This window comes from Rikenella sp. (assembly GCF_056799795.1).
Window position 1 is genome coordinate 1 of the sequence record NZ_JBQIQO010000010.1, and the last position, 57671, is coordinate 57671.

The following is a 57671-nucleotide window of genomic DNA, read 5'->3' on the forward strand; positions in this document are numbered from 1 at the left end:
ACGTCCCGTGGACGGGCGAAACTTGCGTTTCGCTACGGCAGCCTCGGCCCAATTCCTCGCACCGCTCTTTGTTCGCGCGCCTTGGGAAATCTTGTCAAAACACGCAAGCGAGTTTTGACGATTTCCCTCTTTAGGCGGGGCGAATATATCTCTAAACGGCACGAGCCGAGGTACACAAAACCGGGATTCCAACCGCCAAAAGGCTGAAATCCCGGTTCGATCCTTCTACAAACTGGGGAAGAGAGGCCGTACTTGCATGGCAAAGCACAGCAGCACGCCCTTCTCTCCTCCCCCGCTTACTCTTCAATAATCACGCGGAAACCGACGTTCCGAACCGGTTGCCACGGCAGGAAGTGACGCCGCGTCGAAAGGCTGGCGTTCTTCGTCCGGTCGATCCACGAACCGCCGCGAACCACTTTCTCGGCATTCGACACGTTGGTCGCATCGGCCTTCGCTTTGTACGGATATGGCCGATAGTCCGACCGTGTCCACTCGGCGACGTTCCCCTGCATGTCGTACAGCCCCCACGCATTCGGTTTGTACGAGCCGCTCTTGCCGAGCAGCATATTGCCGTCGTCTACCGAAGCGTCCTTGGGCAGGAAGTCCCAGTATTTGAATACCGGACTGTTCGGATTCATCGGCTGCGGATCGACGCCGCTCACGGCCATCTTCTGCAACTGTTTATCGGCCAGGTTTTCATAGGCGGAGAAGTCGGTATCCGCTCCCCACCAGTTGTCGCCCTCGGCTCCGGCACGGGCAGCCCATTCCCACTGCGCCTCCGTAGGCAAGGTGATCTTCAGCCCGGTCGCTTCGCTGAGCTTGCGGCAATACTCCATGGCCTGTTCCCAGCTGATGCGGATCGCCGGACGCCAGTCTTCGTTCACCAGGTAGTTCGGCCCGGTGTGGTCTTTCCAGTGCTGACCGATCAGGCGGTTGTCGTGTTCCGGGAAGATGGCGCGGAATTGTTCGTTGCTGACTTCGATTTCGCCCATCCAGAACGGTTTGTCGATCTTCACTTTCGATTTCGGCGCAGCAATGCCGTCGTCTGCCCCCATCACGAAAGTCCCGGCCGGAATCCGAACGAAATTCATCGTAATCCCCGGCGCCACTTCGACGCTCTTCTTATTGTCGTCGCCGACCATCGCCCGAGCTTCGTCTGCCATAAACGGCCAACCTTTCACCTTGATATCTTTCACTTTAGCTTCAGCCTCCTGTGCCGGCATAACCGGTTCGGCTTTCGGCTGAGCTTCGAGCTGGGCGGCGTAGTCGCGAATCTCCTGCTGCCAATCCACGGCCGACCCATTTGCATACTTGTCGGCAAGCTCTTTCCGCCGCTGGATCTGGTCGTAACCGTGCTGGCCGACTTTCAAATCCCGCACGTCGAAGAATCCGCTGTGATACGGGGTGTTGAAGTCGATCCAGTTGTAGAGGGTCTTCCACTCCTTGTCGGTGAGTTTCACGCCGTGGTGGCCGTTTTCGAGCATCTGCACCATCTCGCTGTTGGAGGCGTTGAACTCGTACGGCACGAGGACGTACATATCCGCTTCCGGCCCCTGACGATAGAAGTAGGGATGGAAATCGAGATAGCTGTCGCTGAACTTATAGAGGTTGTTGAAGCGTCCGCCGGTAAAGTTCTTCCCTCCGGCCGCGTTTTCGTTATTGTGGCATGCCACGCAAGCGCGATCCAGAATGGGCTGGATTTCGAGTTCGAAGGTGAACGGCCGCACGCCGCCCTCCGGCACTTCGATCTTAGCGGGTTTCTTGGCCGAAGCGATGGTTCGTTTCGGAATGGGCATCAGGTTCTGATCTTCGTGACATCCGACGCACGATACCGTTTCGCCCGGCATCCCGACGAACCAGCTGCGCATCCACTGGATAGCGCGTCCGAGCGAGTCGAGGGGTTGCAGCGAAATCGGGGTATTGGCCGGAATGGTAAAGATGGCCGAGCCGTCCTCTTCGACAGGCACTTCGCCGAGCAGTCGTTTGATGTCCCACCCGGACTGAATCCCCTGTGCAGAGTGGTTCGAGGGGGAGTCCCGATAGGCGTATTCATAGGCCAGGATTCTCAGCTTCTTGACTGTCCCGCGCGGCACGCCGGGCAGCCCTTCGCCTTCATAAATGTCCTGAATGAAGACGGTAGCTTCCTTGCTGTCGAGGTTGACTTTATCGGGAATCACCGGCGGGGTCACTTTCTTCACCACCGGAATGGCGTTCACATACCCTTCCCCTTCACCCTCGACAAGCAGGGTGACGTTGTCGTAGATGTCAACGAGGTAGATCCCCCACAGCGATGTCGGCGAGAGTTTAGCGGTCACGAGGAAGTATTTGTCGCTCAGCGGCTGCGGTTTCATGAACTGCGGCCAGACGTCGTTCACCATCTCGTCCTTGATGATCGGTTCGATAGGCCGGCTGCTGAACGGAATCTCCTGCACCATCCCTTTCTCTTCTTTCCGCGACTTGGCGGGGTCGAAGATGATCAACCGCCCGGAGCGCGCAATCCCGTGGTGTCCGGAGATAATGCCGATAAAGGCGCTGGAGCTCCCCGGCAGCGGCTGCATGTCGAACGTGGAGTTCGGGAAGTACGAGCCGCTTCCGTACAGGTTCTTGTTCTCGGTTCCGTCCGGGTTCATGTGCATGACGAAGCGCGAGAAGTAGTGGATCAGGTCGGTGTATTCCCACCGGGTGTACATCACCCGGCCGTTGTTCATCACCGTCGGGTTCCAGTTGTTGTCCTGGTCGAAGGTCAGGCGCCGCAGTTTGCCGCTCTTCGGATCGTAGAGGGCGAAGTTCCCCACGGCATCGGCCCCGTCCACACACGGCACCCCATGGTATCCCAGCGTGGTGTTGATAATCATCCGCCCGTCCGGCAAGTATGCCCCGTCGGCAAATTCGACGTCGGGTTCGGGAATGGCCGCGGTGACGTTCTTCAGGCCCGTCCCGTCGGTGTTCACTTCGAAGACGTGCCACCGCCGGGCCGAGTCCACCGAGGTGAAGAGCATCCGGTCGGCGTCCCAGTGCATATGCACGTCCGTAACCGGCGCGTCGCTCTTGGGTTTGTAAATGACCCGCTCTTTGAGTTTCCCGCCGCGCAAATTCGAGAGTTCGACGATGGAGGCGTCGAAACCGCCCCGAGCGCCGGAGTACTGGTTCGACCAGTTGTTGGGCTGTGTCCCGAGCGAGGGTGCCATCACGTAGCGCGCATCAGCCCCCAACTCGTACTTGGTCACGATGATTTTGTCGATATCGAGGAGCGGATTGGCCAGCAGGATCGCACGTTTCAATTCCAAAGCTTCCGCCGCGCGCGCCATGGTGGCCTCATCGACCCGGTAAATACCGTCGAATCCTCCGGCAGCAATGGTCTGGAGACGGGCATAATCATCCGCATATTTCTTCGCGTCGAATCCCGGCATGGTCTTCATATCGGCCAAGGCTTTGCCAATGGCCGGAATGTCGAGCCATGCGAGTTGGTTCTGCAAGTTCAGCACAACCTCTGCCTGCTTGGCGAGATCCATATAGCCGAGGATGCGTTTCGCCATATCCGGCTCGGCTTCCAACGCGGCAATGCGGTCGTTGAAGTAAGCCGGTTTGTCCAGCAAGCTCACGGTCTTCATCACGGCAGCCTGTTCCAGCGCCGTCCCGGGCGAGGTGAGCCAGTCTTCGATCGGGGCACCGATAAAGGCGCCGAGTTTGGTCTCCACCTCCGGACACGCAGCGACCAGCGCCTTGGCCTCTTTCCGTCCGTTATCGACCATCACTTTGAAAATGGCGCTCCCGCCGGCCGATCCGTCGTCGATCCCGAATTCAGCGTCGAACCGGGTGTATTCGCCGTTCAACGGGAAGGTCATCAAGCTGTTGGCATGGGCGATCATCCCATGGTCGTAGACCTTTCCGGCAATCTTCAACTTGCTGCCGTTGAAGTTTTTATCGACGGTCGTCCAGTTACCTGCGATCCGTTTCACGGAGGGTTTCATGTCGGTCAGCCGCACCACGGTGCCGTCTTTCCGGGTAAACCGACCGTCGGCCCAAACGGCATGGTCGTAGTCGTTCCCGTCCGGGGTCGCCCAGGTGACCAGCGAGATCTCTTTCAATCCCGTCAGGTCTACGGAGACTTTCCCCGGAGCCGTCCCGCGCCGGTATTCGGTCGATACGAACGGCAATCCTGCCGGCGATTCGGCAGCAATCTTAGCTTTAGCGGCCAAAGCCTGGTGCAGCCAGTTGTCGGTCTGTCCCTGCTTTTTGCCGATCGTTTTTTTGGCCGACGCGGGCAGTGCAGGCCGCGAAGCCAAAACGGTCGCCGCGCCCACTGTCACAGGAACTGCGACAGCCAAAGCGAACCACAAACCGGCCGTAAAAATTCTTCGTTTAATCATCTTTATGGTTTGGTGTTAGTATTCCTTTTTTATGGCAGTAAAGGCCGGAGCCGCCACGCGGCCCGACCGTTCTCTGCATGAACCGATCATTCTCTTCGCTCCCCCTGTCCCACTACTCTTTGAATGGGAAAAAGGCCGAAACCAGCCGTACTCCGTCTTTCCGTCCGTCATAGCTCCACACGAGCGGCGTCCCTTTCCCCAGATCGACTTCGATCAACTGCGGCGTATCGCGTTTATCTGCCGGTGCATGTCCTTGCCAATTGGCAACCATGACTTTACCTCCCGGCATCAGTTGTGCCTGTCCGACAAAGTTGAAGATCACTCCCGCCGGGGCATCGATCCTCCGGACGAGTCCGCCGATCGAGCGATCGACTTCGAGCGCGCAATGGGCATCGCCCAATCCCACCAGGAGATTCCCGTTGGGCAACTCCTGTACGGAGAAAGGATTTCCACCCAGGTTAAGTTCCGCCACTAAAGTCGTGTCGTCCTTGATTTCCAAGAGTTTCCCGTTGGTGATAATCGGCACGAGGTAGTTCCCGTTCCGCGCCTTGACCATGCGCCGGAACTGGGAGTGTGCGTCGCCGATCCCCAAATCATACCGCACTTCGCGCCGCACGTTGAGCCCCGTAGAGTCCAGTTCGACAAACCGGGCCGGGGTGCCGCAGATTCCGAGCAGGTATCCCCCGTCCGGCAGTCTGGTCGCGGTCTGCAACTCTTCGCCCGGCGCCACATCGGTATAGTCCCAGACGATCGTCCCCCCTCCATTAACGGAATCCCGCTTCACGACGCGCGCGCCGTTCTTATAAGAGAGCAGCACGTCGCCCGTCCCGGGAACAATCTCGACGCTATTGCACTCCGCCCCTTTCGGCAAGCCGTATTTCCACTCGATGGTATTCCCGGCGCTGCGATTGACGACGGCGATGGTGTCCCAGTACGACCCCGCGATCAAGATCTTGTCCTGCACCGGTTTCGGCCCGCAGGCGCTCAACCCGGCCACCGCACAAAGCGCCGCCCCCAAAGCCATCCCCTTCGAATGAACGGATATTTTATGAATAAAACGTTTCATACGAAAAGTCTATTACTTAGAGAGGTCGTTATACATTTCGAAACCTTGTTCCGGGGTCAAGCCGTCATGCACCACAGCGCTCACGGCCTGAATCATGGCTGCCGGATTGGCCGACTGGAAGACGTTCCGACCCATATCGACCCCCATAGCTCCGTCGTTGATCGCTTTGTAGCAGAGTTCCAACGCCTCTTTTTCTTCGAGTTTCTTGCCGCCGGCAATCACGATCGGCACCTGGCAAGCATTGACCACCTTGGCAAACCCGTCGCAGTAGTAGGTCTTCACGATATTGGCTCCGTTCTCCGCACACACGCGCGATGCCAAACCGAAGTATTTGGAATCCCGTACCATATCTTTCCCGACAGCGGTCACCCCCATGGTCGGAATGCCGTACTTGTACCCTGCATCCGCCGTCCGGACGAGGTTTTCGATGGTCTTGGCCTCAAACTTGTCGTTCCCCATAGCGACCATCACCGCCATCGCCGAAGCGTTGACCCGCACGGCGTCTACCGGATCCAAAACGCACTCGTTGTTCAAGTCGGTCAGGATCGACGACCCGGCCGAGTAACGCAAACAAATCCCTTTGTTGAATGTCGGCGGCACCACTGCTCTGAGCGACCCGCGGGTACACATCAGCGAGTCGGCATACTGAATCAGCGGCACGATATTGAGGTCGAGCCGTTCCAGCCCCGAGGTCGGCCCCATGATATATCCGTGGTCGAACGCGAGCATCACGGTCCGTCCCGTACTCGGCCGGAATATTCTGGAGAGGCGGTCTTTCATCCCCCAGTCGAGGTTGTCGGCCCCTTTCACGAAGTAGTTCTGTTCCTGTACCGGAATCCCAATGCCGTAGTCTTTATCCTTGTTCTCAAGGATACCATCCATATCTGCCATTATCTTCTCTGTTTTTTCTGTTTTCGGTTTATAAAATGATTTTCGAGGAGCGGAGGAATCCTATGCCCCCACCGCCGCGGCAAAGGCACCGAACATGCAGGCCCACGAGGAAGCCCCGCTATCCGCATGCCCCACCGACTTCTCGCCGTAGTTCCTCGCCCGCCCGAAGTTGGCTTTCATCTGCACAGTGGCCTCGGCGCCTTTCTGAGCGGCTTCGGCACCGGCGTTCAAAATCACCGCCACGTCATCGCTCGGACAAGCCTCGATGGCCTGCACCGCCGGATACAAGGCGTCCATCATGGTCTTGTCCCCCGGCATGGCTTTGGTGTTCTTCTGCACACCTTCCAACCCGCCCCGGAACATGGCCTTGACCTGCGCAGCATCCAACGCCGACAAACCTGCCGGCACCCCGTCGCTCATCCCGAGCAGCAAGCCGCCCAACAAAGTAGAAGTAGACCCGCTGGTTTCGAGCATCACGCCGAAGCCCATATCCGCCAAGAGCACTTTGAAATCCTTCCCCGCCGCATCATCGGCGCCGGCCACCCGGGCGATCGCGTTCAAAGCCGTGACAATCGCTTCGCCATGATCCCCGTCGCCGATCACGGCATCGAGTTCGCTGAATTCGCCCGCCCGTGCCGTCACATCGGTCAACGCGCGCCGGATCATCTTCTGAAAATCGGGTATCGTTAGTTTCTGACTCATAGTCTCTGATTTACAATATGTATGGATTACTTCCCGAACCGTTTCCAGTACGGCGCATCCGCCTTATAGTTCTTGAGCAGGTCGAGGTGATCGGCATCCAGTTTGCCGAGAATCATCTGGAACCCGGCCTGTTCCTGCACGGTGAGCAACTCGCCGGCAAATCCGTCGGCCACGGTAATCCCCGCCGCTGCCAGTTTCTTTGCCGCAGCCCGGTAGACGATGAATTGCTCCATCAACGTCGTGGAACCCACGCCGTTGATATACAACAACACGTTATCTCCCTCCTTCAAATCGAGCTTTTTCATCAGCTGGCCGACCATAAATTCCGCCGTAGCATCCGCCGACACCAGAGGTTCATTCCCCCCCTGTCCAGCCTCGCCGTGCTGTCCCATCCCGATCTGCATCATCCCTTCCGGAAGCTCGGTAATGGTCGCCCCGTTCTGCGGATGGGTGCAGGCGCGCATCGCCACCGCCAGCGTGGCGATCTGCTTGTTGAACCGTTCGCCGATCTCAATCAATTCGTCCAAGGATTTCCCCTGTTCTGCCGCAGCGCCGAGGATCTTATACATAGGTATCGCCCCCGCCAAGCCGCGCCGATCTTCATCGGCCGCATCCAAACCGGCCGAGATATCGTCGTGGGTCATGATGGATTTGACTTTGATGCCCATCCGTTCGGCGAGCTGTTTGGCCATATTGCCGCTCATCACGTCCCCGGAGTGGTTGAGGATCAGGAGCAGAATCCCGGCATCGCGCTTGAACATCTGCAAAGCCTGGAACAACCGCTGTGCCCCCGGTGCGGCGAAGATATCGCCCACCACTGAAGCATCGAGCATCCCTTCGCCCACGAATCCGCTCACGGCCGGTTCGTGTCCCGACCCGCCGAAAGCGACGATGGCCACTTTATCTTCCGCTTTCGGATGGGTGCGCACCACGATATTTTCGGCGCCGAGTTTCACGGTGTCGGCAAAGGCCATGGTGTAGCCCTCCAACAATTCGGCGGTAATATTTTCGGTAGAGTTTATGAATTTATTCATCGTATGGAATATTCTGTCTGTTAAAACCTCATTCATTTAAGCCTGCCACATGAGTTCGATGGCGATCCCCTCCTCTTCGACAAAGGCGATCCAGTTGCCTCCCCCGCAATCGGTCGGCGGCAGCAAGACCTTTTTGCCGGCCATCTCCGCTTCGGGATCGGTCACCCGGTAAGCCAGATGAGTGGTCGTCCGGATCAACTCCGGCATCCACGAGTCGGCGTCGAACCGCAGCCACTCGATGCGATTGGGGCTCTGCGCGAAGTCGGTCAGCCAGACTTTCATCCCTTCGTTGTATACTTCGCCGGATTTCGGCGTAGAGGTCGGCATTCCGACGTGATCGTATGTTCTCATAACGGTTTTCGATTCAATGGGTTGAGTTCGGGTCTGTTTTTATGCGAATAGCGGCAGCGACCACCTCGCCGGCTCCGCTCCGCCTCAAAAAAGAGTCGTCCGGAATCGGCTGGTTTCCCGATCCGGACGAACACTCGTATCGTATTACAATGCCGCTTTCGGCTGGGTAAAGCGCAGCCCTGCGTTATCGTGGTAGTTGGCGAATTCCCACACGATAGCCCCCTCCGGACCCGCCATCATGAAGTGCCAGGTTTCCGGCGCCTTGAGGGTAAGCACCTCGCCGAGGTTCTGTTTCACGTAGTTCTTCGAAACGGTGGTCGCTTTCTGCGAAGCCGGCACGAGCTCCTCAGCCCCTTCCGTCGCCTCGCCTACTTCCGAGAAGTTGTAAACCCATCCCTTGTCCACCATCCACGACTCTTTCTTCGCCGGGAACGCGGTTTTCACGTGTTTGTGTTCCGGAATCATCTGGCCCGGCAAGAGGTAGATGCTGTGCGCAAAGTAACCCTCGGTCGAGTCGTTGATCCAGAAGATGCCGCCCATCCCGCAGTTTTCGAAGTCGCCCAGACCGAAGTCGGTGAACCAGATGTCTTTCTCCATCAACGGCGTGAACGGCACATCGTAATGCGCGAACATGTCGAGGAAAGCCTCCTTAGCGACATCCTGTTTGAAATTCCCTTGCGCGTCGTAGAAATCGGCGTTGGTGTACTTTTTCTGGTACGGTGCTTTGTTGCTCATCGTGTTGGTGTTTTCAGCCGCAGCTCCCTTTTGCGCGTCGGCCGGGCACGAAGAGCCGCACGAGGCGAAAATCAACGAAGCGCCGAAGAGCGCCGCCAGAGAAACTGCAAAGCATTTTACTTTTTTCATGGTATGATTGATACGTGTTATGTTTTCCTTACCCATTTTCCGTCACTCCGCGACCGCCATCCCTTCGATCTCGATCAGCAATTCATCCCGACAGACATCCGTAAGTACGTACAAAGCATGCACTTCCGGATAAGTCTGTTCGATAATCGTCCGGGCGGCTTCCAGGAAATTCTCGGTCTTCAAATATACGCGAAAAATTTGGATTTCGGGCGCGGTATCGACCTTTATTCCGTGTTTGCGCAAATTTTCCCTAGAGATCAGATAGCGGATATTTTCGAGCGTGGTGACGGTCTGCTGTTCGATCCCCACGCCGGTGAGCGAGGCTTCGCCCCGGATGGCCGCGGTGCCGGAGATGTAGACATGCACACCCGCTTCCGAGCTCACCACCGCTTTGGCACGTTCGAATTTCGGGGTGGTTTTGTGCCGGAATATCTTGTCGGCCACCCCGATCAGCACGTTCTGCGAGTAGTCGTGCGCGGCTACCTGCAACGCATTGTCCAAAGCCACCGCGGCGCATTTTTTCCCGGTCGAAGCCACGGCGTCTACTTCGACCATAATCCCGCCGTGCGCCGTCCCGATCCCCGTAGCGGCCGGATATCCCCCTTTCCACGCCGTCCGGGCGTAGAAGTGCGACCGGGCGTCGTTGAAGTCCTGATAGTGCTGATTGGCTCCCGGCGTATCCGGCACGTGGGTGATCCGTTCGATGTAGTTCCACTGCCGGACGATGGTGTTGATGTCCATCCCTTCGGCCCCCAACACCCGTCCGAGTTTCGAGAGCACTTCGTTGGACTGCTCCAAGATCGGCGCGTCGATCGATGCGGGCAGAATCCCTTCGGTAAAGAGCCGTTTCCCTTCGTCGTCCTCGACTACGAAATAGCGCACCCCCTCTCCCGAACAATGCTCCCGCACCCGTGCCGAGTTCTCCCGCGATACGCACTGCGATTCCATCACGAGCCCCGAATCCAGCGACCGCTGGGCCACATAACTGACCAGCGGCACCCGCCACCCGAATCGTTCGCACCGTTCGCGAATCAAGGCGAGCAGCCACTCCCGATGCTCGACATACTGCCGGTTGTCGTCCGGGTTGCCGAAGAAGATGAGCCGCAAGGGCACGATGCTCCGCTCGTCGCACGTGACGGTCAATTTGTCGAGCATCTCGCCGACCATCTCGCCGAAGTCGCGGAACCAGACTTTATCTATATTATAAACGATACCGAATCCCTGATTCATATATCCCCCGTCACAAAGAGTTCACGTATTCGACCAGCGCGTCGATCTCCTTAGCGCTGGGCCGCTTGCCTTCCAGCCCGTGCCGGTGGACTTCGAACACTTCGCGCATCGTCGCGGCCCGGCCGTCGAACAGGTAAGGCGCCGTCCGCCACACCTCCCGCAAAGTCGGCGTGTCCCATCCTTTTTCGAATTCGATGTCGTCACCGATCCGGTGCATCTGCATATCGGTGAAGTACTCCCCGCTGTGACACTCTCCGCAACGGTATTTGTCGAAGACTTTCTTGCCCTCTCTGGCCTTGGCCGAGAGCTGGCCGTCCACCAGATACGGGCTGGGCACGGCCTGCAAACTTTTCAGATAAGTGTCGACCTGCAACGCCTTATCTTCCGGTATCTCGTAGAACTGGATATGGGTAAACCCTTTCCGGTCGGCGATCGCCGCATCGGAGCGAATTCCGGAGATCATGCTCGGCGGGGTGAAGTGCGAATAGAGCAAGCTTTTGCAGTTTTTCGGATTCCCGATTCCGTCGTTCATCAGGTCCCAGTTCATCCCGTCGCTTCGCGCCTCTCCCGGATGGCATCCGTTGCAGGACTGCCAGTTCTGGAAACAGAAGGTGGCGTCGTTGAAGATCCGTTCGCCGGCCTGCGCATCGCTCTCCTGCCGATTCTTCACCAAGGGCACGACCGCGATGTTCCGGGCGTCCGCCAAATCGACCACGTTCAAGGTGTCGGAGAAGTAGGCCGGTATGTACAGCTGCTTCCCATCCCCCGAAACGGCCATCTTCCGCGGCCCGTTGCCGGTCAGCGCCACCCGATCCCGAATCCCGTACAGGAAGCGCAGGTCGTAAGAGAGCTGTTCCGCCGTCCCGCGATATCCTTTGAGCCGCGAAACCATCGCCGGATAGTCGATCACGCTCAGGTCGTGCGTTCCGGAGTGGGTCACATAAATCTTGTCTCCCACGCTACAGATATCCCAAACCCCCGCTGCGCCGCGTTCCGGTTCGTCGAGCACGATCCCGCCGACGAATTCCAGTGTCTCGGCATCCACCACACTCAGCGCGCTGGTGTTCATCCATCCCTGTTGCAACTGCGAGGTGGGCACGGCAAACCGTCCCATGTTGTGCGACACGAGCACATACTTCCCGTCCGGACTCAGCGCGATCCCACGCAAGGCATTGCTCCCGTTGGCAAGCTTGATATCCTTGATTTTCTTAAAGTTGCGCAAGTCGATGACCGATACGTCCGCCGCCACGTAGTCCACATCGGCCCGTTGAGCGGGCAGGAAATTCGCGACAAACAGGTACTTCCCGTCCCGCGAAACCACGGCGCCTTTCGGTTCCCGCAGCACAGACACGCTCGCCATCAACTTCCCGGTCACCGGATCGATTTTATCCACGGTATTCGCAAACTGGTTGAGGACATAGAGCCACCCTTCCCGGGAATAGACGGGCGAGGTAGCTCCCGACCCCACCGCCACGCTCCACTCGACCGCTTCCGCCCCCTCTTTCGTCGGGTCGATGCTCTCTAACGTCCCTCGTTTATCGAAGGTGGTCACAAAAATTCGCTCTTTGCCCGCAGCTCCCTTCCCCACCGCCAGTCCGGTGGGCGTCTGTTCGAATGTCCACTGCCGAACCGGGCTTTCCCACTGCCCCGCCCGATAGATGCGCACGGACTTATCTCCCTTATTAGACGTAACGACGCGTCCGTCGGACAAGATCGCGATATCGGTGATAAACAGCGGTTTTCGGGAAGAGTCTTCTTGAACAGAGGCCGGAACGGCTGCCGAGACGGCTCGATTTTGAGCGAGGAAGCAGGGGCCTCCGACGGCCAACGCCAAACTCCCCGCCAGACAACAGACGATTGTCGCGGATTTCATGATCGATTTCAAGTTGGTGGTTTGGGTTTCGAGCCGAACGCCCGAGAGGCCGCTCGACTCGAATGTGGTGCAATATTACGAAAATTTTTGCTTTTTCCCAAACGCCCGGCCGCCGCAACGGCCATATTGCAGCAGGTCGTCCAACCTGCCGGAATCGACACAAACAGACAGAAAGGCACAGATTCTATACTCAACATAAGCTACCGATTCACATCAGGTACAGCAGCAATATCCTGAACATTCGTCGCATAACGTTCGATCCCTTCCAACCACTCCGCGTGGTCATGAGGAGTGGTCGATGAAGTCAGTTGGAACGCTGAAAAATTCTCGCCGCGAAGCCCCTGCAGAGCCCCATGGATACGATCGACCAAATCGAACAACGCCACCATATCGGACTGGCGGAGACCGGCTTCCTGGGGAGCGACAGCACGTGTCACCACATGCAGACGCATCCCCACATCGCCCCGGCGGACAGCCTGATTCTGTTGCCGCCATTCGATGGTTTCGAATTCAACGAACACTGCCGGTACCTCCCATGTCGGCTCACCATCGAGTCGAACAAGGTGATTGTTCCACCAATCGATCCACCGGATTTCGGGGACGCGTTCGTTGAGGCGTGCGCAAATAGCTTGAAACAGTCGTTTTCTCATTTTTCTTTCTCCTTGTTAATTTGATTGAATAGTTAAACGAACACCCGCAAGAAGGGTTTCGGGCCAGCAAAAGTGCCACGATTCGACCGGGATGAAAAAAAGATAGACAAGGCTTTACACTCTTTTTGTGCCGGTGCGTAAGAAAATGAACATTTGCACCATCGAATCTCGCCTGCTCGATCTGCAGACAGGAAAGTCGGTAGCGGCCGATACCGATCATACCACTCCGCAACATGCTCGCGACATTCGATCGGTCGTCTCCGTTTCAGCGACAAACATGTGCAAACGAACTAACACCACAAACTATCGATTAAACACAAAGCAAAAAAGATGACGGTACGGATTGTCCCACCGGTCGAAACATCCGCTCAGGAACCGATTACCCTGTCTCTCAAAAAGAGGCTCAGTAGCCACTCCTCCACCGCTGACCGCAAAAAATGGAACAATACACTCGGGGAGTTCGCCTTTAATATACCGGAGAATCGATTCTCGAACGATCACGCAAACCGGCTTCAATGCAGTATTCGTCACAGCCGACGATCGAAAGTCCCCTTTGTACCCCGAAACACGAGCTCACGGATCGATCGGGCCGAAAAAAAGATGACCAAAATACCCTAATAAAAATGAACAGTTTAAAAATCGAAAGACAAAACGGCAACGTACCTAAAAGCGTAGCAGGCGAAGACCACGTATCGGGATTCATTGCTTATTTGGCCGAAGCGGAAATTCCCGACGGCTTCAAGACAGAACACGTACAGGCCGTTTCCACCATCAACACCGCCGAAAAGCTGGGCATTACCGACACGGCTAACAGCTGGAGCGTGAAAGTGTTGCATTATCAACTGTCGGAGATATTCCGCATCAATCCGAGCATCTCGCTGTATGTCGGGATCTTCACAAAACCGACCGACTACAAATTCACCGAAATCAAAACGGTACAAAACTTCGCCAACGGTCGCATCCGACAAATGGCCCTCTGGTGCGGCGACAAGGCTTTCGACGCAGATGATCTGACCGCAATTCAAGGTGTGGCCGATGCGCTCGATGCAGAAAACGCTCCGCTTTCCATCCTGTACGCTCCACAGGTAACAGCGATCGGCGAACTGCCCACAAACGTAGCCGGCGCCAATCAGTACCGAACCAGCGTAGTGATCGCACAGGCCGGGAGCGGGATCGCAGCGGAACTCTATGCCGCCGAAGCCAATCAAACAGCCAAAGCCTCCGTTTCGGCCGTCGGGGTCGTATTGGGGCTGGTATCCGCAGCGGCCGTGCATCAATCAATCGGCTGGGTCAAAAACTTCCCCACGGGCATCAATGTTCCGGCCTTCAGCGATGGCACGCTCTATCGCGATATCGACAAGGCGCTTATCGAACAACTGGACGCCGGACGCTATCTGTTTTTCGTCACCCATGTGGGACAGGCAGGCAGCTATATGAACGACAGCCACACGATGGACAGCGCCATCAGCGACTACGCCATGATCGAAAACGTTCGGACGATGGATAAAGCCGTGCGCGGCATCCGTACCTATCTGGTTCCCGAACTGGGCGGTAATATCTATGTGGACGCCGAAACCGGCAAAATGCAGGCTTACAGCATCAGCCATTTGGAAACGACGGCCAACAAAGCGCTCGAAGACATGGAAAAAGCAGGTGAACTTTCGGGTTATCGCGTAGAGATCGACCCCGATCAGAATATCCTGAGCACCAGCGAGGTGGAGATCATCATCCGACAGGTAGCCGTTGGCGTGATGCGCAAAATCAAAGTTAAAATCGGCTTCGCACAAACCGCATAATTACTCATCTGCCGCAAAAAACGCCGTTCGGTGCGAACCGAGCGGCGCCGATTGCGGTACAAACTCGAAAATCAATGGCAACGAATAACACCAACAACGGACTCCCGTTAATCAACGGCACACTTTACTCTTGGGCCGACATCGTAGCAACCATCAACGGCGTACCCCTGAACGGCATCACCAGCATCGAATACAGCGACAGCCAGGAGGTGGTGAACAAGTACGGCGCAGGTCGCCATCCCGTGGGGCGAGCCAAAGGACGCATCACCTCAACGGCGAAAATCACCCTTTACCAGGAAGAGGTCGAATCCATGCAAGAACAGGCTCCGAACGGCCGAATCCAAGATCTCCCGCCTTTCGACATCACCGTCACCTACCTGCCCGAAAGCGGAACGGTCAAAGCAGACAAAATCCGAAACGTCCAGTTCTCGGGTAACAGCCGCAAATGGAAAGAAGGCGATACCGGACAAGAGGTAGAGCTCGAACTGATCCCCTCGCACATCGAATGGGCCCAATAACCCGCAAACACACAACCAGAACAACCATCTTACAATAACAAATGGAAAACAACGAGAAGAGACAGCCCCAGGGAAGAACCTGCGACGGAGGTATAACCGAAGAACAGATCAACAAATGGAAAGCCACATTGGGCCGCGTGATCCGGATTGATGTGACGGACGGAGACGACCTGCACGTAGCCTATTTCAAACGCCCGTCGATCGAGACCATGTCGGCCGTCACGAAAGTGGGGAAAAACGACGAAGTGAAGAGCGCCGCCGTACTGTACGACAACTGTTTCCTGGGCGGCGACACCGAGATCCGCGAAGACGCGCTGCTGTTCATGGCAGCGACGGCACAGCTCGGCAAGCTCTTCAACTCCTGCCTCGGTAGCCTAAAAAACTTGTAGAGGCGCACCTGCTTTCGGAAGACGACGGCAAGGACGGTTTTCCGAAAGGGTGCGCCTTGATCCGCGCGAACCTCGGTCTCGACCCTACGACGGCCGATTATGAAGAGTGGGCAACGCAGTATGCCGCCGCATTATGGTTAGAGCAGTACCGAATCCGAAACCTGGCCACCTTGTTGTCGAGTTTACTGGGAAGTTCGGGCGGCCCTTAGCCGCCCGAATCTTTTCATACGCCCCCAAACGCGCGACCGAATCAGCGTAAAACAACCACCCGACCATGCAAAATTTCGAATACAATTTCCACATCAGCGGCAATTTCACCCTCGCGATGGACGCAATGACCGAAAGCGCAGACCGGTTCCAAACCGCCGCCGAAGGTACATACGGCTGGATGGAGAAACTGCGCCGGGCAACTGCGTTCCTGAACACGGCCAGCGACTCTGTCGGCAAATTCAACAACTCGCTAAAAAGCCTTACCTCTTCGGGCGTGGAACTCGATCGCCGAATACACGAACTCGGAGTCGTTTCGGGCGTGACGAGCGAAAAGCTGGAAAAGATCGAAAGTTATGCCCGCACCACGGCCAAAACTTTCGGTATCGACGCTGCACAAGCTGTCAAAAATTATCAGTCCTTGCTCACGCAACTCTCCCCCGAACTGGCCGAGATTCCCGAAGCCCTGCAAACCATGGGAAACTGCGTCGCAACCACCGGTAAACTGATGGGAGGCAACAGCGCTGCGGCTGTCGAGGTATTAACCACCGCCATGAATCAGTACGGAGTCAGCCTGGACAATCCCATACAAGCCGCCGACGAGATGACGCGCATGATGAATACCATGGCGGCAGCCAGTCAAGCGGGTTCGGCTTCGCTTCCCTCTATTCAGGCCGCATTGCGACAATGCGGAACCGCTGCAAAAACCGCAGGCATCAGCTTCGAAGAGACGAATGCGGCCATTTTGATGCTCGACCGGGTCGGCCAGAAAGGAGCGGCAGGCGGCAGCGCCCTACAAGCCGTGCTCTCCGCCCTCTCCTCCGCTCGTTTTCTACCGGCCGAAACACTGGGTGAGCTTGAAAAAGCAGGTATTCACGTGGGCACATTGACCGACCGAACCATCCCCTTAAAAGAACGACTGGAGTCTCTCCAGCCGTTATTGACCCACAATAGCCTGCTGACCGACATCTTCGGTCGCGAGCATGCCGACACCGCCCGCACGCTGATCGAAGGAACGACCGGATTACAACAATTCACCGATGCTGTGACCGGCACTTCGACAGCCGAAGAACAAGCGGCCGCCATTATGGAGAGCTACGCTGAACGTCAGGCGCGCATCAATCAAAGAATCGATGATTGCCGGATCAGCCTATTTCAAGTCACGAGCGACTTCGGACTCTGGATATCCACCATCACCGGGATACTCACTCCGATTTCGCAACTCATACAACTGATCTCCGGCATGGGCGACCTGATGAAGTGGGTTAAAAACCTGGACTGGGCGACCGTGTGGTCGAATATCAAACACTTCATCCAGGCATCGCGCCTGCAAGTGGCCTTGATGAACCGCGAGCTGGTCACGGGTCAATTCGAATCCAACGGATTTTTGATCAACATGGGCCGCGCAACACTGGCAGTCCTTCGATTCGCCACTGTCGGCATTTTCCAGGCGCTCAAGGGCTTAGGTGCATTATTAGTATCATTCGTTACGAGCGGTGCGACTTCGGCCACCTTTGCCGGCATCGCCTCCACCTCGTTCGGAGCATTCAAATTGTCGGCCGTGACGGCCTGCCGTTCCGTCGGCGTAGCCATCATGAATATCCCGCTACTGGGATGGATCGCTGCCGCCATCGCCGCTCTGGTCGCCTTAGGGCTCTACTTCTGGAAAACATCGGCCAAATTCCGGGCCACACTGAAAGGTCTCGGAGCCGCTTTCGTCGCCGTATTCAAAGGGATCTGGGAATTGGCCAAAAACCTCTTCGGATCGATCGGCGATCTGCTCAAAGCGGCATTTTCCTTCGACGGAGACGGGATCAAAAAGGCGCTCAACCAAATGAAAGGCGGTTTTTCGGAGTTCGGCTCCAGTGTGGGCAAAGCGTTCAACGAAGCTTACGAAGCCGAAATGACGGCCAGCAAAAAGGCTGAAGAGGAAAAAAAGAAAAAAGAAGAAGCCGAAAAACAAGGAGAAGAATTCGACCCGGACAGCCTGACCAAACTGCCCGAGGGAATTGTTCCGCCTATTTTGCCGAACGATCCGACAGGAGGAAGCCTCGGCACCGTGGGTGGAATAAATAATAACGGCGGAACCGGGGGAGGAATCAAAAACATAACCGTTCATGTAGACAAACTCGTAGAACGTTTCGAGATCCGGACGACCAACATGTCGGAAGATTTAAGCAAAGTCAAAGAACTCGTCAGCGAAACGCTGCTGTCCGCTCTGAACGACGTAAACTTAGCCATCTAAAAAGCATGAAACCGATCCTTTTTAAGTTTCCGACCGCCCATCCGGCTGGATCACAAAAGAGCTTACCCGCTCGAACCATCCCCTTCCACATGGAGCCGGGAAGTCCCATAACCGACAAAAATTACTGGAGGGATCGCTACGTATTTTGCGAATTGACCCTACGCAAGGAGGACGGACAGACACTGGTACTGAACGACGCGATATGTGCCGTCAGCCGGGCGAAAAATATCGTCACCACTCAAGTCGTGGGCATGAACGGCACGGTGAAAGAATATATCAATGACGGCGACTATCAAATCGAAATCGTCATCGGAGTAGCGGCCATGCGCGACGGCATCCTGGTGGACGAATATCCGCAAGAAGAATTAAGCAAGTTGCGCGCTTTTTTCGACGAAAAAGCGTCCCTGAGCGTTCACAGTCTCTTTCTGGAATTATTCGAGATCAACCGCATCGTCGTCAAGAACTTTTCCGTGTCGCAAGACACCGCCAGCAATTACCAGAGCGTAAGCATCTCGGCTCTAAGCGACAACGATTACAACGTATACTGCACGGAATATTAAACGACCATGTACAGACTGACAGCGAAAGTAGAAATCAGAGGGGCCAAGTGCTGGCAGCTCGACAAAATCACGGAACTCGAAATTACCCGCGATACGGAAAAACTGACGGACGAATGCCGTCTGACGCTCCCCCAAAAAATCAAATGGGATAACGAGACCGAAATCCCGATCCAACGCGGCGATACCATCCAAATTTGGTTAGGCTACAACGATGATCTACAACCGGCCTTCACCGGTTACGTGCGCGATGTGGGAGCCCGCACACCCGTTGTCATCACGTGCGAAGACGAAATGTTCCGTCTGAAACAGATACGAACGCAAAAAAAAAGCTATCGAAACGTCACGCTCGACACCCTATTGCGAGATCAAAATCTGCCCTGTCCCATCGAGGTAATGGGTGAACACCATCTCGGCCAATATCGCGTGACGGCCGAAAACATAGCAGAACTCTTGGGGCACCTTCAAGAAAACGGCATCCGCAGTTTCTTTTGCTACGAAGACGAGCGGGCCGTGCTCTACAGCGGCATTCTTTTTGAGCGGGACAACCGACCGACACAAGTTTTCGCTACGGGCACGAACATCATCGACGACCAGAATCTCGAACAGCAAAAAGCCGAGAACATGCGTCTGCGAATCGAAGCGATCAGTCTGATGCCGAACAATCGAAAGCTCAAAGTCGAAGTAGGCGACGAGGATGGCGACCGCCGCACCCTGCACGCCTATAACCTGAAAGAAAAAGAGTTGAAAACATGGGCGGAACAAGAGATGAAACGCCTGAAACGCGACGGTCTGACAGGCCATTTCACGACCTTCGGATACAAATTAGTGGATAAACTGGACGTCATCGGCCTCAAAACGGACGGCAAAAGGCAGGGAGTGTACCAAGTGAAAAAAAACATAATCAAATACGGCACGAACGGTTTCCGCCAAGAAATCACGCTCGGCCCGCGAATAGGAGAATGAACGACATCAATAACATCCGAGAAGCCGTGAGACGGTTGGCTCAGGGAGGCCGCCGGACAACGAGCCTGATCTGTACGGTAGATGCCGTAGACCGGGCGGCCCGTACCGTAGACTGCACACCGATAGACGAAAGCGCTCCGTTGCTGGGCGTCAATCTCCAGGCCAATCAGGAGAGCCGACTGGGCCTCGTAGCTTTCCCCAAAGTGGGCAGTTTCGTAGTCGTAGGATTCGTCGCCGAAGGCTCGGCAGGCGTCGTACTGCTCACCGACGAAGTGGAAAGCATCGAGATGACCATCAGCGAACAGAGCGCTCGCATCACGGCCGACGAAAACAGCGTGTGCATACGCATGGGCAACGACACTTGTGCGGAATTGACCTCCGAAGGCATTACATTGAACGGCGGCGGTTTCGGGGGCACCATCAAGGCAGAACAGCTGACCGCACGTCTCAATGCCATCGAAAACGACCTCAACCAGTTAAAAAAGATTTTTGCAGAATGGACACCCAGTCCCCAAGATGGCGGAGCTACTTTATTCGTAAGATCTGTTATCTGGAGTACATCCCCTTTGAGACTGACTCAACGGACGGATTATGAAAACGAAAAAGTAAAACACGGATGAACGGCATACTGATAGATACGGAAAGCGGCGACCTGCTCATCGAGCACGGCCGCGTCATGATCGGCGACACCAACAGCCAAATCGCCGAAAGCGTACTCGTAACCCTGCGCGGCGAATGGAAAGAGTGGCCTCTGATCGGCGGCGAAGTCGAAAAGGCACTCGGCGGACAGGTAGACGTCATGTGGCGCGGAGAGGTCAAAAAAATGCTGCACGCATGCGGACTCGATGTCCGTCAGATACACATTTCAGAAGATAATACGATCACGGTGGAATAATGGAAGTAAAGGTAAAAGAGCGGCAAAGCCTGCTCGACATAGCTCTTCAGACCTCGGGCGGAATGGCAGCCGCATGGGGCCTGGCCGCAATCAACGACACAAGCCTGACAGCAGTCTTATCAGACGATCTCCCCCTACGAACCGCCCCGGTGGAGCACCCCTACACCGTCAATCGCTACCACGTAGAAAAGATATACCCCGCCACAGCCTTGAGCCGCGAGGAAGAGACCGCCCTGACACAAGAAGGAATTCACTTTATGGGTATTGAAATCGACTTTATAGTAAGCTAAAAAAGATGGCAAGAACAATCGCAGAAATCAAAGAGAGCATCACAACGGACTTCATGCGTAACGAAGATGTAGCAGCCCTCTATGGATTCGCACCCGGCGACGCCTTTACCACACATTTCAGCCGAGTGAGCATCGAGAACCTGTTTTTCTACATCGTCGCCTGCGCGACATGGGTACTGGAACTACTGTTCGATCGACACCGGACAGATATCGAAAATCGAATCGATACCATTATGCCCCACCGCCCGAAATGGTACCGAGACAAAACGCTGGCCTTTATGCAGAACCGGCTCCTGCTGCCCGATACGGATCGCTACGACACGGCAGGTATGGACGAAAACGAGATCGAAGCCGCCCGAGTCGTCAAATTCGCAGCAGCCATGGAGAACACCGACTCCTCCTTGCTTACCATCAAAGTAGCCGGCGAAAAAGAAGGAGTCCGACAGCCGCTGGACGCCGATACGGAGAAACAACTCGCAGCCTATATCGCTGAAACCAAAGATGCCGGCGTCCGGATCAATCTCGTGAATCGAAGCGCCGACATCTTCCACTGCAAAGTCGACATCTATTATGATCCGATATTGCTATCCGAAGAGGTCGAAAACAGATGCCGCGAAGCCATTCGGAACTATGTCGAGAACCTCCCGTTCAACGGCGAATACACCCATATGGCCCTCGTAGACGAATTGCAAAAGGTCGAAGGCACGCGCATCGTTGAATTGATCTCCGCTTCGGCCGAGGGAAGCGACGATAGCGTACCTATCGTCATCGACACCCGTTTTACTCCTTCTGCGGGTTACTTTACGGCAGGGGAGATCATCTTAAACATGCAGTCTTACAAATGAGCGTTTATGACCTCCGAATAAAACGCTTTGCCCTATTGCTACTGCCGATCAGATGGCGCAAACCTCTGATAGCAGCCTGGGTACAAAGCTCCGTACAGGCGATCAACGTATTGTACGGCCAATTTATGCAATGGCGCGCCGACATCGAATACCGTCTCGAACACAACGGCCAAGTATGCTACCTGCGCTCCGTACTGAACGACCTGTTCGACCCGATCGAACGACGCATCACCATTACGGACGAAGTCGAAGAGCAGGCTGACCAAACCTGGTATCAACGCCACACCGAGACAACACGTCTGCTGCCGATGCGAGAGACGAGACGTCCTTTGATTATCGAACGGCGAGGCTTCGGCGGAATCAACGGATTCGATTTTTGGATAAACATTCCGCTCTCGCTATACGCCACGATCGAACTTTCGCGATTGCGCGCCATTGTCTCCACCTACAAATTAGCATCAAAAAGATTTTCGATAAACTACACGGAAGGATGAAACAAACGATAGGACGGTTCCTCCTGCAACCGAACAAAAATTTCCCGGTCGATTGCGAGACGCTCGACGCCCTGCAAACCAATATCGCACTTCTGCAGGTACTCGGCAACCTGGCCGGAGACAAATCCATTTTATCGGGGTGCGAACCGGAACTCAATAATACTCGTCGCCGAGCAGGCTATGTTTTTCTGAAAACGAACGATTTTCCGGAAGGCGAAGTCATTTACTGGGAAGGCGGAAATATCGCCGGAGGCATGTATGTGCATCAAGAGATTATTCCGGTCACGGCACAAGGTTACGAATTTCCCCAGGCATACACTGTGCGTTCGCTCAAACCCGGCATCGGCAGTGAAAACTATGATTGGGCCGATTTCCATGCAGTCAAAACGCCCCCAGAACTGGAAGCGGAAATCCGCCGACAAGATATCGCCATCGAAAAGCTCGCTCCACCGCCTCTAGGTATCGTTCAACTATGGAGCGGTAAAACTGTCCCGAAGGGCTACGAACTCTGCGAAGGCCAGCAATTGAAAATAACCGACTATCCGGAGTTGTACCAAGCACTCGGCACCACATTTAACAATGCCTATAACGCAACAGGTTTACGTTATGCCACCTCCAACGGTTATTTCCGTCTGCCGGATTTGCGAGGACGTTTCGTAGTCGGTTACAACCCGAACGACGCGGATTACAATACTTTCGGGAATATAGGAGGTGAGAAACAACACACTCTCACCTCGACAGAAATGCCGTCCCATACCCATCAGGTGAAAGACTATTATTTCTCCGAAAATTATGATGAAAAGGGACGCGATGATCGAGAACGCTTCGACGATGCAGCGATCGGTTCGAAAAAGACCGACCACGACAACCATTATTTATACTACCTGCGACACCACACTGAATCAACCGGCAACAATGCCGCACACGAGAATCGGCCACCGTACTACGTACTGGCTTACATCATGCGCGTAAAATAAACGATCTACAAAATGGCAACACAAGGCAGAGCATTATTAAAGTCATGGTTCAAACGCGGTCTGTATCCGAAAGCCGAACATTTTGCGGATTGGATCGACAGTTTTTGGCACAAAGAAGAAGATCAGCTTCCGATCGACACGGTCGAAAACCTTCCGAACCTGCTGAATGAGAAATATTCCCGAACAGACGGTGAAGAATTAGAGCACCGACATGACCTACTCGATGCAGATTTTTCAAGACACCAAACCGAAAATGCCTACGAATTTTCAGTCATCAACGAAGACATCGAGGAGTTGGAAGCCGCCGACGAACAATTTCGTACCGACTTGGAGACCCTTCGTACCGACTTCGAAACCGCCGACCGAGCCCTACTCACCACCCTCCGCGACGGAGCGGATGAAGGCTATGACACCTTGCGCAAACTCCAAACCTGCATCGAAACAATCAACCAGGCGATCAGCGGCACGGAAACACCGGACGTCATCGACACCCTGAACGAGGCACTCGCGTTCATTCGGGAACACCAAAACGAGATCGAGTCTCTGACAACCGCATACCTCAAAAAAACAGCGATTGCCGACGACCTGGCCACAGACGATGCGACACGAGTCCTCTCGGCACGACAAGGAGCGGAATTGCTCCGCCAAATCAACGAACGAGCCGCCGCTACCGATCTGGCTACACACATATCGGACACGGCCCGACACATCACAGAAGAGGAACGAACAGCCTGGCATGCCAAATTAGACGCCTCCCATTATACCGCTGAAGATGTACTGGCCAAACTACTGACAGTAGATGGCAGCGAGTCGGACTTAGCCGCCGACACAGTGGACGGCATCCACCTCTGGAAAGGCACGGAGGAAGCCTACGAAGCACTGGAAACGAAGGATGAAAACACACTCTATATCGTACAGTAATGCTGATATTCGGAAATAAGAAAATACGATTATTCATTGGTTCGACGCCAACGAAAGCGGCCTATATAGGTTCCAAACGAGTCTATCCGAACTTCTCGCTGTCTGTCACCGAGTCGCTGGCCTTTGCCGCAGCTGGAGGAACGCAGACCTTACAGGTCGATTGCACCGAGGGAGCGGAATGGACGATCACCGACTTACCGGACGGATGGACGGCATCGACTTTAGGCGGAAACGGGTCGGCAGAGGTCATCATCACGGCACCGAACAACACGACGACCGATCCGATCGACGGTAAAATCACGGTCACGCAGGGCGAGATAACGGGAACCTGTACACTGACACAGGAAGCGGGAACGAAAATCTACGGCGAATGGAAAAACGTGTCGCTGGAGACAGAGAATGCCGTCACCTCCTTCCCGGCCGGCGGAGGAACGGCCAAAATCTATATGGTCGTTCGCCGCGAATGGACTTGGAACGAGGTCCCCGGCAGCGGCGGAGAAGAAACGAGCAAGTCACAGCCGTCCGATGTCATCGTCTCGGACTCCATAGCTTCCGTCAGTGCGGACGTACTTACCGTCGGATCGCTCAGTACGACTTTCAAGGCGACGACAACCATCCGGATAGAAGCGGGAACGAACTCGGACACCGAGGCCGACCATCGCAAGACCCTCCTCATTCATCAGGCAGCCAACTATGTAACGGAAGCCCGAGCCCTGAAAACCCGCACGCTGACTTATCCTGTCATCGGAGCCGGAGGAGGTACGTCTGCCCCACAATGGGATAGTTATCCGACCGACGCGGCAGTGGATACCCTGTGGGGATTCACCTGGGCTTCAGGTACGGCGGGCACCTGGAGCCAGGCCAAACTCGGTGGGTCGAATGCACAAACCGGGATGTCGTTCCGATGGAACGGAGCGGCGGGAAACTTCACCGCTCTTTTGAGCGACGGTATCGTGACAGCCTCCTCCAAAGGAACAGTTGTCAGCAACGGAACTTCCGGCCCGACGGTAACGGCTACCCAGACCTGCGCCTTTACCAATCACGCAGATTACGGCGGCACACAGGTAAGTTGGGATACGACGGCTACGGGCACACCGACACAAGCTCCGAACTTCATCCTCCAACTTAACCAAACACCCGGATCATTGTCTTACGAATCCGTACCTTACACCGGAGGACGATCGAATCCGAAGACTACTTACCAAGCTGGATGGCACTTCAAGTTCAGTTCAGAATCCACTACGGAGAACAACTCTGTTCCAGAAGGATATGGTACACAAACCATTCACAACACATGGTCCGGCAGTGCTACCGGAGCTACGGTTGGAGCCACGTGGGGCGAAGTAGTCTGGTCACAGAACAATTCGACCAGCTCTCGTTCCATTACCATAACCAGAAAGGTTTATGTCACCCTAACCCCAAACACATCGAACTATCCGGGGGCACCGACCGTAGCGTCCAATACACAGACCTACATCGGAACATGTTCACAGGCAGGCATGACTACAAACTTCGATTTCCGGTACACTCCTTCGAATAAGGCGTCAAAATATCCGCGGTTCTCCGTGAACGGAGGCCCCGGAGAAGAACTCGGCAGAGCCATCGGAGGGACAGCAACCCCCATACATATGCATTCGTATGAGAAAGCGATAAAAAAGGTACTGGGATCAACGACATCCTACCTCAATGGAGAACCCGAAATGACATATACCGGAGACGCAGGAGCTTACGTCGGTGCCGGATATAACGCCGGTTGGAACAATTCTTGCGCACTGGGATTCATTATGATGCAACAGGGCAATTTTCTAAACAAATACCCGTATAAATATGTCACCTTGTCATTTTCGGTGAAAGGATCGGGTTTCACGCTCTCGGGTATCGCGCTGTTCGAGAAAAACTATGGCGACTACGAGGCGGCGGGATACACCTGGTACACGCAGGCGGACACCTCCTCCCCCTATGCCCTCTCTGCTGCCGAAACGCGGACAATGCAACAACTGGCAGAAAACGGGGTGATCACAACCGGAGATGATCCAAAGCTGGCCGAAGTCGATTTCGAAGCGCTGGCAAAAAAAATCAATGCGCTCCGACAACCGGATACGGACACGTATGTCCAAAACGAAGATGGAACGTGGACAATGATACCCCAAGAAAAGGAAAACGATGAAGCAAGAACTGAATGACTAACCAACAACGTATGATCGTACCTTCAGCCAGTAAGTAACCGCTCAAACGAACATTATCGATCCACAAAGCATCGGGGGAGAACTTCTTGAGAGTTCTCCCCCGATGCCATAAATAACGCCCCCTCCGCCAGCCACCGTTAATCGAATCCGAGCTCCAGCCCGTCCACATACAGCACACTGCCCGAGCCCCCGCAGAAATCGCCGCCCCAGCGGCTCGAGGTCGCGACAAGAACGACATGCGTCGGCTTATCGGCCACATTTTTATACTGGATATCGATCTTGAACGGCGTGTACTTATCGACCGTCTGGTCGGTATAGAATTCGCCGCATCCCAGCACGCTCGCATCGGACAGCGTCGGCACGCCGGTTCCCAACGGCCGCTCCGCAGCACCGCCCCAGTTTTCCAAACTGATGTAAATATGACACTGATCCGGATCTCCGATCTTGGCTTTGAGCTCCGGCAACTTGTCGTCCGCCGCAATGTCGATCGTCGCGGAGGTGTACTGGAACCATCCCGAAAGCGACGTCGGCCGCCCGGTATAAGGTCTCCCGAACTTCGGACACTTCCGCATGGCCGGCAATGTCGTCGGCAGTCCGTTCATCACGAAATCGCCGACAAACAGGTTTCCGGCAGCGATCTTAGCAATCGGTATCCCACCGAGGGTGACCAACTTCGCCGCCTTGCCCGTCCCGTTCACCGTCACATCGCTGGGTGTCGTATTCGAAGGCTTGTTCGACATCGTCACCCCTTTGTTCCCCGTCGCCCAATAAGAGTTCGCCGCATCTGCATACGGATACCAGGTCGTTTTATCGAGCGTCCACTGGTCGAGACTCAGGTTAGGTATTTCCGGCATTCCATCGGTCGTAAAAGCCACCGGATCGCCGTAATTGTCGCCGATCACGCCCCGCACTTCGTAGTTCGTAGCCGGTTGCAGGCCCGTCGCCTTGCCGGAGAACGAGGTGCCGTCGACTTCGACGTCCGCCACGGCGCTCCACGCATCGTCGCCCGCCCCCGCCGGCCGCACCTGAAAACCGCACTCGCCGGCCGAGGTCAGCCCCTGGGCCGAGAAGTAGGCGAACTTGGCCCACGGATTCACCGACAGATCCAGAATGTACTGTTTCGACTGCTCGACGGCCACCACCCACTCCTGGGTAATATCGAAGAATTTCACGATAAAGTGCTGCGGAAAGGTGAAGTCGTGAATCGTCCGCACGTCGACATTTTCGACCAGTGTCCCGTCCGGCGCCTTCCAGGCCATGGTGGCATTCGACGGCCCCAGTTTGAGCTCCTGTATGTCGATTTCGGTCAGCGGCACGCTCTCGGGCACCGAAGCCCCCACACTGCACCGCGTCACGCTGAACCTCGCTTCGCCGATCTGCTGCTCGGGCGAGAGACGGAACACGCGCTCGATATTCTGCGTGGCCCGCAACGTCCACAGGTAGTCCTGATAGGTAATCACCGTGAAGGTATACGGGTCGGTCTCGATCGACGGGATGACATACTGTTCGCCGCCCTGCGTCAGGTCGAGGTAGTAGGAGTCGAGGGTGTCGAGCTCCTGAAAGGTCATATTATCGATGATCCGCGCCTCTGGCGTAATGCGGAAGTCTTCCAGATAAACATGCCTCAGGTCTACGGTATCGGCCAGCACGAGGTCGATCGTCCGGGCAGTGTTGTCCAGCGTCAAAGACTCGGCGCCGCGTATCTCCATCGAGGTCACGTTTCCGGGCACGACTTCGTAGGGAATATCGTTTTTGATACATCCGACGGCCAGCAAAGCGGCCGCGCAGCCCGCGCCGAACCGTCGAATCCAGATGGTTGTCTGTCTGTTTTTCATCATCGCCACTGAAAAAGCGCGCAGAAAAAAGAGAATCCCCCCTCTACAAGTAGAAGGTCATCCCCAGCGCAATGGAGAAAATATCGATCTTGAAATTGGCCCCGCTGGTCTGTCGCGAACCATGATAGATCTGATTGGTAATCTGCTCGGTACGTTTGTACTGGAAGCCGAGCACGCCGATGGTCGCTTCGACCGACGAGTAGTCGTTGATAAAGACGGAGACGCCGGGCGAAAAGACCAGCCCGAGCTGGTAAATTTTGGTATAGGTACCGCTCATATCGTCCCCTTTGCCATTGATGGTCTTCCCCTGTCCCCCGCCGAGCTGGAGTTTGAGGTCGTTGATCAAGGCGAATCTCCTGCTGTTCCCCAGGTTGATAAAGTTGCGCAGGAACAAGGTTCCGGTATAGATATGCTCGATGTTGTAGTAATCCTCGAGGTCGAAACTGAGGTCGCTGAGGGACAAGCTGACTTTGTCGATCTGCAACATGGTGCGTTCATAGGTAAACGCCAACCCCGCAGCCCAGTTATTGGCGAACGAGTAACCTGCCATCGGCCTGACGGCAAAGGTGTATCCCCTGCTGGAGAAGTCCTTGAGCAGGCCGAACATCTTGAAATCGTCGTTATTGTGCTGGGTATAGGAGACGTTTCCGCCGAAGAACCACATGCCTTTGGGCATGAATGTCTGCATGGTGATCCCGCGGTCGAACTTCTCCCGCGCAGCGACCTGTCCGTCGAGCATCCCGCAAACGGCCACCAAGGCTGCCACCAACACGTATATTTTTTTTCTCATTTCATTTTTTCTACAGTATGGCCCCTTTCTCCAAGAATACGCATCATCATACCGTCAATCACCGACCGCAGCCAACCGATCCGGTTCCCAAATCAGCTCGAAATCGTCGATATAAAGTGTACTCCCCTCACCTCCGCAAAAATCGTCGCTTAAATAGCTGCATGTAGCCCCCATCACGATATGATCCGGTTGCCGACCGAGCATATCTTCCGCATACCGGATTCGAAACTCGAACGGTACATAGCCGTTATTGTCTGCCACCGTCGGCGTTTTCCCCGATAAAAGTTCTCCATATCCGACCACCACCCGATTGTCCGGTCGCGACGTAACACCGTTCCCCCACACTTCCAAACTGACATAGATGCGGCATTTATCCTCCTGTCCGATCAATTCCGGGAATTTGCCGTCGATATCCCGATCGATCGTTTTCGGAATATACCGGTACCAGCCTTTCAATGCCAACGGACGTGCGGTATAAGGCTGCCCATAGTGCACCAATGCCCGTTGTGCATTCGTATTGGTCGGCGCACTTTTAATCGGCCCGAAAGTCCCGCTGAAAATCGTTCCGGAAGCCAAACTATTGACATTAGCTTTGCTGACAAAATACGATGTCAGCCACAATGCCGTCCCGGTACGCGCTTCACTACCCGTAACTGGCAAGGTAACATTCTTGTTCAACCCTATCCCCATCAGGGTGAACTTTCCGCCCGGATTCCCCGTCGCCCAGAATCGTTCCGCCCCTGGAATATTCGGATCATACACATCATTCGCCCCATCAAAAGAGCCATAAGAGCCACCCTCGAAATCCAGATTAGGCACCTCAATGAACACATCCGTCACAAAAGTCCCGACGCTGCCCGGCACGAGGCCGTCGCCGATCGGTCTGAACTCATACCTGGTCGACGGAGTCAGACCGGTCAGCAAGCCCACGAAGCTCTTCGCCGCGGCATCGACGCTCACCGCCGCCCCCTGCACCGTCACCCAGGCTCCGTCTCCCGCCCCCGCCGGCCGGTACTCGAATCCGAGCCCCGCCGGCTGAGCCGTCCCGAGCCATTTCGCCCGCACGTAGGCATACTTAGCCCCTACCCCCGGCACGCCGTTCACCAATTCGGAAGCCAGCGCCCCGTCGGTCGAGAAGTCGCGCGCCACGGAGAGGACGATCCGCTGTTTCACCATCTGGTTGTCGTCGTCGTAGATTTCGAGCTCCACCGGGTACAACCCTTCCGGCAATAACCGCCCCGCATGCTCCCCCTCTTTCCCCGTCGCGGTATTGATGAGTTCCGAGAAGTCGACCCACGTACTCGTCCGCCCAACCACCGAACCCGGTTCCCAATCCACAATCCCCAGCATCTCCGTCCGCTGCGCCTCGTCGGTCGCGGCATCGTTCCCCCCGCCCAGGGTAATCATCCCCGGCAACCCGTATGTCAGCAACACCGCCGCATCTTCGTGCCGGATCCGAAGCCGCCGTATCCCGGCTGCGGCCGAGATGTCGAGCCGGCCATTCCCACCCCGCACATCGACGTTGGTCATGATCGGTTCGCGCACATTCCCTCCGTCCGCTCTGGTCACCACCGGCACCGGCCGGGTCTCCTCTTTCAATTCGAGCGGGAATTCGTACTCCGCGGCATCCGTCCGCACCGAAAGCCGGAACATCGCTCCCCCGTCCGAAACGCTCCCCACCGGGTTCATCCGCACGCGGAAGCGATAGAAATCCGCCCCCTCGGCATCGGCGATCGTCCGCACGTAGACCTGTCTCCGATCCGGCTCCTGGCGGTTGATCGCCCGGAAAATCAAGACGAACCGCCCCCGTTCCGTCTGGTTGATCCACCCCTCTTGTCCGGCATCCACCTCGGCCTGCGTAAAGGTCAAGGTATCGCGCCCCGTATATTCCCACGTGGGCTTAATCGTCAAGCTATACTCGGTGAAATTGTCCCGAATGGCCTGCTCGAACTCTTCGACTTTGACCTTGACGTTGATCAGCTTACAAGTCATCAGCACCGGCGTATTCCTCCCCGCCACGACCGTCACCGTCTGCCGTCCGCCATAGCGCGGCCTGCCGAACCGCTCTCCGCTCCCGTTCTTGCCGTTGTCCGCCGCGTGAACCGTGTAAATCCCCTCTGCCAGCCGAATCGACGCTACGGTGCGGTGGTCGTTATAATGCGCCACCGTATCCCCCGCTTCGTTCACGATATCGAGGGCATAGCCCGCATCGGTCGCCGCCGCGCTCACAGCCCCTTTCACGGTGAGTTCTTCGTTCCGCTCGAACGCCAGCGAAAGCGTTCCCTCGCCCGCCCCCAGCGGACTGCGGTTGCACCCCGCGAGGCAGCAGCCTCCGAGCAGGAGAAGCAGCCCGCTCCGAAAGAACCGGTTCGCTATATGTCTGATTTGCGTAGTCATACGCCGAAAATATTCCGTTAATACTCCGAAAAGCCGCATACGGATCGCTTCAGTCTCCCCCGCCCCGAACTATTCGGTCAGCTTAATCGCCAGCGTGGCCTCTTTGACCTTCCCGGCCTTATCGACCATCTTCAGGCCGAACTTGTGCACGGCCGCTCCGTTGGTCGCCGGATCGGCCACACTCCCGAGCAGCCCCATCAGTCCGCCCACCGAGAAGGTGTGCGAAGTCTTTCCCTTGATCGGCACGGCCGGATCGAGAATTCCGATATCCGGATTGGCGAACATATCGACCCACCCGGCCTCACTGGCCGCCGGGGGATTGGCGATGTCGAACGGTTTTCCGTTTTCCAACCCGAGCACCGGCAGCAATTCGGCCAAAGCATCCGACTGAATGGTCACATACAGCTGGTCGATCCCCTCCGGGGCGTCGAATCGCACGTCAATCAGGTTATTATCCGCCATCGAAACGGTCAGTTGATCCGTAATGACGAAAGGCGATCCGTTGAAATTAGCTCCGACGATGTCGAATTTCCCGGACGATCCTTCGTTACCGCCTTCATTTTCCCAGTTGTCGTTATTGGGCCCTCCGTCGATAATGGCATCGCCGTCCGGAATCTCGACGCGGTGTTCCGAGTCGACGGTGCTGTAATCCACCGTCACCGATGCCGAGAGTTGTCCGCTCTGCTGATACCCGACGCGCACTTTGCGCCACTCCATCGCCTTGACTCCCTCGATAATCTTCACTTGTCCCTCTCCGTCGCCGAGCGGTTTGCCGTCCTCTTTCCGTATGCCGGTCACTTTGACGTACAACTTTCCGTCATCCGGCACTTTGAAGTACCCGGCGCGCGTCTCGCCCACCGGGAACGGCAGTTCGGCATACCTGAGCTGCGCGGTCGCCGGATCGGTGTAGTCGATATAGACCGCGGCCGACGGATTGTCGACTTTTTCGAGAAATTCCTTGTCGTACTCGACGGTGACTTTGACGTTGGCCAGCCGACACACCAGGTCGACGGTAGTCAGTTCCGAGATCCGGACGGTAAAGTCTTTCACCCCGTAGTAGTACGGTGTCTCCCACTCGGCCAGCGGTTCGACCGCCAGGCTGGCTGCTTCGAGTTTGTATTTCCCGGAGGGCATAGTAACCATCTCGCCTTCGACTTCGGCAAAGGTTTTCCAGCGGTATTCCTGCCCGGTGAGGTTGTTTTTCACCACGCTCTGCCCTTTATAGTCGAGCACGGCCACGCGGAACGTCGAGATATCCGGCACTTTCGTCACCCCGTCTCCCTTGGTTCCTCCGGCGGCATCCGCCACGATAAAATCCCCCTCCCGATCCAGCGACGCCACGCTGAGCGTTCCCGTCCGCCCGCCGTTTTCTTCCTTCTGGGCATAAGGGTCTTTGGCCGAGATGCAGGAGGAGAGCCCCACACCCATACCCCATACCACCGTCGCTACGATGGTCAAAGTCCGCAGTTTCTTATGTATTCCGTATGTTTTCATATCCATATCGTTTTACTTTCTTACTTTTTATCACAGCCTACTCGAAGTCGTAGCCTAAGGTCACACGATCGATCACCAAGACATTCCCGATATGCGGGTCGCCATTCCGCATCATGGTATAATCTGGGCCGCCATTCGGCGTTCCCACGCTTTCCCAACGCACGTCAGAGCTGAAGAAGAGTTTGAGAACCGCCGCCGGTTTATCCAATACCGTATAGTCGATCTCGAGCGTGCGGTTGGTCATATTGGTCACCGCGGCGCCATTGTTCCACACCACCCCGCCTATCTTCGTCCCATCCGTCGCATAGACCTCTGCCCGAACCAAAAACTCTTTCGGAGAACCATCCGTCGAAGGGGTAAACGTATACTGGAAATTCAGCGTAGCCGGCCGCGATGCGAAAGCGGCCCCGGTTTCCGCAACAGTTTCTCCTCCATTATAACGTTCATACGGGAAATTATTCGTTCGTTTCGTAACTCGGTCCATTCCCATAAAAGTTCCGGTCTTTTCATACCACACGTATTCTCGCTGTTCCTGTACCAACAAAAGCGGATCGAAACCGTATGTTCCCAGATATAAAATCGCCGCACTGACATTCCTCACGGCAGCCCCCTGTGCAATCGTCCCCCCCTTACCAGCAGGGCCGAGCGCATAAATTTCCCCCGGATTTTCCGTGACATTATTGGAGTAAGACCCCTGCCCCCATCCCGTCGTCCGGAGCTGTACGGCCTTGCGATTATAATCCCCCGGACTGGGCACCAGCAACGTTCCGTTATTGGCCGACACTTCCGACCATGCGACCGTCCCGCTCCCCGTATTCGGATCGGTACTCAATGCCCGTTGCGAAGTGGTCAACGCATTCCGGGTCGCCCATCCCGCCGGCGGAGCCTGTACGGTCACTCCCAACGCCGTAGTAGCCGCAGCCTCGTTCCACCCCGCCGCAAAACTCCCGTCCGCACCGATCCCCGGCACTGACAATTTCCGTTCGGTTGTCCAAACCGGCTGAACAGGCGAGACCGCCCGCTCATTGGCCAGCACCCGGAACTCATACTCCGTAGCAGCCTGCAGGCCGCGCAATTCGTACTGTGCCGCATAAAAACCGCTTGCATCCGGAGCCCCACCGTTCAGCGCCGTCACGATCACATCGCCGTTCGTTCCCTCCTCCGTATCGATCCATTTCTGAGACGACGTCTTCCGATACTGCACCATAGGATGAGTTCCCGTATTCAGATCATAATTGGCCTGCACAGTAAAGAACGCACGAGTGGCCCAAATATTTCCCGTCTCGATATCGATGAATTTGACCGTCGGCACCCTGACTTCGGCCTTCACCGCACACGGGTGATCCACATCCGGCTGCTGGTCGTAGTTATCCGTCACGGCGAACGAAAAGTCGTAAACCGCCGCCGAACCATCCTCCCGAGCCCGCATCGCGCCGCTGAAATCGACCCACACCGAAGTGGCGATCGCCGCATCCTCCGGCGAGTTCAACCCCGCACTCCAGACAAAGCCCGCCTCCCTGAGCGCCCGCCGCAACGGAGCCTCCTCCGGCAGCGAAGCCAGATCGATCTCCGATTTCCCCTCCAAAGCCGCCCCCAGCTTCGTCCCCAGCACGCCCGCAGGCCCGTCTTCGAGCCGAATCACGAACGACGACACTCCGCCCTGCGCCTCCGCCGCCACGCTCCACTTCGCCACCGACCCCTCGAACACGCTCTGCGACACCCCGGAAACGAATCCCGTCGGCGCGATCGTCGGCTTATCTTTCGGCAGGAAGTACTTCGGCACTTCGACCCAAACCTCCTTGTCCGGATTCATCGCATCGTCCGTCGTGATGATAATCCCCGACACATTCCCCTGATCCGACGCCACCCTCAACTTAAGGGTATAGGCATCCGCAGCCTGCGCCTTGGCCAGCGGCGCCGGCGAGAAGACCAGCCGCCGTCCCTCCCGGGTCACCAGATTGAACCGCATGCGCACGCTCCCCGGTTCGAAAAATCCGCACCGGGTCTCGCCGTCGACAAATCGCAGCGAGTCTTTCCCCACCGTGCGAATGTCCACCGAATAGCTTTGGTAAAAGAAGTCGAAATTCGAATCGAACTCGACCGAAATCTTGACGGTGGCCAGACGCGCCACCAGATTGATATGCAGATCGTCTTTCGCCTTGATGACGAATTTCTCCTCCGCGCGATATATATAGGTATCGAAATCCGGCACCCGTGCCCCCGCCGGTCGATATTCCGCCACCACTTTATAGGCCCCCGGCGTAAACCTCAACACCGACGGCACGTCGTCGAACGACGCCCACCGGGCCAGCGTATCCTCATGGGTATTAATTACGTATACCGCGAGGTCCTTGTGCGGATCGATCTGCGGCATCGCCGTCCGCGAAACGACCTGTTCATTTTCCGAGTGATCCACCCCGAGCGAAAGCCGCACTTCGGCATCGCCGTTCAAACCGAACGGCGCATCTCCCCGCCGCGCGCATCCCGTGGCGAGCATCCCCGCGCACAGCAACAGCCCGAGCAGTCCTCCGCGGAAAACCGTTCCGGCCGTCACCGACCGTCTCCACACGAGTTTCCATCCGTTCATCTGTCAAAATTTGGTGACACAAATCCCCCTCCGCAGACCACCTCACAATGACAAAGGTACACCATTTTTCGAATCGTGCAACACTCCGGGCTGCAAAATATGCACAAACAACCCGTTTATATCCAAAGAATTAACCGCCGGACACTCCGCAGAAAAGCCCAACCGTAACCGGTCATTTCTTCAGATTTACCGACATTTATCCTCTCCCGCGCAGCTCCCGCACGCTCCGTCGCACCCGCCCGGCAGGTCGAATTTCCGCCCGAGCCGTTCGGCCTCCTCGCGCCGGATCTGGGCCGACGCGCACTCGATCCCCCGCCGCCGCATCTCGCGGTTGCTTCCCACGTCGCTCTCCAGGTCGTGCCCCTTGCGGATCAGCGTAATCGACAGTCCGAGCACGAAAAGCCCCACGGCCACTACAGCAATAGCTATGATAATCAACAGATTCGACATCGTTCCGAAAGATTTGAAAACTTCCCGCCCCCGAGGCGGAACGTCTAACAAAAATAGTGCTTTTTTCGCTACCTTTGCGAGGGTTTCATCTCTTGTTTATCATGAAGATACTGATCGCCGGAGCGGGCGAAGTGGGGAGCCACCTCGTGAAGATGCTCAGCAACGAATACCACGACATCACGATCATCGACGAAGACGAGAAGCGGCTCGACGAGCTGGCCTCGTTGTCGGACGTGCTGACGATCGAGGGCGACGTCACCTCGTTCGAGACCCTGACCCGGGGCGAGGTGCAGCGGTGCGACCTCTTTATGGCCGTGGGGCCCGAGGAGAACACCAACATCCTCTCGGCGGCGATCGCCAAGCAGCTCGGAGCGCGCAAGTCGATCGCCCGCATCGACAACGACGAATACCTGAGGCCCAACAATAAAGAGGTCTTCATCAACATGGGGATCGACTACCTCTTCTATCCGGAGAAGGCGGCGGCACAGGAGGTGATTACGCTACTGGGGCACTCCTCCACTTCGGAGTACGTCGATTTTTCGGGCGGCAAACTTTCGCTGGTGGTTTTCCGGCTCGACACCTCGTCGCCGCTGATCGGCCGTTCGCTGATCGAGATCACGCGCGACCGCGAAAACCTGGAATACCGCACGGTGGCGATTTCGCGCGCGGGCCGGACGATCATCCCGCGCGGCGAGGACGTTTTCGAAGAGGGCGACATGGTTTACGTCATTTCGGGACGCGCCTCGGTGAAGGAGGTGACGGCCTTTTCGGGCAAACCGAACATCGACGTGAAGAACCTGATGATTCTGGGCGGTTCGCGCATCGGGCGGCGCATCGCCAAGGCGCTCCAGAACGAAATCGACATCAAACTGGTGGACTACAACCCCGAGAAGGCTTACAAACTGGCCGAGATGCTCGACAACACGCTGGTGATCGCCGAAGACGGGCGCAAGAGCGAGGTGATGATCGAAGAGGGGCTGGACAAGATGGACGCCTTCGTGGCGCTCACGGGGCGGGCCGAGACCAACATCCTGGCCGCCATGCTGGCCCAGCGGATGGGGGTCAAGAAGGTGATCGCGGAGGTCGAGAACATGAACTACATCTCGCTGGCCGAGAGCATCGGCATCGACACCATCATCAACAAGAAGCTGATTACGGCGAGTTCGATCTTCCGGTTCACGATGAACACGGACGTGCAGGCGATCAAGTGCCTCAACGGATGCGATGCGGAGGTGCTGGAGTTCATTGTCAAACCGAACAGCCCGGCGACCAAGGGGCGGATCAAACACATCAACTTTCCGCGCGAGGCGATCGTCGGCGGGATCGTGCGGGGCGACAAGGCGATGATCGCCACGGGGAACGCCGAGATTCAGGCCTACGACCGGGTGGTGGTTTTCGCCCTGCCGAGCGCCATCAGCAAAGTGGGAAGTTTCTTCGGATAATCTGTACGCACCATGAAACCGATCAAAACCATTTTCCTATCCGTACTGTTCGCCGGGAGTCTGGCGTCGCGGGCGCAGTCTCCCGTTCTTTGGCACGACCCGCTGGCCGGTGTCGGAACGGCAGAGGTCGATTATATCCACGGGCGGGGTTTTGCACAGAAGGACTACACGCGCCTGCCGGAGTCGGCCGGACGGGTTGTGCGGGAGGCGGCGTGGTCTCTCTCGCGGAACAGCGCCGGGCTCTCGGTCGTGTTCACGACCGACTCGCCGGAGATTACGGTGCAATACGAAGTGACGGAAGCGCACGCGATGCCGCACATGCCGGCGACCGGGGTGAGCGGCGTCGACCTCTACAACGACCGGGGCGAACGGTGCTGGGGGAGCTATTCGTTCGGCAATCCGATCGTTTACACCTACCGGGAGCTGCCGGACACGACGGGCACAGGGATGACTTATACGCTCTACCTGCCGCTCTACAATACCGTGCGGAAGCTGAAGATCGGCGTGCGGGAGGGCTCGGCATTCGAATTCGTGCCGAGGGAGCCGCAGCCGCCGATCGTCGTTTACGGGACTTCGATCGCACAGGGAGCTTGCGCGTCGCGGCCGGGGATGGCCTGGACGAACCTGCTGCACAGGATGACGGGGCGGCCGGTGGTGAACCTCGGTTTTTCGGGGAACGGAAAACTCGAACCGGCGGTGATCGACTACGTGGCTTCGGTTCCGGCGGCGTTGTACGTGGTGGACTGCATGCCAAACATGTATGTGCCGGAGGATAGCATCTACACCTTGGTGACGAACGCCGTGCGGCAGTTCCGGCAGGCACGGCCGGAGGTGCCGATTCTGCTCGTCGAACACCCGGGTTATGCCAACCGACAGACCAACGCCGCGAAACGCGCAGACGACGAGCGGGCGGATCGGGCGCAGCGGCGCGCTTTCGCCGACCTGCGCAGGGAGGGGATCGACGGGCTGTACTACCTCTCGCGCCGCGACCTTCGGATGCCGGCGGACGGGATGGTGGACTACATCCACCCGTCGGACTACGGCATGGAGGCCTATGCACGGGCTTACCACCGCGCGGTGGAGAAAATTCTGAAACGCAAATCCCGCTAACCTATGAAAACGACGACCAGCCTGACACTCCTCGGCGCATGGGCGACACTGGGCCTCCTCTCCTGTGCGCCGAAAACGTCCTATACGACAGTAGACGGCTTTACTCAGGGAAGCACTTATCATATCGTCTACCACGATCCGCAAGGCCGCGACCTGCGGTCGAACATCGAAGAGCTATTGGAGGATTTCGACAACTCGATGTCGGTCTACAACCCGAGCTCGCTGCTGACGCGGCTCAACGAGAACGACACCTCGGCCCGGCCGGACCGCTGGATCGCGGAGTGCCTCGCCATCGCCCGCCGGATCAGCGACGACACCCGGGGGGCTTTCGACGTGACGCTGCGTCCGCTGATCGCCGCCTACCGCATCGGGACGGAGGAGACCCCGCACCTGCTGTCGCAACGGGAGATCGACTCGATCCGGGTCTTCACCGGCTACGGCAAGGTGAAGATCGAGGAGGGGCGCCTCGTGAAGACCGACCCGCGACTGGCCCTGGACTTCAACGCGATTGCGCAGGGCTATTCGTCGGACTTGGTGGGCGAACTCTTCGACTCGCTCGGCATCCGGGACTACATGGTGGAGATCGGCGGCGAAATCCTCTGCCGCGGCGAGAGCCCGCGCGGCGGGGATTGGCGCATCGGGATCGACCGGCCGGTGGAGGGCAACATGGTGCCGGGCGAAGACTTGCAAACCATCCTGCGGCTCACGGACGCCGGGCTGGTGACCTCGGGCAACTACCGCAAATTCGCCTTCGACGAGAACGGCAACAAAGTGACCCACACGATCGACCCGCAGACCCTGCGGCCGACAGTGCACAACCTGCTGTCGGCGACCATCATCGCGCCGACCTCGGCCATCGCGGACGGCTATGCGACGGCCTGTATGGTGCTGGGGCTGGAGGAGAGCAAGAAGCTGCTGGCGCGGCATCGCGAACTGGAAGGCTACTTGATTTACGGCCGGTCGGACGGCTCGATGGGGGTCTACATGACGCCGAACATCGAAAAACGAGTGACCCGATAGTCCGCGCCTCTCCTCTGTCAAAGCGTTATCCACCTTATGAAAAATATACTCTTCCTCTATAACCCGATCTCGGGCGAAGCGCAGATCGTCGCCCAGCTGGATCAGATCGCCCGGCATTACCAGCAGGCCGGCTATGTGCTGACCCTTTTCCGCATCACGCGGGAGAAAGGTCTCTCCGACCTCGGCACGCTGATCGGCGAATTGCGCCCCGAACACCTCCTGGTGGCCGGCGGCGACGGCACCATCAACCGGCTGGTCAACTACCTGACCCACCGGGGTATCACGATCCCGATCGCCATCCTGCCGACCGGTACGGCCAACGACTTCAGCCACCTGATCGGCATGCCCGAAAACCTCGACGACGCGTGCCAGGCTATTTTGAACGGGAAGACCGAACGACTCGACATGGGACGCGTGAACGACCGCTACTTCATCAACGTCCTGAGCAGCGGTCTCTTCACCGAAGTGTCGCACAAAACGCCGACCGCCCTCAAAAACGTCTTCGGCAAACTGGCCTACTACGTCAGCAGCATCGGCGAACTGCCTTCGTTCCGCAAAATGAACATCACGGTCGAAGCCGACGAACTGACCTTCCGCGGGAGCTGCCTGCTGCTGCTGGTCTTCAACGGCCAGACGGCCGGGAACCTGAAACTCGCCAGCCACTCCAGCGCGACGGACGGGCTGTTCGACATCCTGATCATCCGGGGCGAAAACATCGTGGAGAGCGTCAAAAACGTCTTCCATTTCCTGATGAAGCGGAAGGGGGCGGCCTATCCGAGCGACATCGTCTACTTCCAGACCCGCAAACTGCACATTGAAAACGAACACGTCACGTCGGACATCGACGGCGAAAAGGGGCCCGATTTTCCGCTCGACATCGAATGCCTGCCGGGAGCCTTACCGGTGATCGTGCCGCAAAAGGCGAAGAAATAGCCGGAGGTTTTGCAACCCAATGAGAACGGGGCGCTTCTTTTCGAAAAGAAGCGCCCCCGTTTTTCAGATAGAAATCCGCATCCGGCTAATCGCCGATATGCGAGAACAAGAGGTAAGCCACGATCAAGGTCAATACGATGTTGAATCCCTGAGCGATCAGGAAGCCCCACAGCGGTTTCTTGAAATCTTTGTTGAAAATATCCTTGAACCGGGTCTCCAGACCGATGCAAACGAAGGCGACGGCAAAGAAAAAGCCCTGCAAGTTCTTGGTCACCCCTCCGATCCGATGTGCCGTCTCGACCGGCATCGCGAAGCTGAAAACGAGCGACGCCAGCACGAAACCCAACACGAATTTCGGGAAACGTTCCCACAGCACCCCTGCGGTCGGTTTCTCGCGGTGATCCTTACCGGCATACGACCAGTAGATCGAAATCGCAAAAGCCGCCAGCCCCAGCAAGACATTCTGCGAGAATTTGACAATCACGCTATACTGCTCGGCCGTTTCGCCCAGCACCGCTCCGGAAGCCACCACGGCCCCGGTCGTATCAATCGTCCCGCCCATCCAGGCCCCCGCCACTTCGGGCGACAGCCCCATCCACATGGCCAGATAAGGCATCCCGTACATCATCGGAATGGCAACCACCAAAACCAGCGAAATCACATACGACAGCTTTTTGCTATCCCCCTTAATGGCCCCGCAAGTGGCGATCGCAGCCGAAACACCGCAAATCGACACGGCACTGGCCAGCATGGTAGACATCTCGCGATCCACGCCGAGTTTCCGGGCCACCCAGTAGCCGAAGTTCCAGACGCATAGCACGACCACCAATGCCTGAATCAGCCCCAAGGCCCCGGCCTGCATAATCTCGCCGAAAATAACGGTGGTTCCCAAGAGCACCAGCCCAATTTTGACGTAAAACTCGCTCTGCAACGCCGGCCGCATCCAATCCGGCACGCCGACGGTATTGCTGATCAACAGCCCGAATGCCACGGCGAAAAAGACGCTCTCCAGCCCGGTGGAATTCTTCACGGCGGGCAACCCGGCGACGTACTGCGCGGCCAAAGCGATCCCGAAGATCACGAGCAACGAGGGCAGTATCCCTCGCGTGGAGCGTCCGAGCATCTTGCCGGCGCCATAAACGATCACGAACAGCCCTGCGATCAGCAGAGCGATGTTCTGCCAGGCTCCCCAGCTCGCCAAACTCTTGGGCATCACGGGCATCTGTCCAGGCATCGCGATGGCCAACAGCATAATCAACAATCCGGCGCCTACGGCAAGCCAGTCTTCGGTCTTAAATTGATTCAGTATCTGTCGCATATATTCTCTATTGTATCGTTCGTTATCTGTCTTTGCCCTGTATGGTACTGTTCTTTTTGTGAACAAAAAGAACCAAAAAAACTTCAGAGCGCATCCCTGCGGGATGCTCTGGCCGTGTCTGTCCGGTAGGTTGGGCTGGGATTTTCAGGCGCGGCGCGCTAATAATGGGCATAATACCTAAAGCGCGCTCGCCGAAAACCCAGCCCAACGAAACAAGGCGGAAAGAACCCGTGGTCGGCCCACCGGGACGACCTCTGCAAAAGTCTTTTGGGTACCTTTTCTTCAGAAAAGGTACGGTTCTATCCGGGTAGACACGGTAAACAAACGGTTCAATTAGCGTTTCATAGCGCGATCCATATCCCGCTTCGCATCCTTTTCCTTGAGATGCTCCCGTTTATCGTATTTTTTGCGTCCCCGTCCCAAGCCGATCACCAGCTTCGCCAAACCGCGCTCGTTGACGAACAGCCTGATCCCGACCACCGTCAAACCCTTGTCCTGCAACGCCCGGTCTATCTTTCTCAACTCTTTCCGATTGAGTAGGAGTTTGCGATCGCGTTTCGGTTGGTGATTGTTGTACGTTCCCCAGTGATATTCGGCGATGTTCATGCCGCGCACGAACAATTCACCGTTGTGCAGATAGCAGAAGCAGTCGACGAGACTGGCTTTGCTCATTCGGATCGATTTGATTTCGGTTCCGGTCAGCACGATACCGGCCACCCACTCTTCGAGGATTTCGTAGTCGAAGGAGGCCCGTTTGTTTTTGATGGATATTTTGTTCTGTTCCGCCATTTTCGGATGCAAAGATAACGATTCCGCGGCTTCGGACGGTACGTGCAAATACTTATCCGCATTTTTCCGTCATCGAGGGGGCGAGAAAAAAGAGAGGCACCCCGGCCCTCTCGGATGAGAGAACCGGGGTGCCCCGAATTTTAAAGGAAAGTCCTTAGTTTTTCATTTTCACTTTGACTTTCACGATTTCTACAAACTGAGCGTGTTCGAAGTAGTTGTAGAAATTCACGTCCGTAGCAGCGAGTTCAGCAGCTTCCGGGTTCTGAGCGATGGCAGCTTTCAGATTGGAAACCAGCGCGTTTGCATCGCCTTCGCGAGCAGCGATCACTGCTTTCACGTAGTTAGCACGCCAGGTGTTCATCCCTGCCAGCTGTTGTTTTGCTTTAGCCACGTTGCCGTTGAGGAGTTCAGCGAGTGCCTGGTTGTACCCATCGAGGGTGCGAGCGGCAGCTGCGTAGTTCCCGTTAGCGAGTTCTACGAGGCCCTGGTTGTATTTAGCTTCCGGAATCGAAGATGCTGCGAAGAATTTGGCAGCGTCTGCTTTCTTGCCTTCAGCCAAGGCAACCACGCCGAGGTTGTTGATCACGTACGGGTCGGTGCTGTTGAGCGAAGCGGCTTTCAGGAACATGGCCTTTGCAGCAGCGTAGTCGCCCTGGTTTGCCAATACGACGCCGAGGTTGTTGTACCCGCGGTAGCAGTTGTACTTTTCAGCAGCGGCTTTGTAGATTTTCGCTTTGGTAGCGTTGTCGTTGTAGAGGGTAGCTGCGAAGAGCATCTCTTCGACGTTGAGTTTGTTGATGTCGGTAGCGACAGCTTCTTTGAGTTCGGCGTCGGTCAAGCCTTCCACCTGAACGTTGACGGTCATTTTCGAACGACGGAGTTCCGGGAGGATTTTTTCAGCCAGCACTTTGAAGGCAGCGCTCATGTTTTTGATTTCGCGGTCGCGCACCTGCGGGTCTTTCTGCATAGCGAGCACCTGGAGAATCAGCGCTTTGTCCGGGATATCGGATTTTTCGACCAGTTCTTTGAAGCCTTCCCAGTCTTCGCCCATCGCGTTGATGTCGAATTTGGTGTTAGCCGGAACTTTGTCTTTTTTGAACTTCTGGCTCATCGCTTTGTGAGTCGAGGTACCGCGGTCTTTCGACAGTCTGTCGTTGAGGGCCAACGGGCCGTCCGGCGAAGCGTAAGCCTGGGTGTAGACATCGCCTACTTTCTTCTTCGCGTCACCGCTGTTGGCGATGATGAAGTCTTCCAGCGCTTTGATGTCTTCTTTGCTCAGCTGGCTGGAGCGGACGTTCGACTGGTTGATCGTAAACATGATCTTCGCGGTTTCCGAGATGTTGGTCACGCGCTGGAATGCGTCCGGAGCGATAGCCACTTTCGCATAGTTGTCGGCCATCAGCTGCAAGGAGCTCACCCCGTTGGTCACGTAGATCGGGGTTTCATACGGGGTAAAGTTTTTGATCTTGTTCCCGCGTTTCAAGCATTTCGCTTCAGCTTTCAGCACGAGCTGCGAGAGGCGCATCGACGGGTTGTAAGGAATAGCCACGTCCATGGTCACCGTACCGCCCGAGAAGGGAACGACGGTGTAGTTGTCCTGTACTTTTTCGCCCTGGAAGAAGCGCGGTTCGCCGGCATATTCGGTACCGTCGATCAACGATACGATCACCGGGGTCACTTTCAGCACGCCGTATTTGTGGAATGCTTTGGCCGGAATGTTCACGGTAATGGTGGTCACCGCGTTGTCCCCTTTCAGGGTAACGAGTTCCGGCGCACAGGTCGCCGTGGTGCCCTGTGCGGTCTTCTTCATCATTTTGCTGAAGCAATTACAGCTGGTGAGAAGAGCCGACGCAGCGATAACTGCAAGGCTGAGGTTTAAAACTTTTCTCATAATCAGTGAATTGTTTATTTATTAATTGGTTTTTCGGTCTTTTTTCCTTCGCTTTACTTGCAATGGACAAAGGTACGTATTTGTTCCTGATTTTGTTTTAGGATAAACAAAATTTCAATCTCTTTTTCATACTCTTTTTTGCCCCGGCTGGAACCGCACCTTTCTTTCAAGAAAGGTACCCAAAGAACTTTTGCAGAGGTCGTCCCGTTGGGCCGACCACGGGTTCTCTCCGCCTTGTTCGTTGGGCTGGGATTTTCAGGCGAGGCGCGCGTGGGGTTCTTGCCCATTATTAGCGCGCCCGCCGAAAATCCAGCCCAACCCAATCGGGCAGACACGGCCAGAGCATCCCGCAGGGATGCGCTCTGAAGTTTTTCTGGTTCTCTTTGTTCACAAAGAGAACAGTACCCTCCCGTAGCCAAAGAACAAGTATAAAAGGCATCGGTTATTTTTCCTTTCGGTTCGGAATATTTACAAATTCCGTTCCAAAACAGGCGCACCGACTCGAAAAAATACGTAGCCGCCGTAAAAAATTATTGCGGCCTTTCAATCAGCACCTTACGCGAAAGTTTCAGTTTGCCCGTCTTCGGATCTACCGCGATGAGTTTCACATCCATCATATCACCCTCCTTGATTCCCGTCTCTTCCATGGTTTCAAACCGCCGATGGTCGATTTCCGAGATGTGCAGCAAGCCGTCTTTCCCCGGCAGGATTTCGATGAACGCGCCGAACGCCACCACCGATTTCACCTTCCCGTGGTAGATCGTCCCGACCTCCGGCACCGCCGTCATCCCTTTGATCTTGGCAATGGCCGCATCGACCCCCTCTTTATTCGCGCCGAAGACGTCGACCTTGCCGATCTCGCCCTCTTCAGTGATCGTGATCGTAGTCCCCGTCTCCTTCTGCATCTCCTGGATCACCTTGCCGCCCGGCCCGATCACCGCACCGATGAATTCCTTCGGAATGGTGATCTGTACCATCCGCGGCACATGCGGTTTATAGTCTTCGCGCGGCGCCGCAATGGTGTCCGTAATCTTTCCGAGGATGTGCATACGCCCCTGACGCGCCTGTTCCAACGCCGCCGCCAGCACGTCATAAGAGAGGCCGTCCACCTTGATGTCCATCTGCGTGGCGGTAATCCCGTCCGCGGTCCCGGTCACCTTAAAGTCCATGTCCCCGAGGTGATCCTCGTCGCCCAGGATATCCGACAGCACCGCTACCCGATCCCCTTCGGCAATCAGCCCCATGGCAATCCCAGAAACCGGTTTTTTGATCTTCACCCCGGCGTCCATCAACGCCAGCGTCCCGGCGCAAACCGTCGCCATGGACGACGAACCGTTCGATTCCAGAATATCGGAAACCACGCGAATCGCATACGGGCAATCCCCCTCGTCCGGAATCATCGGTTTCAAGGCCCGGAAAGCCAGGTTACCGTGTCCGATTTCGCGCCGCGACAGCCCTCTGGCCGGCCGCGCCTCGCCCGTCGAGAACGGCGGGAAGTTGTAGTGCAGCACGAACCGTTCGGTTCCCTCGCGCAACACGTCGTCGATCACCTTTTCGTCGAGTTTCGTCCCGAGCGTCACGGTGGTCAGCGACTGGGTCTCGCCCCGCGTAAAGATCGCCGAGCCGTGCGGCGCCGGCAGATAGCCCACTTCGCACCAGATCGGCCGGATTTCGGTGGTTTTCCGCCCGTCGAGCCGGATCCCGTCGTTGAGAATCATGTTCCGCATGGCCGGTTTCAAGGCATAATCGTGGAAGTACCGCCGAATCATGCTCTCCTTGGCCGCCAGCTCCTCTTCGCCGTACTGTGCGGCGAAATCGGCGAGGTATCGGGTCAAAACTTCGTCGAATTTATCGCTGCGTTCGTGCTTGGGCAACTGACTCTTGGCCACTTCGTACACCTTGTCATAGGTAGCCGCCGCCACGGCATCCCGCAAGGCCGCGTCGTTCTGTTCGTGGCAGTAGGTGCGTTTTTCGGTCTTCCCCACCTCGCGCATCAGTTCGAACTGCGCCTGACACTGTTTCTTGATTTCGGCGTGGGCGAACTTGATGGCGTCGAGCATCACAGCCTCCGAGACCTCTTTCATTTCGCCTTCGACCATCATGATGTTTTCGTAGGTCGCCGCCACCATGATATCGAGGTCGCACGCCCCGCCTTCCATCTGCGAGAAGGTCGGATTGATGACGAATTCGCCGCCGATCCGCGCCACGCGCACCTCCGAGATCGGCCCGCCGAACGGAATGGTCGAAACGGCCAGCGCCGACGAAGCGGCCAACCCGGCCAGTGCATCCGGCTGAATGTCCGGATCGGCCGAGAGCAAGGTGACGGTCACAAATACTTCGGCGTGGTAGTCGCTGGGAAAGAGCGGTCTCAAAGCCCGGTCGATCAAGCGCGAAACGAGGATTTCGTAATCCGACGGCCGTGCCTCGCGCTTCAGGAAACCGCCCGGAAAACGCCCGTTGGCGGCATATTTCTCTTTATACTCGACCGAAAGCGGCATGAAGTCGACGTCTTCTTTGGCATCCTTCGCCGCCACGACGGTCGCGAGCAGCATGGTATCGCCCTGCCGCACGACCACGGCTCCATCGGCCTGTTTGGCGAGTTTGCCGGTTTCGATTTCGATCGTCCGGCCGCCGCTCAGCTCGATATTCTTTTTGGTTGCGTTGTAATACATGGTTTTTTCCTTGAAAATTCGGGGACTAAGTTACAAAAAAAACGCCCCCTGCAAATATAGCGAGGGGGTGATTCGTAAAAAAACAGGCGGTTTCTCTGCCGAGGGCAAAGAAACCGCCTTGTTTTATAACAAAAATACGACTTGCGCCGGAATGGCCCGAATTACTTACGCAGCCCGAGCGCCTTGACAATGGCCCGATAGCGTTCGATGTCGTTTTTCATCAGGTAGTCGAGCATGCTGCGCCGTTTCCCGACGAGTTTCAGCAGCGACCGCTGGGTGTTGTAGTCGTGTTTGTGTTGTTTGAGGTGTTCGGTCAGGTGCGCGATCCGGAAGGAGAAAAGCGCGATCTGGCTCTCCGGCGAACCGGTGTCGGTAGCCGATTTCCCGTAGTTCTGAAACAGTTCCTGTTTCTTCTGGGTGTCGATGTAGTTGCTCATGTAATTATACGGTCTATTAATTAGAAGCGGGGCAAAGGTAGGGTTTCTTTGGGGGATTTCCAAGATTCCGCAGAAAAAAAGCAGCCTTCCCGGCCCATCGCCTACGGAATATAGACCTCCAGCAACTTCCCGCTCCCCCGCAACACGATCTCGTTCAATTCGGCCGGCACAAGCACTGTCTCGCCCTTAGCGATCGTCTCCGTTCCGCCGTCGTAGGCCATCTCCAACTGCCCTTCGAGGCAAATGTAGATCACGAACGAGTCCAATGCGGCGTAATCCCGCACCGCTTCACCCGAAATGATCAACGAGCTGGTCTGAAAATAGGGACATTTTTCGAGGGTCACCGGCGCATTCACCTGCGGAGCGGCCACGGTCTTATAATCCGACCGGGATTTATATTCGATCGCGTCCAAAGCCAGTTCGGTGTGCAGTTCTCGCCCCTTTCCGGTCTTCGGATCGACGCGGTTCCAGTCGAAAACCCGATAGGTAATATCCGAAGTCTGCTGAATTTCAGCGATCAACAGCCCTTTCCCGATGGCATGAATCGTGCCGGCCGGAATAAAATACGAATCGCCGTCTTCGACTTTGTAAGCGGTCAGCAGCTCGGCCAGCCGCCCGGCGTTCAGATATTTGAGGTATTTCGCCCGATCGACCGGCTGGTTGAATCCCAAATAAAGCTGCGCTCCGGCTTCATGCCCCACCACGTACCACATCTCGGTCTTCCCGAACGACTGGTGCCGCTCGGCGGCCAGTTCGTCGTCCGGATGCACCTGAATCGAGAGGTTGTCGTCGGCGTCGATCAGTTTGATCAGCAGCGGAAATTCCTCACCGTACCGTTCGAATACTTTGTCGCCGACCAAATCTCCCATATAGATTTCGGTGAGCTCCTGCAAGTTATTCCCTTTGAGCTGACCATTGGCTACGACGGATATATCACCGTCTACGCCGGAAAGTTCCCAACTCTCGCCGATTTTCTCTCCGGCGGGAAGTTGCTTGCCGAATGCGGTCTCGATCTTCCGACCGCCCCAAATACGCTCTTTGTAAATGGGCTTGAATTTCAACGGATAAAGCATAACTCTCCTCTATTTTTAATTCTTCGTTTATCTGTGCTTTGTGCTGGACGGAACCGTACCTTTTGACTTCGTCTTCCTCGTGCTACCTCGGCAAATCCCGCAAGCGGTCTCTGCTCTCGGTACGCTACTCGGTTCTGAAGAAAAGGCACCCAAAAGACTTTTGCAGAGGTCGTCCCGTTGGGCCGACCACGTGTTCTCTCCGCCTTGTTTCGTTGGGCTGGGATTTTTCCGGTGGGCGCGCTTAAAGATAGTTCGCCACATAATAGCGCGCCACACCAGAAAATCCAGCCCAACCAATCGGGCAGACACGGCCAGAGCATCCCGCAGGGATGCGCTCTAAAGTTTTTTTGGTTCTTTTTGTTCACAAAAAGAACAGTTCTATACAGGGCAAAAAACGATAATCGAACGATTAAAATGAGCGCCCGGCCCCGCCGCCGCCCGTTCGTCCGCCCCCGAAACCGCCGAAGCCTCCCGATCCCCCACCGAAGCCACGGCCAAAGATCGGAGGAAACATCATCGGCCTGCCCCGATAAACTCGCCGGCCACCATTTCCACCCCGTCCTCCTGTATTCGAATCGTCATCATCCGACCCTCCTTTTTTATAGGAACGGATCAGCAGAATCACTATCCAAAACACCACCCCCGCTGTCAGTATCCACGTCGCCCCGTCCCAAAACCCCGGCTCCCGTTCCACCTGCCGTGCCGTGTATTCTCCGCGCACCGCCGCCCGAATCGCCGCCGTACCCGCCGCCACCGCAGCGTAATAATTCGGCGGATCGAACTGCAAATACGGAATCATCTCGTCATCGATAATCCGCCCCGCCGTGATATCCGGCAACGCCCCCTCCAGTCCGTACCCCACCGCAATAAACACATCGCCCCGCCCGTACCGGTTCCGCGGCTTGACCAACAGCACCACCCCGTTGTCGTGCTCGCGGGAGCCGACACCCCACTGTTCCAGAATCCGCGTGGCATACTCCGCCGCCGGATAACCGTCGAGGTCGGTGACCGTCACGACCGCGATCTGCGTCGAAGTCGCCGCATCGAAAGCCACCAGGCTATCCTCCAGCACGCGCTGCTGCTCCGGCGAAAAGAGGTGGGCATAGTCGTTCACCAGCCGCGGCGGCGACATCGGTTTCGGAATCGCCTGTCCGCGCACACCGCCCGCTGCCAGCAGAAAAACACCCGCCAGCGCCAGCCCCCAACGCTTTATCCGACCGCCCGTCATACTACACATCCTCCGGGGAGTCGATTAAAATTCCACTTTCGGAGCCTTCTCCGCCCCCGCTTCCGCCGCGAAGAAAGTTTTCGGCGTAAAACCGAACATCCCAGCGATCAGATTGCGCGGAAACTGCTGTACATAAACGTTATACGCCTGCACCGCATCGTTATACCGCCTGCGTTCGGTCGCAATCCGGTTCTCCGTCCCCTCCAGCTGGGTCTGCAAATCGGTGAAATTCCGGTTCGCCTTGAGGTCGGGATAGGCCTCCGAAACCGCCATCAGCCGGCTCAACGCCGAAGACAACTCCCCCTGCACCTGCGCATATTTGGCCAAGGTCTCCTCGTTCAAGTCGTTGAAGTCGATCCGCACCTGCGTAGCCCGGGCTCGCGCATCGATCACCCCTTCGAGCGTCGCCTTTTCGTGGGTGGCATATCCCTTGACCGTAGCCACCAGATTCGGAATCAGGTCGGCCCGGCGCTGGTATTGGTTCTCCACGTTGGCCCACTGTGCCGCCACCTCCTGGCTGCGTTCCACCAACCCGTTGTAATTCCCTTTGACCCAGCTGTAAATACCGGCCGCTATCACCACGATCGCCCCCAGCACGATAATCAATATCCAATGTCCTTTTTTCATCGTTTCGTTCGTTTTTGAGTTCTACAAATATACGGAGAATAATTCGACGAAAAGCATAGCAATTATCGGGCACAATTCGTCGGAGGGGTCTCTCGTGAGATTCGAGTTACCGGAACTCCAGAAATAAATGTGCCGGGGTTTTCTATACGAAAAAACCCGCCTCTTCCTTCGAGGCCTGTCGAGCCAATTCTTCGACTAATCCTCTCGCATCAAAGTCCGGATAATAAGAGTTTTCCCGGCATATGTCGAGCCATTCGAGGTGCGACAAAATATCTTCCGCACTCAGGCCTAACTTTTTCCTCAAATCCATCATCTCCCTAAAAGGGCGGGAGGGATCTCCACACCACCTGGTCACACCGGCCGTCTGTACGGCATAATAGTACTGAAACACTTTTATCTCTTTCTCTTCATACCGTTTCTTTTTTCGGCCGCGCATTTCCATAAAATCCTCATACGACTGTATCGCGCATAGCTCCGGCAAGATATATTGCTCAAAATCTTCGCCGATCCGTTTGCAAATCCCCTCTACCGGCGTGTCCTTGCCATAACCGTCGATTCGATACATATCACCGGCATAGAACGGCGACATCATCCCGCCGTAGGGCAAAAAAGCGAACTGCAACAACTCATTATGAAACGAGTTATGGATCCACTGATTAGATAATGTATCCCGTATCTCGTCTTTTTTTGAAGCGCTGATGTGAAAGCGAAAGCGCACGCCGAGTCGGGCATCGTTAAACTGCGAATTCATCAGGTGAACGATGATATACGCATCTTCGATCTCGCGATACCAGTTCGACCCTTTCGCGGAAAAACCATATTTCTTAAATAATGGTTTGATTACTTGTTTGACAAGAATGTTCCGTTTTTCTATCGGGCTCAGCTTTTCTCCCTGCAATTCCTGCATATCATCACCCGTCACTTCCAGCGCCTGCTTCATCTGACTCGAGGTTACAACTTGAGCAGCGCCTCCAGGTTGTGGAAACGGTTGTGATAGTCTTCCATCGATCGCCGAATCACCTCTTTGGCCTCGTCGGCGCCATAAATGTGGGTGATCTCGACGTTCCGCTTAGCACCCGGCAAGTCCTTATAGGTCAGGAAGTAGTGCCGCAGACGCTCCACCACCAACGGCGGCAGTTGCGACACGTCGTCGACATTGCCGTAAACGGCATCGTGCTTCAACACGGCGATAATCTTGTCGTCGGCCTCGTCGTGGTCGATCATCCGAATGCCGCCCACCGGCTTGGCGTGGACGAGGATATCGCCGTGCGTAATGGTCTTCTCGGTCAGCACGCACACGTCCACCGGGTCGCCGTCGCCGTGGATGTCGGTACGCTGCAAGGCTTCGTTGCTGAGCTGGGCCACGAGCTCGCCGCTATAGCTCTGGGGCAGAAAACCATACAGGGCGGGGACGGTATTGGAATATTTCTGGGGCCGGTCGATAAAAAGGTAACCGGATTCCTTATCGACTTCGTACTTGACGGTGTCGGTCGAAACGATCTCGATAAAACAGGTCACCTTATCGGGTGCTTCGTCGCCGATATTCACGCCGTGCCATGGATGGGATTTATAACGCAATCCCATCAACTGACCCACTATGGGATCCATCAATTTCGACATATTAATCTGTTCTTTATATTCATTCGTTTAGTTGCACCTTACCTGGAGGGAACTGTTCTTTTTGTGAACAAAAAGAACCAAAAAAACTTCAGAGCGCATCCCTGCGGGATGCTCTGGCCGTGTCTACCCAATTGGTTGGGCTGTGTTTTCTCGGCGGGGCGCTATAATGCGAGTATTACCCCAAGGCGCCCGCGCCGGAAAACCACAGCCCAACGAAACAAGGCGGAGATAACCCGTGGTCGGCCCAACGGGACGACCGCTGCAAAAGTCTTTTGGGTACCTTTTCTTCAGAAAAGGTACGGTTCCAGCCGGGTAGACACAGTAAACGAACGATTAAAATTACAATGTATGTTCCGCGAGGAAGCGTTCGCACTCCAGCGCCGCCATACAGCCCGACCCCGCCGCCGTGATCGCCTGCCGATAGCGCGGATCCTGCACATCCCCCGCCGCAAAAACACCCGCCACATTCGTCTGCCCGTGATGCGTGATGATGTATCCCTGTTCGTCCAGTTCGAGTTGCCCCGCCACCAGCTCCGTATTCGGATGGTGGCCGATCGCCAGAAATATACCGTCCACATCGACCCTCCGTTCCGCCCCCGCCGTCGACTCCAGCAACATCCCCGTCACCCCGTTCTCGTCGCCCAGCACCTCGCGCATGTTGTGTTCGAAGATCACCTCGATGTTCGGCGTCGTGAAGACCCGTTCCTGCATCGCCTTCGACGCCCGGAGATAATTCTTGCGCACCACCAGATAGACCTGCCGGCACAGCGACGCCAGGTAAGTCGCCTCCTCGCACGCCGTGTCTCCCCCGCCGATCACCGCCACATCCTTTTTGCGGTAGAAAAACCCGTCACACGTCGCGCACGCCGAGACCCCCATCCCCCGGAACTTCTGTTCCGACGGCAGCCCGAGGTACTTCGCCGACGCCCCCGTCGCGATAATGACCGTTTCGGCCCGCAGCGCCGTCGTTCCGCCGTCGATCTCCACCGCGAACGGGCGCGCGCTCAGGTCGAGCTTCGTCACCACCCCGAACCGCACCTGCGTCCCGAAGCGTTCGGCCTGTTTCTTGAGGTCTTCCATCATCGCCGTTCCGGAAATCCCCTCCGGATAGCCCGGAAAATTCTCGATTTCGGTCGTCGTCGTCAGCTGTCCTCCCGGTTCGATCCCCTCGTAAACCACCGGCGCGAGATTCGCCCGGGCCGCATAGATCGCCGCCGTATAGCCCGCCGGCCCGCTGCCGACAATCAGACACTTAATAGATTCACTCATAACTGTTTGTGCGTTTTATTCGTTTCACGATCCGCCGTTGTCGGCATTTACGAAGACAAAGTTAGCGATTTTCGGGTTTACTCCTCCCCTCGGTTCGAATGATTCGGTCTATCAGGCGCTCTGCCGTCTCCGCCGGGTCGTCTCCCCTCAGTTCGATATCCGGTTGCGTCCGCGTTTCGCAACTCCCCCACCACTCGGCTCATCGTTTCGTAAAACGACCGGTCGTCCGACGTTTGTTCTATTTCCGCCCGATGCGGAGTCTCTCAACAGGTGTACCATTATCCATACTCGCCTGAAAATAAATATTTTGCCAAAACAGAGCAAAACAAAAATGTCTATTTTTTGGACATCGGATCGTCAAGATAGGGATTTTACAGCCCGCGTCGAGAACGGATAAAACGAAGTACCGACAACCGATTACACCCGGGTTTCACTATCTTTGCAACGTGGAAAGATTTTCTCATAGAAATTCGAAAGGAATTCGGCTGGCATACTGGCTGATCGGAGCCGTATGGCTGGGGACGGCAGGTTGCGCCCCGAAGCTGGCTCCGGTGGCGACCACCGGACTCCTGACACGCTCGTTCGACAACTACTCGCAATCGACCGTCGTGCGCAGCGAGCGGCTGATGACCGAGACCCGCAGCGAAGCGCCCACCCCGAGCCGTATCCCGAAACAGGAATACACCCGGGGGCCGCGCAGCAACAACGAAGGGACACTCGCCCGGTCGCAGGCCGAGGTGATCGCCCCGCGGAGCTACGTGACCCAGCCGGCACCGTCGGCAACGCCGTCGGTACCCGTACCTAAACGGACACGAAGTCAGCTGCGACAAGAGGCCCGCCTGAGGGCTCAGGAGGAACGAGCTGCAGCAGAGCAGAACAACGAACCGGTGAGGCCGGTGCGGGGCGGATTGGGGATTCCGAAAGCCACCGAAGCATCGGCGGCTCAGATAAAAAATATTTCATTCGTCACCCGCCGGGCGGCTTCGCCGGAACCGACTCCGCCGCCAGCACCTAAGCCGGAGGAAGCCCCGCAACCCGCTCCCGAAGCTGCGGCGCAGCAACCCGCACAAACTCCGGTTCAAACTGCGACGGCATCTCAGACGACCGTTCGTCCGCCTCGGCAACAACAGGTGTCGGGATCGGTGACGCAAGTGTCGGAGGTGACGCCGACTTTGACCGCCAAAGAGCAGCGAGCATTGGACAAACGGCGCAAGGCGGAGGCCCGGCGCCTGCTGGCCGAGCGTCAGGCACAGGCCAAAGCGGCGGAAGCGGCCAAGGCGGAACAGCAACGGGCGATGATGGCGGCGAATACGCAGCGACGAGCTCAACCGACGACGGACACGGAAACGGACGACGAGCATACGACTCCGGAAGAACCTGCCGCACAGGAGAATGCCGCAGAGTCGCAGACGGAACAGACTTTACAGACGAGCGCTCCGCAAGACGCCGCGCAAAATTCGGAGGATTCGGAGCTTTCGGCTTTGGCGCGTGCGCTGACCATGCCGGACGCGACGGTGCGGGACAAACCGGTACCGACGTTCATCAACACGCCGAAGGAGGAAAATACGGTCGTAGACGAAGCGGCGGCGGAAGGGACGGTCACGGCGACCGCTCCGCCGGTGCACCAGTTCCAACCGAACGAAACGGAACACGTCAAATTCTCGTATTACGATCCGTTCGGCAAGGGCAACAACCGTTTTATCGTGGTACTCAACGAACAACGGTTCTGTTACCCTTATCGGGGCCGGTTCCTGTCGGGATACGGGCCGCGGGGACGGGGCGTGCACACGGGGGTCGATATCAAAGGGGTGAAAAACGACACGGTACGGGCGGCGTTCGCCGGAACGGTGCGCATGTCGAAGCTCTACAGCGGATACGGCAACTGTGTGGTGATCCGGCACAAGAATGGTTTGGAGACGCTCTATGCACACAACACACGCAATCTGGTGCGGGTGGGCGATGTGGTACGGGCGGGCGACGCGATCGGTCTGATCGGACGGACGGGACGGGCAACGACGGAGCATTGCCATTTCGAGGTGCGGGTACAGGGACAGCACATCAATCCGGCCCTGGTGATCGACTACCACAACCACCGGTTGCAGAACGGGGTGCTCTCGGTGACGAAGCAGGCCAACGGACGCATCGTGGCGCAGAACCGGGCGAGCGGTCTGGCTCCGTCGCAGGCGACGGATCGGGAGGACACGAGTTCGGCAGGCAGCAGCACATCGAGCCATACCGGCAAAACGGCGACGGCCGCTTCGACAACGACGACTTATACGGTACGGTCGGGGGATACGCTGTGGGGGATTGCCCGGCGTTTCGGCACGACGGTATCCAACCTTTGCGCGCTGAACAACCTGAACCGGGAGGCGACGCTGCCGTTAGGCAAAAAGCTGAAAATTCGATAGAAGGGCTGCGACGGTTCGGTCGCACCACGGTTTTATATGCGGTCGGTGTCGGTACGCCGGCCGCAACTGTTTTTCGAGGATTTGACCGAGGCTGAACAACCGGCACAACCGCAACCGCAGCGGGTGGCTTTGCCTCGCACTCTCCGCACGGCCCACACGGCTCCTATCACGGCGCACACTCCGACCACAATCCATACTATCGTCTCCTGGGTCATCTCTCTATTCTATTATTTGATCGATTTCTCGCACGCAGTTCTTTGTGCCGGATAGAACCGTACCTTTTCTGAAGAAAAGGTACCCAAAAGACTTTTGCAGAGGTCGTCCCGTTGGGCCGACCACGTGTTCTCTCCGCCTTGTTTCGTTGGGCTGTGGTTTTCCGGCGCGGGCGCATTGGGGTAATACTCGCATTATAGCGCCCCGCCGAGAAAGCCCAGCCCAACCTACCGGGCAGACACGGCCAGAGCATCCCGCAGGGATGCGCTCTAAAGTTTTTCTGGTTCTCTTTGTGAACAAAGAGAACAGTACCTTCCTGTATCCAAAAACGGAGTACAGAAAATCGATGAATTAAAAGAAGCGTGAGCCGATCTGGTAGACCGCGCACGAAACCACCCACGCCAGCCCCGTCGTATAGAGCACCGAAAAGAGCGCCCACCGCCAGCCCGCCTCCTTTCGGATCGCCGCCACCGCCGCCACGCAAGGAAAATACAACAAGATGAACAACATCATCGTATAAGCCACCAGCGGCGTATAGACCGGCTGCCCCGCCAAAGTCCCCGATGTATGCCGCTGCGCCCGCAGACTCCGCACCAACTGCCGATCCACCTCGCCCGCCTCCTGCGCCAAAGCCGCCTCTTCCGCCCGCCACACCTCCTCGCCGCCGCCAGCCGCACCACCCGTTACCGCGACCTCCGCCGGACGGTTCAACACCGCCATCGTGCTCACCACAATCTCCTTCGCCGCCAGACCGCTCAACAGACTTACCCCGATCTTCCAGTCGAAACCCAACGGCCGCATCGCCGGCTCCACGACATGCCCCAACCGCCCGATATAGGAGTGTTCGGCCTGCCATTCCGCCAGCTCCGACGGCGCAAGAGCCGCCTCCTGCTCCGCCGTCGGCCTCGGATAGTGTCCCAACGCCCAAATCAACACCGAAGCCACCAGAATCACCGTCCCCATCTTTCGCAAATACTGAGACCCCTTATTCCACATATGCCGCACGACACTGCGCGCCGTCGGAATCCGATACGGCGGCAACTCCATCACGAAAGGCGCCTCGGCCCGATGGAACAGCAACCGTTTGAGCACCACCGACGAAAGAACAGCCACCCCGATCCCGATCACATAGATCGACATCAGCACCAGCCCCTGCCCCGTCGGGAAAAAAGCCGAAATCAGCAACACATAGACCGGCAACCGGGCCGAACACGACATAAACGGCAGAATCAGCATCGTCAGTATGCGGTCTTTGCGACTCTCCAGCGTCCGCGTAGCCATAATCGCCGGCACGTTGCACCCGAACCCCATCAGGAGCGGGATGAACGACTTGCCGTGCAGCCCGATCCGGTGCATGAAACGATCCATCAGGAAAGCCGTCCGAGCCATATAGCCCGTATCCTCCATCAGCGAGATAAAGAAGAAGAGAATCAGTATGTTGGGCAAAAAGACGATCACGCCCCCCACCCCGCCGATCACCCCGTCCACCAGCAACTCGCGCAGCGGCCCCTCGGCCATCGCGCCGGAGACCCAGCCGCCGAGCCACTCCACCCCGCTCTCCATCCATCCGGCCGGAATGCCGCCCAGCGTAAACGTCGCCTCGAACATCAGCCACATCAGCAGAAAAAAGATCGGAAACCCCCAAAAACGGTGGGTCATAATGCGGTCGATCCGCGTCGCCTTCCGGTTTTTATCCCCCGTCCCGGGCACGAAAGTCTCCTCCAGCGCCCCCGCGATAAAACCGTACCGCG

General features: G+C 56.6%; 46 protein-coding genes and 1 pseudogene (1 of these 47 running past the window's edge). 19 read left to right on the forward strand and 28 right to left on the reverse strand.

Annotation, left to right across the window (positions count from 1 at the left end):
• Positions 1-296: 296 nt before the first annotated feature.
• The 10 genes from ACTO3O_RS04000 to ACTO3O_RS04045 form a co-directional block, all read right to left on the reverse strand.
• On the reverse strand, positions 297-4370 hold the full coding sequence (locus ACTO3O_RS04000; protein WP_297829808.1) for an SUMF1/EgtB/PvdO family nonheme iron enzyme: 4074 nt from the start codon (positions 4368-4370) through the stop codon (positions 297-299).
• Between the two features lie 112 nt (positions 4371-4482).
• A complete protein-coding gene (locus ACTO3O_RS04005; protein WP_297829809.1) occupies positions 4483-5436 on the reverse strand; it encodes a beta-propeller domain-containing protein in 954 nt (317 codons plus the stop codon).
• A 12-nt stretch (positions 5437-5448) separates the two neighbouring features.
• Positions 5449-6327: a 3-hydroxy-5-phosphonooxypentane-2,4-dione thiolase gene (lsrF, locus tag ACTO3O_RS04010; protein ID WP_297829811.1), complete on the reverse strand. Its 879-nt coding sequence runs from the start codon at positions 6325-6327 to the stop codon at positions 5449-5451.
• Between the two features lie 60 nt (positions 6328-6387).
• Positions 6388-7029, reverse strand: coding sequence for a DAK2 domain-containing protein (locus tag ACTO3O_RS04015; protein WP_297829813.1), 642 nt, complete (start codon positions 7027-7029; stop codon positions 6388-6390).
• A 26-nt stretch (positions 7030-7055) separates the two neighbouring features.
• On the reverse strand, positions 7056-8063 hold the full coding sequence (locus ACTO3O_RS04020) for a dihydroxyacetone kinase subunit DhaK (RefSeq protein ID WP_297829816.1): 1008 nt from the start codon (positions 8061-8063) through the stop codon (positions 7056-7058).
• A gap of 36 nt (positions 8064-8099) precedes the next feature.
• Entirely contained in the window at positions 8100-8414 is a 315-nt protein-coding gene (locus ACTO3O_RS04025; RefSeq protein ID WP_297829818.1) for a VOC family protein, read from the reverse strand.
• Positions 8415-8558: 144 nt separating this feature from the next.
• Complete coding sequence (locus tag ACTO3O_RS04030) at positions 8559-9278, reverse strand: cupin domain-containing protein (RefSeq protein WP_297829820.1); 720 nt, start codon at positions 9276-9278, stop codon at positions 8559-8561.
• A gap of 42 nt (positions 9279-9320) precedes the next feature.
• The gene (locus tag ACTO3O_RS04035; RefSeq protein WP_297829822.1) at positions 9321-10508 is read right to left on the reverse strand and encodes a RidA family protein; all 1188 of its coding nucleotides are present in this window, start codon (positions 10506-10508) and stop codon (positions 9321-9323) included.
• 10 nt (positions 10509-10518) lie between these two features.
• Positions 10519-12381: a YVTN family beta-propeller repeat-containing protein gene (locus tag ACTO3O_RS04040; protein ID WP_297829824.1), complete on the reverse strand. Its 1863-nt coding sequence runs from the start codon at positions 12379-12381 to the stop codon at positions 10519-10521.
• 200 nt (positions 12382-12581) lie between these two features.
• On the reverse strand, positions 12582-13031 hold the full coding sequence (locus tag ACTO3O_RS04045; protein ID WP_294591554.1) for a hypothetical protein: 450 nt from the start codon (positions 13029-13031) through the stop codon (positions 12582-12584).
• 623 nt (positions 13032-13654) lie between these two features.
• Here ACTO3O_RS04045 and ACTO3O_RS04050 point away from each other — a divergent pair.
• The 14 genes from ACTO3O_RS04050 (at position 13655) to ACTO3O_RS04115 (ending at position 26314) form a co-directional block, all read left to right on the forward strand.
• A complete protein-coding gene (locus ACTO3O_RS04050) occupies positions 13655-14827 on the forward strand; it encodes a DUF2586 family protein (protein ID WP_297829826.1) in 1173 nt (390 codons plus the stop codon).
• A 74-nt stretch (positions 14828-14901) separates the two neighbouring features.
• A complete protein-coding gene (locus ACTO3O_RS04055) occupies positions 14902-15345 on the forward strand; it encodes a hypothetical protein (protein ID WP_294591558.1) in 444 nt (147 codons plus the stop codon).
• A gap of 41 nt (positions 15346-15386) precedes the next feature.
• A complete protein-coding gene (locus tag ACTO3O_RS04060; protein ID WP_297829828.1) occupies positions 15387-15734 on the forward strand; it encodes a hypothetical protein in 348 nt (115 codons plus the stop codon).
• A 274-nt stretch (positions 15735-16008) separates the two neighbouring features.
• A complete protein-coding gene (locus ACTO3O_RS04065) occupies positions 16009-18186 on the forward strand; it encodes a phage tail tape measure protein (protein ID WP_297829830.1) in 2178 nt (725 codons plus the stop codon).
• Positions 18187-18191: 5 nt separating this feature from the next.
• Positions 18192-18746, forward strand: coding sequence for a DUF6046 domain-containing protein (locus ACTO3O_RS04070; RefSeq protein WP_297829832.1), 555 nt, complete (start codon positions 18192-18194; stop codon positions 18744-18746).
• A gap of 6 nt (positions 18747-18752) precedes the next feature.
• A complete protein-coding gene (locus tag ACTO3O_RS04075) occupies positions 18753-19709 on the forward strand; it encodes a hypothetical protein (RefSeq protein ID WP_297829834.1) in 957 nt (318 codons plus the stop codon).
• Complete coding sequence (locus tag ACTO3O_RS04080; protein WP_294591568.1) at positions 19706-20329, forward strand: hypothetical protein; 624 nt, start codon at positions 19706-19708, stop codon at positions 20327-20329. Before ACTO3O_RS04075 ends, ACTO3O_RS04080 begins: the two co-directional genes overlap by 4 nt.
• Positions 20326-20604 carry a hypothetical protein gene (locus ACTO3O_RS04085; protein ID WP_297829836.1) on the forward strand — a complete coding sequence of 93 codons (279 nt, stop codon included), beginning with the start codon at positions 20326-20328 and terminating at the stop codon, positions 20602-20604. Before ACTO3O_RS04080 ends, ACTO3O_RS04085 begins: the two co-directional genes overlap by 4 nt.
• Positions 20604-20894, forward strand: a complete 291-nt coding sequence (locus tag ACTO3O_RS04090) for a hypothetical protein (RefSeq protein ID WP_294591572.1) — start codon at positions 20604-20606, stop codon at positions 20892-20894. The genes ACTO3O_RS04085 and ACTO3O_RS04090 overlap by 1 nt, the downstream gene beginning before the upstream one ends.
• 5 nt (positions 20895-20899) lie before the next feature.
• Complete coding sequence (locus tag ACTO3O_RS04095) at positions 20900-21739, forward strand: hypothetical protein (RefSeq protein WP_297829838.1); 840 nt, start codon at positions 20900-20902, stop codon at positions 21737-21739.
• A 125-nt stretch (positions 21740-21864) separates the two neighbouring features.
• A complete protein-coding gene (locus ACTO3O_RS04100; RefSeq protein ID WP_297829840.1) occupies positions 21865-22233 on the forward strand; it encodes a hypothetical protein in 369 nt (122 codons plus the stop codon).
• Positions 22230-23210, forward strand: a complete 981-nt coding sequence (locus tag ACTO3O_RS04105; RefSeq protein ID WP_297829842.1) for a tail fiber protein — start codon at positions 22230-22232, stop codon at positions 23208-23210. Before ACTO3O_RS04100 ends, ACTO3O_RS04105 begins: the two co-directional genes overlap by 4 nt.
• Before the next feature lie 12 nt (positions 23211-23222).
• The gene (locus tag ACTO3O_RS04110; protein ID WP_297829844.1) at positions 23223-24131 is read left to right on the forward strand and encodes a phage upper tail fiber protein; all 909 of its coding nucleotides are present in this window, start codon (positions 23223-23225) and stop codon (positions 24129-24131) included.
• The gene (locus ACTO3O_RS04115; RefSeq protein WP_297829846.1) at positions 24131-26314 is read left to right on the forward strand and encodes a BACON domain-containing protein; all 2184 of its coding nucleotides are present in this window, start codon (positions 24131-24133) and stop codon (positions 26312-26314) included. The genes ACTO3O_RS04110 and ACTO3O_RS04115 overlap by 1 nt, the downstream gene beginning before the upstream one ends.
• 140 nt (positions 26315-26454) lie before the next feature.
• Here ACTO3O_RS04115 and ACTO3O_RS04120 read toward each other — a convergent pair whose 3' ends face one another.
• From ACTO3O_RS04120 to ACTO3O_RS04145, 6 genes are all read right to left on the reverse strand, one after another.
• The gene (locus tag ACTO3O_RS04120) at positions 26455-28155 is read right to left on the reverse strand and encodes a PCMD domain-containing protein (protein WP_297829848.1); all 1701 of its coding nucleotides are present in this window, start codon (positions 28153-28155) and stop codon (positions 26455-26457) included.
• Between the two features lie 40 nt (positions 28156-28195).
• Positions 28196-28942 carry a hypothetical protein gene (locus ACTO3O_RS04125; RefSeq protein WP_297829850.1) on the reverse strand — a complete coding sequence of 249 codons (747 nt, stop codon included), beginning with the start codon at positions 28940-28942 and terminating at the stop codon, positions 28196-28198.
• 54 nt (positions 28943-28996) lie between these two features.
• A complete protein-coding gene (locus ACTO3O_RS04130) occupies positions 28997-31339 on the reverse strand; it encodes a PCMD domain-containing protein (protein WP_297829852.1) in 2343 nt (780 codons plus the stop codon).
• Positions 31340-31408: 69 nt separating this feature from the next.
• Positions 31409-32833, reverse strand: coding sequence for a DUF4493 domain-containing protein (locus ACTO3O_RS04135; protein WP_297829854.1), 1425 nt, complete (start codon positions 32831-32833; stop codon positions 31409-31411).
• Positions 32834-32870: 37 nt separating this feature from the next.
• Positions 32871-35420, reverse strand: a complete 2550-nt coding sequence (locus ACTO3O_RS04140; RefSeq protein WP_297829856.1) for a DUF4493 domain-containing protein — start codon at positions 35418-35420, stop codon at positions 32871-32873.
• Between the two features lie 186 nt (positions 35421-35606).
• A complete protein-coding gene (locus ACTO3O_RS04145; RefSeq protein WP_297829858.1) occupies positions 35607-35870 on the reverse strand; it encodes a hypothetical protein in 264 nt (87 codons plus the stop codon).
• 101 nt (positions 35871-35971) lie between these two features.
• Between ACTO3O_RS04145 and trkA the strand changes: the two genes are divergently transcribed.
• Genes trkA through ACTO3O_RS04165 form a run of 4 tightly spaced genes read left to right on the forward strand, consistent with a single transcriptional unit; the run spans position 35972 to position 40375 of the window.
• On the forward strand, positions 35972-37312 hold the full coding sequence (gene trkA / locus ACTO3O_RS04150) for a Trk system potassium transporter TrkA (RefSeq protein WP_294591595.1): 1341 nt from the start codon (positions 35972-35974) through the stop codon (positions 37310-37312).
• A gap of 12 nt (positions 37313-37324) precedes the next feature.
• Positions 37325-38422: an SGNH/GDSL hydrolase family protein gene (locus tag ACTO3O_RS04155; RefSeq protein WP_297829860.1), complete on the forward strand. Its 1098-nt coding sequence runs from the start codon at positions 37325-37327 to the stop codon at positions 38420-38422.
• Between the two features lie 3 nt (positions 38423-38425).
• Positions 38426-39442 (forward strand): FAD:protein FMN transferase, encoded by a 1017-nt coding sequence (locus ACTO3O_RS04160; protein ID WP_297829863.1) that lies wholly within the window; start codon positions 38426-38428, stop codon positions 39440-39442.
• A 36-nt stretch (positions 39443-39478) separates the two neighbouring features.
• Entirely contained in the window at positions 39479-40375 is an 897-nt protein-coding gene (locus ACTO3O_RS04165) for a YegS/Rv2252/BmrU family lipid kinase (protein WP_297829865.1), read from the forward strand.
• An 85-nt stretch (positions 40376-40460) separates the two neighbouring features.
• Here the strand turns inward: ACTO3O_RS04165 and ACTO3O_RS04170 are convergent, their stop codons facing one another.
• From ACTO3O_RS04170 to trxB, 11 genes are all read right to left on the reverse strand, one after another.
• Entirely contained in the window at positions 40461-41693 is a 1233-nt protein-coding gene (locus tag ACTO3O_RS04170; protein WP_297829867.1) for a YeiH family protein, read from the reverse strand.
• 333 nt (positions 41694-42026) lie between these two features.
• On the reverse strand, positions 42027-42482 hold the full coding sequence (gene smpB, locus ACTO3O_RS04175) for an SsrA-binding protein SmpB (RefSeq protein ID WP_294591605.1): 456 nt from the start codon (positions 42480-42482) through the stop codon (positions 42027-42029).
• Positions 42483-42636: 154 nt separating this feature from the next.
• The gene (locus ACTO3O_RS04180; RefSeq protein WP_297831138.1) at positions 42637-44295 is read right to left on the reverse strand and encodes a tetratricopeptide repeat protein; all 1659 of its coding nucleotides are present in this window, start codon (positions 44293-44295) and stop codon (positions 42637-42639) included.
• Positions 44296-44903: 608 nt separating this feature from the next.
• On the reverse strand, positions 44904-47045 hold the full coding sequence (pnp, locus tag ACTO3O_RS04185) for a polyribonucleotide nucleotidyltransferase (RefSeq protein ID WP_297831144.1): 2142 nt from the start codon (positions 47043-47045) through the stop codon (positions 44904-44906).
• A gap of 161 nt (positions 47046-47206) precedes the next feature.
• Positions 47207-47482: a 30S ribosomal protein S15 gene (rpsO, locus tag ACTO3O_RS04190; protein WP_294591613.1), complete on the reverse strand. Its 276-nt coding sequence runs from the start codon at positions 47480-47482 to the stop codon at positions 47207-47209.
• A gap of 101 nt (positions 47483-47583) precedes the next feature.
• A complete protein-coding gene (locus ACTO3O_RS04195) occupies positions 47584-48555 on the reverse strand; it encodes a type I phosphomannose isomerase catalytic subunit (protein WP_297831147.1) in 972 nt (323 codons plus the stop codon).
• A gap of 409 nt (positions 48556-48964) precedes the next feature.
• Positions 48965-49792 carry a TPM domain-containing protein gene (locus tag ACTO3O_RS04200; RefSeq protein WP_297831150.1) on the reverse strand — a complete coding sequence of 276 codons (828 nt, stop codon included), beginning with the start codon at positions 49790-49792 and terminating at the stop codon, positions 48965-48967.
• 15 nt (positions 49793-49807) lie between these two features.
• Positions 49808-50410: a LemA family protein gene (locus tag ACTO3O_RS04205; RefSeq protein ID WP_294593870.1), complete on the reverse strand. Its 603-nt coding sequence runs from the start codon at positions 50408-50410 to the stop codon at positions 49808-49810.
• A gap of 142 nt (positions 50411-50552) precedes the next feature.
• Positions 50553-51350, reverse strand: coding sequence for a DUF4304 domain-containing protein (locus ACTO3O_RS04210; protein ID WP_297831155.1), 798 nt, complete (start codon positions 51348-51350; stop codon positions 50553-50555).
• Positions 51351-51361: 11 nt separating this feature from the next.
• Positions 51362-52018, reverse strand: a complete 657-nt coding sequence (locus ACTO3O_RS04215) for an inorganic pyrophosphatase (RefSeq protein WP_297831158.1) — start codon at positions 52016-52018, stop codon at positions 51362-51364.
• A gap of 351 nt (positions 52019-52369) precedes the next feature.
• Positions 52370-53299, reverse strand: coding sequence for a thioredoxin-disulfide reductase (gene trxB / locus ACTO3O_RS04220; RefSeq protein WP_297831162.1), 930 nt, complete (start codon positions 53297-53299; stop codon positions 52370-52372).
• A 1751-nt stretch (positions 53300-55050) separates the two neighbouring features.
• On the opposite strand from trxB, the pseudogene ACTO3O_RS04225 reads away from it, so the two are divergent.
• Positions 55051-55375, forward strand: a pseudogene (locus tag ACTO3O_RS04225) (M23 family metallopeptidase); the annotation flags it as partial.
• A gap of 896 nt (positions 55376-56271) precedes the next feature.
• Here the strand turns inward: ACTO3O_RS04225 and feoB are convergent.
• Positions 56272-57671, reverse strand: partial view of a ferrous iron transport protein B gene (gene feoB, locus ACTO3O_RS04230; RefSeq protein WP_297832049.1) — the 3' portion only. Its footprint extends 1102 nt past the window's final position; only the last 1400 of its 2502 coding nucleotides appear in the window; the start codon falls outside the window, past its right edge; the stop codon is at positions 56272-56274.

Excerpts from the sequence above, each read along its gene's own strand:
- ACTO3O_RS04000 (WP_297829808.1), bottom strand. The coding sequence starts at position 4,370 with ATGATTAAACGAAGAATTTTTACGGCCGGTTTGTGGTTCGCTTTGGCT.
- ACTO3O_RS04005 (WP_297829809.1), bottom strand. The coding sequence starts at position 5,436 with ATGAAACGTTTTATTCATAAAATATCCGTTCATTCGAAGGGGATGGCT.
- lsrF (WP_297829811.1), bottom strand. The coding sequence starts at position 6,327 with ATGGCAGATATGGATGGTATCCTTGAGAACAAGGATAAAGACTACGGC.
- ACTO3O_RS04015 (WP_297829813.1), bottom strand. The coding sequence starts at position 7,029 with ATGAGTCAGAAACTAACGATACCCGATTTTCAGAAGATGATCCGGCGC.
- ACTO3O_RS04020 (WP_297829816.1), bottom strand. The coding sequence starts at position 8,063 with ATGAATAAATTCATAAACTCTACCGAAAATATTACCGCCGAATTGTTG.
- ACTO3O_RS04025 (WP_297829818.1), bottom strand. The coding sequence starts at position 8,414 with ATGAGAACATACGATCACGTCGGAATGCCGACCTCTACGCCGAAATCC.
- ACTO3O_RS04030 (WP_297829820.1), bottom strand. The coding sequence starts at position 9,278 with ATGAAAAAAGTAAAATGCTTTGCAGTTTCTCTGGCGGCGCTCTTCGGC.
- ACTO3O_RS04035 (WP_297829822.1), bottom strand. The coding sequence starts at position 10,508 with ATGAATCAGGGATTCGGTATCGTTTATAATATAGATAAAGTCTGGTTC.
- ACTO3O_RS04040 (WP_297829824.1), bottom strand. The coding sequence starts at position 12,381 with ATGAAATCCGCGACAATCGTCTGTTGTCTGGCGGGGAGTTTGGCGTTG.
- ACTO3O_RS04045 (WP_294591554.1), bottom strand. The coding sequence starts at position 13,031 with ATGAGAAAACGACTGTTTCAAGCTATTTGCGCACGCCTCAACGAACGC.
- ACTO3O_RS04050 (WP_297829826.1), top strand. The coding sequence starts at position 13,655 with ATGAACAGTTTAAAAATCGAAAGACAAAACGGCAACGTACCTAAAAGC.
- ACTO3O_RS04055 (WP_294591558.1), top strand. The coding sequence starts at position 14,902 with ATGGCAACGAATAACACCAACAACGGACTCCCGTTAATCAACGGCACA.
- ACTO3O_RS04060 (WP_297829828.1), top strand. The coding sequence starts at position 15,387 with ATGGAAAACAACGAGAAGAGACAGCCCCAGGGAAGAACCTGCGACGGA.
- ACTO3O_RS04065 (WP_297829830.1), top strand. The coding sequence starts at position 16,009 with ATGCAAAATTTCGAATACAATTTCCACATCAGCGGCAATTTCACCCTC.
- ACTO3O_RS04070 (WP_297829832.1), top strand. The coding sequence starts at position 18,192 with ATGAAACCGATCCTTTTTAAGTTTCCGACCGCCCATCCGGCTGGATCA.
- ACTO3O_RS04075 (WP_297829834.1), top strand. The coding sequence starts at position 18,753 with ATGTACAGACTGACAGCGAAAGTAGAAATCAGAGGGGCCAAGTGCTGG.
- ACTO3O_RS04080 (WP_294591568.1), top strand. The coding sequence starts at position 19,706 with ATGAACGACATCAATAACATCCGAGAAGCCGTGAGACGGTTGGCTCAG.
- ACTO3O_RS04085 (WP_297829836.1), top strand. The coding sequence starts at position 20,326 with ATGAACGGCATACTGATAGATACGGAAAGCGGCGACCTGCTCATCGAG.
- ACTO3O_RS04090 (WP_294591572.1), top strand. The coding sequence starts at position 20,604 with ATGGAAGTAAAGGTAAAAGAGCGGCAAAGCCTGCTCGACATAGCTCTT.
- ACTO3O_RS04095 (WP_297829838.1), top strand. The coding sequence starts at position 20,900 with ATGGCAAGAACAATCGCAGAAATCAAAGAGAGCATCACAACGGACTTC.
- ACTO3O_RS04100 (WP_297829840.1), top strand. The coding sequence starts at position 21,865 with ATGCAATGGCGCGCCGACATCGAATACCGTCTCGAACACAACGGCCAA.
- ACTO3O_RS04105 (WP_297829842.1), top strand. The coding sequence starts at position 22,230 with ATGAAACAAACGATAGGACGGTTCCTCCTGCAACCGAACAAAAATTTC.
- ACTO3O_RS04110 (WP_297829844.1), top strand. The coding sequence starts at position 23,223 with ATGGCAACACAAGGCAGAGCATTATTAAAGTCATGGTTCAAACGCGGT.
- ACTO3O_RS04115 (WP_297829846.1), top strand. The coding sequence starts at position 24,131 with ATGCTGATATTCGGAAATAAGAAAATACGATTATTCATTGGTTCGACG.
- ACTO3O_RS04120 (WP_297829848.1), bottom strand. The coding sequence starts at position 28,155 with ATGATGAAAAACAGACAGACAACCATCTGGATTCGACGGTTCGGCGCG.
- ACTO3O_RS04125 (WP_297829850.1), bottom strand. The coding sequence starts at position 28,942 with ATGAGAAAAAAAATATACGTGTTGGTGGCAGCCTTGGTGGCCGTTTGC.
- ACTO3O_RS04130 (WP_297829852.1), bottom strand. The coding sequence starts at position 31,339 with ATGACTACGCAAATCAGACATATAGCGAACCGGTTCTTTCGGAGCGGG.
- ACTO3O_RS04135 (WP_297829854.1), bottom strand. The coding sequence starts at position 32,833 with ATGAAAACATACGGAATACATAAGAAACTGCGGACTTTGACCATCGTA.
- ACTO3O_RS04140 (WP_297829856.1), bottom strand. The coding sequence starts at position 35,420 with ATGAACGGATGGAAACTCGTGTGGAGACGGTCGGTGACGGCCGGAACG.
- ACTO3O_RS04145 (WP_297829858.1), bottom strand. The coding sequence starts at position 35,870 with ATGTCGAATCTGTTGATTATCATAGCTATTGCTGTAGTGGCCGTGGGG.
- trkA (WP_294591595.1), top strand. The coding sequence starts at position 35,972 with ATGAAGATACTGATCGCCGGAGCGGGCGAAGTGGGGAGCCACCTCGTG.
- ACTO3O_RS04155 (WP_297829860.1), top strand. The coding sequence starts at position 37,325 with ATGAAACCGATCAAAACCATTTTCCTATCCGTACTGTTCGCCGGGAGT.
- ACTO3O_RS04160 (WP_297829863.1), top strand. The coding sequence starts at position 38,426 with ATGAAAACGACGACCAGCCTGACACTCCTCGGCGCATGGGCGACACTG.
- ACTO3O_RS04165 (WP_297829865.1), top strand. The coding sequence starts at position 39,479 with ATGAAAAATATACTCTTCCTCTATAACCCGATCTCGGGCGAAGCGCAG.
- ACTO3O_RS04170 (WP_297829867.1), bottom strand. The coding sequence starts at position 41,693 with ATGCGACAGATACTGAATCAATTTAAGACCGAAGACTGGCTTGCCGTA.
- smpB (WP_294591605.1), bottom strand. The coding sequence starts at position 42,482 with ATGGCGGAACAGAACAAAATATCCATCAAAAACAAACGGGCCTCCTTC.
- ACTO3O_RS04180 (WP_297831138.1), bottom strand. The coding sequence starts at position 44,295 with ATGATGAAGAAGACCGCACAGGGCACCACGGCGACCTGTGCGCCGGAA.
- pnp (WP_297831144.1), bottom strand. The coding sequence starts at position 47,045 with ATGTATTACAACGCAACCAAAAAGAATATCGAGCTGAGCGGCGGCCGG.
- rpsO (WP_294591613.1), bottom strand. The coding sequence starts at position 47,482 with ATGAGCAACTACATCGACACCCAGAAGAAACAGGAACTGTTTCAGAAC.
- ACTO3O_RS04195 (WP_297831147.1), bottom strand. The coding sequence starts at position 48,555 with ATGCTTTATCCGTTGAAATTCAAGCCCATTTACAAAGAGCGTATTTGG.
- ACTO3O_RS04200 (WP_297831150.1), bottom strand. The coding sequence starts at position 49,792 with ATGTGTAGTATGACGGGCGGTCGGATAAAGCGTTGGGGGCTGGCGCTG.
- ACTO3O_RS04205 (WP_294593870.1), bottom strand. The coding sequence starts at position 50,410 with ATGAAAAAAGGACATTGGATATTGATTATCGTGCTGGGGGCGATCGTG.
- ACTO3O_RS04210 (WP_297831155.1), bottom strand. The coding sequence starts at position 51,350 with ATGAAGCAGGCGCTGGAAGTGACGGGTGATGATATGCAGGAATTGCAG.
- ACTO3O_RS04215 (WP_297831158.1), bottom strand. The coding sequence starts at position 52,018 with ATGGATCCCATAGTGGGTCAGTTGATGGGATTGCGTTATAAATCCCAT.
- trxB (WP_297831162.1), bottom strand. The coding sequence starts at position 53,299 with ATGAGTGAATCTATTAAGTGTCTGATTGTCGGCAGCGGGCCGGCGGGC.